Origin of the sequence: Afipia massiliensis, from assembly GCF_014203115.1 — a bacterium.
Taxonomy (GTDB): domain Bacteria; phylum Pseudomonadota; class Alphaproteobacteria; order Rhizobiales; family Xanthobacteraceae; genus Afipia; species Afipia massiliensis.
On record NZ_JACHIJ010000006.1, the window covers coordinates 168,649 to 226,049 of the forward strand.

The following is a 57,401-nucleotide window of genomic DNA, read 5'->3' on the forward strand; positions in this document are numbered from 1 at the left end:
CGTCAAGGGCGAAGTCACCCGCGCAGGATCGCGCGTTCTCGCGGCGCGCGGCAAGCCTGCGGAGGCGGACGCCGTGATCGTTCAGCGCCTGCGCGAGGCGGGCGCGGTGATTGTCGCGAAAACCAACATGACCGAGTTCGCCTATTCGGGCCTCGGCGCGAATCCTCACTTTGGAACGCCGGGCAATCCCGCCGACCGCAAGCGCGTCCCGGGCGGGTCGTCCTCAGGCGCGGCGGTGGCCGCGGCTGACGGCATCGGCGAAATCGCCATCGGCACCGATACCGGCGGCTCGACGCGCATTCCGGCAGCGTTCTGCGGCATCACCGGCTTCAAGCCCACGGTGAAGCGCGTGCCGCGCGCGGGCGCATTCCCGCTGTCGTTCACGCTGGATTCCATCGGGCCGATCGCGCGCAGCGTCGCCGACTGCGCCAATGCCGATGCCGTGCTGGCGGGCGAGACGCCGTCGCCGCTGACGCCGCCCGCGCTCAGGGATGTGCGCGCCGGTCTCGTGCAGGGCTATCCGATCGAGGGGCTCGATGACATCGTCGGCAAGGCCTATCCGCTGGCGCTGGCGAAACTCGCCTCAAGCTGGAAGTCGGGCAAGGACGTGACGCTGAAGGCGCTGGACATCATGCACACCGCCAACGAACGCGGCGGCGTCGCTCCGCCGGAGGCTTATGCGGTCCATCGTACGTTGCTCGCGGAAGCCGGCGAGGGCGTCGATCCGAACGTGCGGATGCGCCTCTTGCGCTCGGAGAAGGTCGCCGCCGCCGACTACATCCTCGCCCTGCGCGACCGCGAGCGCGGCATCGCGGAAATGGACGCGGTGTTCGATCAGTTCGATGTGCTGGTGATGCCGACGGTTCAGATCGTAGCGCCCACCATGGAGGAGATTTCCACGCCGGAGAGCTTCAACAAGCGCAACGTTCAGGCGCTGATGAACACCGTGATCTGGAATTTCTTCGACACCTGCGCGATCTCGCTGCCGATCAGGCTCGGCAATGCACTGCCCTGTGGCCTGATGTTGGTCGGGCGTCATGGCGACGACCGCAAGCTGCTCGCCATTGCCGCTGCGGTCGAGAAACAGCTCGGGGCATGATGCGATGAGTGGCGCGGGGGGCGTCACATATTCTGTGTCGTCCCCGCGAAAGCGGGGACCCAAAACCACCAAAGGTTATGTTTTTCGCAGCAGGAGTCGCTTGTTCCAGGGAGTATGGGTCCCGCTTTCGCGGGGACGACGTGATGAGGATGAAGTACGGGTAGCTTCAGCCGATCGCGACCTTCAGCGTGCCGATGCCGTCGATGCCGCATTCGATCTTGTCGCCGGGCGCAAGTGCAGCGACGCCGGCGGGAGTGCCGGTCAGGATGATGTCGCCCGCGCCGAGCGAGACCTGCAGCGAAAGCTTGCCGATGATCTCGGCGACGTTCCAGATCATCTCGGAGAGGTCACCCTTCTGCTTCTCGGTGCCATTGACCGAAAGCCAGATCTTGCCCTTCACGGGATGGCCGATCTCAGCGGCGGGACGCAGCGCGCCGCACGGCGCGGAGGAGTCGAACGACTTGCCGATCTCCCAGGGCTGCTCCTTCTTGCGCGATGCCATCTGCAGATCGCGGCGGGTGAGGTCGATGCCGACGCCGTAACCGTAGACATGATCGAGCGCCTTGGCCGGATCGATGTTGGCGCCGCCGCTCTTCAGCGCGACGACCAGTTCGACCTCGTGCTGGAAATCCTTGGTCAGCGACGGATAGGGGATCGTTGCGCCGTCGCCGGTCACCATATCGGCGTGCTTGGCGAAGAAGAACGGCGGCTGGCGCTCGTCATTGCCCATCTCGCGGATGTGTTCGAGATAGTTGCGGCCCACGCACCAGATGCGGCGCACCGGAAAGGCTTTCGATTCGCCGGCGACGGAAATGGACGGCTGCGTGAGGGCAGGAATAACGAAGCTGGCGCTCATGGGAATTCCGGTGTCTGGGAGGGAAAACGGAAAAGGCGGGAGAGACGATCTTACGCGCTGGCGGCGACCGGAGCCAGCGGGTTGGCATCACGATGCTGCAGCCGGAAGAACGAGGCGTAGCGCCCGCCGCGCCGCAGCAAGTCGTCATGACGGCCGGTCTCGACGATCACGCCGTTCTCGACCACCAGAATCTGGTCGGCATGCATGATGGTGTGCAGGCGATGCGCGATGACGATGGTGGTGCGGTTCTGGCACAGATGCTCGATGGCTTCCTGCACCTGCTTCTCGGATTCGGAATCCAGCGCCGCTGTGGCTTCATCAAGCAGGATGATCGGTGCATCCTTCACCAGCGCGCGGGCAATGGCGATGCGTTGTCGCTGGCCGCCGGAGAGTTGCGTGCCGTGTTCGCCGACCGGCGTGTCGTAGCCGAGCGGGAAGCTCATGATGAAATCATGAGCGCAGGCAGCCTTCGCTGCGTTGACGATCTCATCGTGCGACGCGCCGGGGCGGCCGAAGGCGATATTCTCGCGAATGGTGTCGCGGAACAAATAGACGTCCTGCCCGACATACGCCGTTTGCTGGCGCAGCGAGCGCCGGGATACATCGGAGATGATCTGCCCGTCGATGACGATCGCGCCGAACTTGGCCTCGTAAAGCCGCAGCAGCAGCGCCAGTACGGTGGACTTGCCGCCGCCGGAAGGGCCGACGAGCGCCGTAACCTTGCCGGGCTCGGCCACGAAACTCATGCGATTGAGCACGGTCTCGTTGTTCCGATAGGCGAAGGTCACATCGCGGAACTCGACCTTGGCCTCGGTCAGCTTCAGCGCGGGCTTGTCGCTGTCGTCCGGTTCGGTCGCGGGGCTGTCGACAATTTCGAGCAGCTTGCGGGCGCCGATCAGGTGGCTGTTGAGTTCGATGTTGAGGCGCGCGAGGCGTTTGGCCGGTTCATAGGCCAGCAGGAACGCGGTGATGAAGGAGAAGAATTGTCCCGGCGTGGCACCGGTTGCGATCACGCGATAGCCGCCATACATCAGGCAGCCGGCGATAGCGAAGCCGCCGAGCGTTTCCATCAGCGGGCTGGAGCGGCTTTGCACCCGCGCCATCTTGTTGGCGTTGGCCTCGACCACGCCGATGCTCTTGTCGATCCGGGCCTGCATGGTGTCTTCGAGCGTGAAGGCCTTGACGGTGCGGATGCCTTGCAGGGATTCCTGCATGGTCTCGAGAATGTCGGCGTTGCCGGTGAACTGGTCATGGGCGAGATGCTTGATCCGGCGCACCAGCTTGCGGATGACGAACAGCGCCGGCGGCGCGACCAGTAGGCCGAACAACGACATCCACGGGTCCTGAATCACCATCACGGCGGCAAGACCGACCAGCGAGAGGAAATCGCGGCCGACCGCGCTGATCAGGAGGCTCAACACCTGCGTCACGGCCTGAGCACCGGCTGTGAGGCGCGCGAGGAATTCAGACGAATGGCGCTCGGAAAAGAAGCCGACATTCTCGCGCATCAGCTTGGCGAACAGCCTGCGCTGGTTGCTGGCCAGAATGGCGTTGCTGATCTTCGACAGGATCACCGTATGACCGTAGGTCGCTGCCCCCTTGAGCGTGAACAGAACGATGATCACCAGCGACAGCAGGACGATGCCGTGGACGCTGCGGTCGACATAGGTCTGGTTGATGACTTCGCCGAGCAGCCACGCCGCCGCCGCAGTGGTTCCCGCCGATACTGCCATCAGCGTGAACGCGACCGCATAGCGCCGCCAATGCTGGAGGCCCTGTTCGGTGATCAGGCGGCGAATAAGGGCAGCCGCCCCATATGGGTCGTCGGTGATTTTTCGTGGAAACTCGGTCATCCGCGTTCCATTAACGGTCGGCGCAACCGGCGCCCCGTCAGGGTTTATGCGATGTCCGTCTCTTGCCCGCTATGGACCGGATTTTCAAGCGAAATCAGGGCTTTTTAGTCAATTCTACACTACGCTGAGACTGCCTGCCGGCCGTCCCGCTGACGTTCGACAAGCAGCTTTTCCTCCCATGCCAGCGCATGGCGGGCGATGGTGTCGAGGTTGTCGTATTGCGGTGTCCAGTCCAGCGTTGCTCGGATGCGTGCGGTGTCGGCGATCATGGTCATGATGTCGCCGGGGCGGCGCTCGGCATACTGGACGGCGAAATTGCGGCCCGAGGCGCGGCGCACGGCTTCGATGGTTTCGAGCACGGAATAGCCACGGCCATAACCGCAGTTCAGGGTCGCGGACGGGCCGCCGCCTTCAAGATACGCAAGTGCCGCGCAATGGGCCTGCGCCAGATCGCTGACATGGATGAAATCGCGAACGCAACTTCCATCGACGGTCGGATAGTCGGTCCCGAACACGTCGATTTTGGCGCGCTGGCCGGTCGCTGCTTCAACGGCAATCTTCAGAAGATGCGTTGCGCCGACAGTCGCGAGGCCGATGCGGGCCTGCGGATCGGCGCCGGCGACGTTGAAGTAACGCAGCACCACGTAATGCATGCCGTGCGCGGAGGCGACATCGTGCAGCATGATTTCGGTCATCAGCTTCGATGAGCCGTATGGCGACATCGGGCGCGTCGGCGCCTCTTCGGCAACAGGTGTCCGGTCGGGATTGCCGTAGACGGCCGCGGTCGACGAAAAAATGAAGCGGCTGATGTTGCACTTGACCGCCGCGTTCAACAGGTTGCGCGTGGTCATCGTATTGTTGCGGTAATAGCCGAGCGGATCGCGCATCGAATCCGGCACGACCACCGAGCCCGCGAAATGGACGATCGAATCGACATTGTGCGCGGCGATCACGCCTTCGACGAGATTTTCGTCCGAGACATCGCCGATGAACAGCGGCACGCCTTCCGGCAGGAACTGCGAGAAGCCGGTCGAGAGATTGTCAACGACCACGACGCTTTCGCCGGCATCAACCAGCGCGCGAACCGTATGACTGCCGATGTAACCTGCACCCCCGGTGACCAGTACTGTCATGGCGTTCAAACCCGTATTGTTTCCGCGCTCTGTCAGTCGCGCTTGCGCGGCGGAATGTGGAGCGAACTTGTTGCCGGAAGCTTGCAGAGAAACGATGGAAATGGGGTATAAGATCGGACTCTCGAGCCAAAAGGCTTCGCTTTTCCCGGCCGAAACGGCTTTATGGTTTCCAAAACGTAACGCTAGTGTCCCGTATCCGACGTTCGCTTCACTTTGCAGCGCGTTCTGGGCATACGAAGGGACACTAGCAAAATATAACTCTAGTGATCCTTTGGTTCTGACATTCGTAAAGTGCCTGCGAAGGAAATAATACGAATGTCAGAACCGGATCACTAATTTACGAGTCCGGGGCCGATCACGCCGATGCATGGTATTATGTTCATCAAGACGTCATCGCTCGGCGATGTCGTGCATCACATGCCGGCGGTGACCGATGCGCGCCGGCGCTGGCCCGATGCGCGGATGACGTGGGTGGTTGAAGAAGGATTCGCGCCACTGGCGCGGCTTCATCCAGCCATCAGTGAGGTGATTCCGGTTTCGACGCGGCGGTGGCGTTCCCAACTGCTGAGCAGGGCGACCTGGAACGAAGTATCGGCCTTCAAGGCCAGGCTGAGGTCGATCAAGGCCGAAAAGGTGATCGACACGCAGGGCCTGATCCGGTCGGCATTGATCGCGCGGACTGCTACGGGTGAGCGGCACGGCTACAACGCGTCGAGCATTCGGGAGCCGATGGCGTCGTGGTTCTATGACGTCAAGCATGCGGTCGCGCGCGATCAGCATGCGGTGACGCGCAACCGGCTGCTGACCGGATTGAGTCTTGGCTATTCGCCGGACGCGACAATCGACTACGGACTGGTCAAACCGCCAAAAGATGCCAGCGCTCCTTATGCCGTGTTGCTGCATGGAACGTCGCGCGCCGCCAAGGAGTGGCGCGAGGTCGACTGGATCGGCACCGGCAAATGGCTGTGCGGGCAAGGCCTCGATGTGGTGCTGCCATGGGGGAATGAGCGCGAGCGCTTGCGCTGCGAACGTCTCGCGGCCGCGATTCCCGGAAGCCGCATTCTCGACCGCCAGCCCCTCGATGCGACGGCGAAGGTGATTGCCAATGCAGCGCTGGTGGTTGGCGTCGATACCGGATTGCTGCATCTGGCGGCGGCGTTCAGTGTGCCGCTGATCGCGGTGTTTCTGGCGACCGATCCCGGTCTGACCGGCCCCGTCGGCAACGGTTCGATCACTGTGGTCGGCGGGAAGGATATTTATCCGTCGTTCGAGCGGGTGATCGAGGCGGCCGAGAAACTGCCGCTCAAGCGCTGATGCGCTTGGCCAATATCTTCTCGACAAAGCCCGCAATGTCCGTTCCAGAGAACATGTAGCCCTCGATGCCGGCTGCAAGGCCTGCATCGAGATCGCGTTGCTTGTCTCCGATGACGAAACTGCGTTCCTTGTCGACCGGCCAGTGCTTCATGAGATCGAGGATCATGCCCGACTGCGGTTTGCGCCAGTGGCACTCGCGCGTATAGGCCGGGACCGTACCGTCGGGATGATGCGGACAATAGCGAAAGTCATCGATCCGCGCGCCGTCGCGCGCCAGTTCGTCACGCATCCAGTTGTGCAATGTGCGAACGTCGTCCTCGGAGAAAAATCCGCGCGCGACACCGGACTGGTTGGTGAAGACGAAAACGTAATAGCCGGCGCCGTTCAACTGTTTGATCGCGTCCGCCACGCCCGGCATCCAGCGAAGCCGCTCGCGGGTGCCGACATAGGCATCGTCGAGATTGATGACGCCGTCGCGGTCGAGGAACGCCGCCGGCTTTCGCGTCAGGCCGCTTGTCATGCGGTCTTCGGGGCGCCGATCAGCGCCTGTTCGACGTCGTCGCAGATCGCATGCATCGCCATCATGTGAATCTGCTGAACCACAGGCGTATCATCGGTGGGCGCGACGAACAGATGATCGCACGCCGCGCGCATGGTTTCGCCTTTCGTGCCGGTGAAGCCGACGGTCGTGACGCCAATGTCGCGCGCTGTTTTAAGTGCTGCAAGGATGTTCGGCGAACGACCGGATGTTGTCAGTGCAAACAACACGTCACCGCGACGGGCGAGGCCCTGCACCTGTCGCGCGAAGATTTGCTCGAAGCCGTAGTCGTTGGCGATGGCGGTCAGCGCAGAGGTGTCGGTGGTGAGGGCGATCGCGGCCCAGCCGGGACGTTCCTGTTTGTAGCGCCCGACGATTTCGGCGGCGATGTGCTGGGCATCCGCAGCGCTGCCTCCATTGCCGATCAGGAGCAGCTTGTTGCCAGCTCTCAACGCGTCTGCCACGGCCCGCGCAATCGCGTGCGTCGTTGCGAGCAGCTCAGTGCTCTGCACGGCCTTGTTCAGCCCGGCGAGCGAGCTCTGAAAATGCGCGACGATCCGATCCTGGCTCACATGTCACCGCGTTTGTTCAGGTTGCAGTTCAGTGGTGGTCACGAGTGGTAGTCATGGTGCGATACGGGCGCAAGTGCGGCCACGGTTTGAGATTAACGCGCAACGCCTGCGCCAGCCGTCGCCATCACGCCTTGCGCGATCTCAACGACCTCCGATGCCGGGATATCGCGCATGCAGTGGTGATCGTTCTGGGTGCAGACCGGACGATGACAGGGCTGGCAGGGCAGGTCGGTCGCCCGCTTGATGGTGGCGGCGAGGCCGTTCAGCGGCGCCCAGTGATAGGGACTGGTCGGGCCGAAGATTCCGATCGCCGGTGTGCCGATGGCAGCGGCGATATGCATCAGGCCGGAGTCGTTGGAAATGACGGTTTTCGCAGCCGCCATCGCCATGATGCCGTTGCGCAGATCAGTCCCGGTCAGATCGCGGACACGTGGCCCCGCGAAATTGACGATCTCCGTGGCGATGGCTTTTTCACCGGGGCCGCCGACCACCCAGACGTCGAGGCCCTGCTCGGCGAACATGCGGGCCGCCTCCGCATAATAGGTCCACCGCTTGGAGGCGCCGACCGACCCCGGGGCCAGCGCGACGGCGGCGCTTTGGCCCAGATTGTTGGCCTGACGCCAGGCCGCGACTTCCGCAGGCGGCACCACGAGTTGTGGAACTGGCCATTGCTTTGGCAGTGGCGCATCGGCGGGGAGGGCGAGGGCGGCGTTCTTGTCGATAAAGCGGGGCATCTTGCGCTCGCCCCAGCGCCAGTCATTGATCAGCCCGAAACGGACCTCGCCGACGAAGCCGGTCCGCTGCGGAATGCCAGCAAGGGTCGGGGCGATGGCCGCCTTCCATGTCCGCGGCATCACCAGGGCCGTGCCATAGCCCGCTTCGCGGAACTGGCTGGCCAGCATCCACTGCTTTTTCAGGGCGAGCTTCCCGCGCGGCAGGTCCCAGACGATGCCTTGGCGGACGCCGGGCATGTAATCCACCAGCGGGGCGCACAGGCTGGTCACCAGAAGATCGACCGGCCGATTGGGCCAGCGCTCCTTGAGCACCCGCACCACGGTGTGACCACGGACGAAATCGCCGATCCACATGTACGGAATCACCAGAACCGGGCTGGTTTCCGATGGGTCGGGCGAAACCTTCAACTCGCTTAGAAATGAGTTTTTATTCATTTATTGAAGAGCTTTGCAGCCGTTTTCCGTGGCTCGGGAGAATTGTGCACGATCAGCCGGTTACCGCGTCACTTGCGCGGCGTCCAGATGCGTTTTTTTGCTCTGTCGGGGTAGACGCAGCCCTTCACCACACCAATGGAGGTGAGTTGCTTGCCGGGCAGGAGTGAGGCAAAGGTGACTAGTGTGGTGGTTCGCAAGTCCGCCGTTTCTGCGGCTCGTGCATTTGCGGACTTGCGAACCAAAACCACACTAGAATCATGAGTTTCTAGTGTCCTTTTGAATCCGAAGTTCGCTTGAGAATGCGCCGCACAAGCAGGCGAACTTCGGATTCAGGACACTAGGGTCAATTGGGCGGGATTCCTTCATGCTGCTGGTGACCGGCGGAGCCGGTTTTATCGGATCGAACGTCGTCGCCGCCCTCAACGATGCGGGCCGCGCGGACGTGGCCGTCTGTGATTTTCTCGGGTCTGACGGGAAGTGGCGCAATCTCGCCAAGCGGCAGCTCGCGGACATCGTCCCACCAGCGGAACTGATGCCATGGCTGGCCGGACGCAAGCTCGATGCCATCATTCACCTCGGCGCGATTTCGGAGACCACCGCGACCGACGGCGATCTCGTGATCGAGACCAATTTCCGCCTCTCGAAGCGGCTGCTCGACTGGTGCACGGCGAACTCCGTTCCGTTCATCTATGCCTCGTCCGCCTCGACCTATGGCGACGGCGAGCAGGGATTCCGCGACGATGCGTCGCTCGATGCCCTGAAGAAATTGCGGCCGATGAATCTCTACGGCTGGAGCAAGCATCTGTTCGACATGGCGGTGGTTGAGCGGCTGGCGAAGGGCGAGAAGATGCCGCCGCAATGGGCTGGCCTCAAGTTCTTCAACGTGTTCGGCCCGAACGAATATCACAAGGGCACGATGATGAGCGTGCTGGCGCGCCGGTTTGACGACATCAGGTCAGGCCGCACCGTCCAATTGTTCAAATCGCATCGTGACGGGATTGCTGACGGCGATCAGCGCCGCGATTTCATTCACGTGGACGACGTCGTGCGCGTCATCATGTGGCTGCTGGCGGCGCGCTCCGTAAACGGCATCTTCAATGTCGGCACCGGCAAGGCGCGCAGCTTCCGCGATCTGATCCTTGCGGCGTATGGTGCGCTCGGCGCCAAGCCGAACATCGAATACATCGACATGCCGGAACAAATCCGCGGCAGTTATCAGTACTTCACCGAAGCAGAGGTCGATCATCTGCGCGGCGCAGGCTACAATGGCGGTTTCACGGCGCTGGAAGATGCTGTCGGCAGCTATGTCAGGGATTTTCTCGACCGGCCCGATCGCTACCGTTGATCGTGCAACAGGGATACAGGCGTTCTCATGTTCGATTTTGACGCGCTGTCGCAAGCGATTGTCCGCCAGACCGTGCTGTGCGTCGGCGACCTGATGCTGGACGAATTCGTCTACGGCGAAGTGTCCCGCATCTCGCCGGAAGCGCCGGCACCGGTGATCGCGGCCCGGCGCAGCGAAATCAACGTCGGCGGCGCGGGCAATGTGGCGCGCAACATCGCGTCGCTCGGGGCGCGATGCATTTTCGTCGGCCTGATCGGCAATGACGTTGCCGGCGAAACGCTGAAGTCAGAACTGGCGAAGGAAAGCCTGATCGAGCCGGTTCTGGTGACCGATCCGGCGCGGCCGACCACGCGCAAGGTGCGCTTTGTCTCGGAGCATTTTTCGACGCACATGCTACGCGCGGATTGGGAGCTGTCGGCTCCGGCGTCGGAAGTCACCGAACGCAAGCTGATCGACGCCGTCGTTTCCGCATTGCCTCGGGCGGACATCGTGCTGCTGTCGGACTATGCGAAGGGCGTTCTGACCGCGCGCGTGATCCGCAATGTGATCGATGCAGCGCGCAAGCTCGGCAAGCGGGTGATCGTCGATCCTAAAAGCGCGAATCTTGCGATCTATCGCGGCGCGACGCTGCTGACGCCGAACCGCAAGGAGTTTGCCGAGGCGACGCGGCGGCGCATCCAGTCGGACGCAGACATCGCCGACGCTTCGATCGAGGCATTGCGTACCGCCGATGCCGAAGCGATCCTCGTGACGCAGAGCGAAGACGGAATGACGCTGGCGCATCGCGACGGCAGCCTGATCCATGTTCCGGCCCAGCCTGCGAAGGTGCGCGACGTGTCGGGCGCCGGCGACACCGTAGCTGCGGTGCTGGCGGTGACGCTGGCGGCGGGGACGGACTGGGATACATCGTTGCGCTGCGCGACGGCAGCGGCCGCCGTGGCCGTCAGCAAGCCAGGTACTGCGACGGTTTCGCTGGCGGAACTGCGCCGGAAGATTTTGCCGCATGCCTCGCTCGCGGCGGAAGAGAAAATCGCCTCCAGTGCTGCGGATCTTGATGCACAACTTGCCGAGTGGCGCAGGCAGGGATTGCGCGTCGGTTTCACCAACGGCTGTTTCGATATTCTGCATCCGGGGCATGTCCGGGTGGTGACGCAGGCGCGCGCGGCGTGCGACCGTCTGATCGTCGGCCTCAACAGCGATGCGTCCGTGCGGCGGCTCAAGGGGCCGGAGCGGCCGGTGCAGGACGAGCGCGCCCGCGCTGAAGTCCTTGCGGCGCTTGAAGCGGTCGATCTCGTTGTCATTTTTGAGCAGGATACGCCGCTGGAACTGATTTCGCAGATCAAGCCCAGCGTACTCGTCAAGGGCGGCGACTACACTCGCGAGCAGGTCGTCGGTCATGAGATCGTCGCTGCTAATGGCGGCGAGGTCGTGCTCGTCGATATTTTGCCGGGTCACAGCACTACATCGCTGGTCAAGCGTGCGCGAGAGAACAAGGTATGACCGCGAACGCGTCCGATCTTTCGGCTCACGCGTCGCCTTCGATTTGGCGCAACACCGCCGCGTGGACCAAGGCGGCGGATATCGCAGTGGTTCTGATCGCCATCTCGCTGCCGTGGTCGACCTCGCTGGTCGCGATCTTCGCAGTGGCGTGGCTGTTGTTGCTGATTCCGACGATCGAGTGGACGGGGTTCCTTGAATCGATGAAGCGGCCGGCATGCGCTACCCCGCTTCTGCTTTTTGCGCTGGCTGTCGTTGGTACGCTGTGGGCTATGGACATTTCCTGGTCGGACCGGCTGCGCGGCATTAATCCGGTCGCCAAGCTGCTCGCAATTCCCGTTCTGATCTATCACTTTGAAAGATCGGGGCGGGGACTATGGGTGATGCTCGCCTTTCTTGCGTCATGCACCGCGGTGATGCTGACATCGTGGCTGATGTTCGTCGATCATCGGGTGGTTTTCGATCCGGCGCGCTCGCTCGGTGTTCCAGTCAAGAACTACATCGCGCAGAGTCAGGAATTTGCGCTCTGCGCCTTCGCGGCCTTCGGAGCGGCAGTTTATTTGCTGAAAGCACAGCGGCAGACATGGGCGGCGCTCCTGCTTGTGCTCGGTATCGGCTTTCTTGCCAACATGGTCTTTGTCGCGAGTTCGCGAACCGTTTTCGTCTGTATCCCGGTGCTGGTTGTCATTTTCGCTGCGAAGCATTTCAGCACGCGTGGTTTTTTGCTGTTGATGGCTGCGGTGGTCGCCGCCAGCGCAATCGCCTGGTCATCATCCCCTTACCTGCGTCTGCGGGTAGCGATGATCGGGAGCGAATATCAGAGCTATCATAAAAGCAACGCCGTAACGTCGGTCGGCGAGCGGCTCGAATTCTGGCGCAAGTCGGTCAAGTTCGTCTCGGAGGCGCCACTCGTGGGGCACGGAACGGGATCGACGAAGACATTGTTCGCACAGGACGCGGTGGGGCAGACCGGTGCATCGGCCCAGATCATCGGAAATCCGCACAATCAGACGCTCAACGTCGCCGTGCAGTGGGGCCTGCTTGGTTGCCTCGTCCTGTATGCGATGTGGGGTACGCATCTCAGGTTGTTCGGGGGGGCGGGCCTTGCGGCGTGGGTGGGCCTCGTTGCGGTGGTCGAAAATTTTGTCAGTTCGCTGCTGAATTCGCACCTCTTCGATTTTCACGAAGGGTGGATCTACGTGCTGGCTGTCGGCGTCGCGGGGGGCATGGTCTTGCGCGTTTCCCGGACGGCTAAGCCGGCGGCGGGACAGGCATAATCATGGCCGCTCTGTCCCGGTTCAGGTTCCCGCGCCTCACCTGGCGAAATCTGTTGATCATCATTCATGATGTGCTGGCAACGATCTTCGCTGTCGTCGCAAGCTTCTATCTGCGTTTCGAGGGCAGCGGTCTCGTCGAGCGCCTGCCGCTGCTGTTCCGTATCCTGCCGTACTTCGTCCTTTTCAGCATCGTCGTCTGCTATGTCTTCAGGCTGACGACCACCAAGTGGCGTTTCATTTCGCTGCCGGATTTTTTCAACATCGTCAAAGCCTCGACGGTGCTGGCGCTGATGTTGCTGGTGCTGGACTACATCTTCATTGCGCCCAACGTCTACGGCACGTTCTTCTTCGGCAAGACGACAATCATCATTTACTGGTTCCTGCAGAATTTCGCGCTTGGCGGATTGCGCGTCGCCTACCGCTATTTTCGTTACACGCGGACGCTCAGTCAGGCGCGCAGCCTCGATGCGTCGCCGACACTGCTGGTCGGACGCGCAGCCGATGCGGAAGTGTTGCTGCGAGGGATCGAAAGCGGCGCTGTAAAACGGACCTGGCCGGTCGGTGTGCTATCGCCGTCCCTGTCGGATCGTGGGCAGTCGATCCGCGGCATTCCGGTGCTGGGGGGGATCGACGACCTCGCCGATATTGTTGATGATTTCTCGCGCCGCGAGAGGCCCCTGGAACGCCTCATCATGATGCCTTCGGCTTTCGAGCCCGATGCATCGCCGGAGTCGGTGCTGACTCGCGCCCGCAAACTCGGTCTTACGGTTAGCCGCCTGCCGTCGCTCGAAGGCAGCGGCGAAGCTCCGCGGCTTGCGCCGGTCGCGGTCGAGGACCTGCTGCTGCGGCCGAGCGTCAAGATCGACTATCAGCGGCTTGAAATGTTCGTGAGAGGTAAATCCGTCGTCGTCACTGGCGGCGGTGGATCGATCGGTTCGGAAATTTGTGATCGCGTGGTGACGTTCGGCGCATCGCGCCTGCTGATCGTGGAAAATTCCGAACCGGCGCTGCATGCAGTGCTGGAAAGTCTGGCCGCTAAATTTCCAACCGCGATCGTCGAAGGCCGCATCGCCGACATTCGTGATCGTGAGCGCATTGCGCATCTCATGACGGCGTTCAAGCCGAACATCGTGTTTCATACTGCCGCGCTAAAGCACGTTCCGATCCTCGAGCGGGATTGGGGCGAGGGCGTCAAGACCAATATCTTTGGCACCGTCAACGTGGCCGATGCGGCGGTCAGCGCAGGCGCCGATGCCATGGTGATGATTTCCACCGACAAGGCCATCGAGCCGGTGTCGATGCTTGGGCTCACTAAACGCTTTGCCGAAATGTATTGCCAGGCGCTCGACCGCGAATTGATGCACAAGGCCAAGGGCAAGATCCCGATGCGGCTTATCTCCGTTCGGTTCGGCAACGTGCTGGCGTCGAATGGGTCGGTGGTGCCGAAGTTCAAGGCGCAGATCGAGGCGGGCGGACCCGTTACAGTCACGCATCCGGATATGGTCAGGTATTTCATGACCATTCGCGAAGCGTGCGATCTCGTGGTGACGTCCGCAACCCATGCGCTCGACCCGGTGCGTCCGGATGTGTCGGTCTATGTGTTGAACATGGGACAGCCGGTGAAGATCGTTGATCTTGCCGAGCGCATCATCAGGCTGTCCGGACTTCAGCCGGGTTATGACATCGACATTGTCTTCACTGGCGTCCGGCCGGGCGAGCGCCTGAACGAAATCCTGTTCGCGCACGAGGAGCCAACGGCAGACATCGGCATTGCCGGCATCGTCGCCGCGCGCCCCAACGAGCCTCCGCTCGATACCTTGCAGCGATGGCTGTCCACACTGGAGAAGGCGGTGGGAAGCGAACAGCGCAGCGTCATTGTCGGCGTGCTGAAGGATGCTATTCCCGAATTCAAAAGCGGGGCGGCCTAAATCACCCGACCGGTTTCCGCTGGCGGGAGAAGCGGCCGAGCACAAGCGCCACAGCGCTTATACCCAGCGCCAGCGCGATGCCCTGAACATAAGGCGATCTCTGCCAGATGGTGACCGCTGCTAGACCGGCGAGAACAATGTTCAAGATAAACACCTCGCTGACCACCTGCATCACGCTGAAGCCGTTGTTCGTGGCCTGCTGATAGAAGTGTGAGCGGTGGGCGACCCAGACCGCTTCACCCCTCATCAGGCGCTTCAGAAGCGTTAGCGTCGCGTCGGCGAGATAATACAACGGAAGCAATAGCGCAGCGACGAGATGTCCGCTTCCCGCGAGTTGAAGCAGGCACCATCCCATCAGCAAACCGATAGGCAGGCTGCCCACATCGCCGAGGAAGAGCTTTGCGACTGGCTTGTTGAATGGCGCGAAACCGATCATCGCGCCGCACAGCGCGAGGGCCACCAGCGTGGGGTCCGGGGGCAATTGGCCGTAGAAGCCGAACAGCGCCAGCGCTGCCATGACGGGCACGACCTCGGCGGCGGTGATCCAGTCAAGACCGTCCATGAAGTTGACGAGATTGACGAACCACAGTCCGCCGATCAGCAGCAGGACGCGCTCTGCCCACACGGGCAGAGCCGAAACAAGATGAAATTCTGCGGGAAGGACCGCGAGCACGATGCCGACGGCGGCGGCCTGTATCAACAGGCGGGGCAGGACCGGCATCGTCCGCAAATCATCGTAGGCGCCGACCAAAGCCAGCAAAGCCGCTGCCGCAAGGACCGCAAGCAAAACAGAACCTGCAACCGCACCAAAAAACGAAACCGATATCGCGGCCGACGTGATGACTGCGGCGATCACCGCCACGCCGCCGCCCTGCGGCGTGGGCACGCTATGGGACGATCGCGCGTTTGGCCGCGCCAATGCATAGCGCTGGAGCAGGGGGCGAAGCAGGACAATCAGCATCGCGCAAATCACGCAGGCGACGAACGGCGTGGTTATGATGAGCAATGAATTCATGAAACGTGGATCATCGGTCAACGCTTGATGCCGACGGCGCACCAATAAGGCACGCGGTCTGAGAAACGAATGTCCTGAAAGCCGGCGGCGTCCAGCATGTCCCGGATCTGCCCGCGCGTGAAGCGCTGTTCGAGGCGGGTGCAGAACCGATCATAAGCGTCGGTTCTCATCACATAGAACGCACGGTCTTTGTAGGATTCCAACGGCAGCGCAGCGGCGGAGAACCCCAGCCGTTCGACAAGAGCCGCCAGGCGGGCGAGCGGCCAGTACACGCATACCGCGATGATCTGGCTGATCCACAGGCGCGGTTTCTCCGGGAGGCTGGAGATCACGACACGGAAGATATTGCTGAACTTCCACAGCGCACGATACCAGGCTGGCCTGTTATCGAGCGCGTAGTAGAGATAGATCAGGAAGGGCGCACCCGGCTTGAGCTTCCTCGAGATTTCGGAGATCGCGGCTTGCGTGTCGGGAACGTGATGCAGCACCCCCAGCGAAAACGCAAAATCGAGGGATGCATCCGGGAGCGGCAGTTCTCCGACGCTGGCGTGATGAAAGGTCACGTTGTTCGCAGTTTCCAGATTCGCGCGCGCGACATTCAGCGCGTCAGCGCTTGCATCGAGCAGATGCAGATGCCCGACGCGGGGGGCCACCATCACAGACCATCGGCCGCTGCCGCATCCCACATCCATGCCGACCGAATTGGCGGGCAGGCGATCCCACGGAAAAATATGAAAGTAGGACTCAAAGATGGCCGCCCGGTCGTCTGCGGAAAAGGCATCCTCTCCCTGGCGGAAGGTCGACCATTCGTGGCCAAACCCGGCGGCGACCGCAGGATCGACGTTACTTGATGGACGATCGGACATAGAACCCCACGTGGTTAGAGGCGCGAGGTTACATAGAACACGGCGCCGCAAGGTGTTTAATCAAACCCGCGGGAGGTGACAACGTCCTCAGGGCGTTCCTCTGTCCGGGAAAATGTCGGTCAGATGCATCGCCTGTGCACTCCGGCGTATTTTTCAAGCCCTGAGACCCACTTTTCACCGGCGCGCCGAAGCGATAGGAATGCACGCGGACAGGCGGGAGTGAGCATCATTGGTAGCCGTACGATTGCTTCAGGTGTCGCTCGCGGCTGTGTTGCTCAGCGGGTGCACCTTCTTTTTCGATGTGCAGGATTCCGTTCAACCGGATCCGGAGCCGGATTCCAGGCAACAGAAAGTTATCTTCGACCGGATTCAGCAGATCACGCAGTCGATGAAGGACATCACTCGGTCCGAGATTTCTAATGTTGGACCGAACGAGGCACAGTCGGGGCCGGAAAAATGGACGGTTTGCTCCCGAGGAAACTCCGGCAGCGAGTTGCGCTATTTCACGTTCTTCCTGAAGGGTGAAACGGTTGCCAACTGGCGCCCTGCGGTGATCAACGACAAGTGCGAAACTCGTAATTATTCCGCTTTCTGAACGCGAGATAATACTCGTATCAGCGCGCGCGCTGAAGCTGTTCCTCGTAAAGAGCGACGATTGCAGCGCCGATCGCCTGCGCAGACATCTTCTTGACGACAAGTTGCCGGGCCGCTGCGCCGTAGCGCATTCTCAGCTCTCGCGACACGGCGAGTTCGCCGATCGCATCAGCCAAAGCCTGCGGATCTTCGATCGGCACCAGCAATCCAGTTTGTCCGGGGATTGCGATTTCCCGGCAGCCGGGAGCGTCCGTGGCGATCAGCGGCCGGCCACAGGCTGCAGCTTCCAGTAGACTTTTTGGCAGACCCTCCCGATGGGAGGGAAGGGCCGCGATGTGAGAGTCGCGCCACAGCGTGGTTATGTCTGCAACCTGACCTAACCAAGCGATGCCCGGCTCATTGTTCCACTGCTGTGCCTCTTCGAGCGTCACAGAGTCCGGATTGGCCGGATCTGGATCTCCGGCGATGTGCAAACGAACGTCCATACCGCGAGCGCGCAGAATCCGGTGTGCTCCGACCAATGCGCGGATGCCCTTGGCGGTCAGGAGCCGCCCGGCAAATCCGACCGTGATCGGACCGTCAGGTTCGGGCATCGGGATCAGCTTGTCAGTATGGACGCCCGAACCTGGAATGCGGGCCAACCGCCGGGAATCGATACCAATTGTTTCGAGCGTAGTACGGTCGTCGGGATTCTGAACCAGTGTGACCACGTGGTCCCGGTTGAGAAGGTAGCGCAGGGCAATCGTAATGATGACACGGAGGAGCAGCGCCCGGGGGGCCATGGAGGTGAAAGCGTAGCCGAGACCGGTCAGTGCGTTGATTTGCGGTGTCGCCATTCCCAAGGATGAAACTCCGCCGAGCACACAGACCTGCATGCCGACATGGTGCACGATGGAGGGGGAGAGTGCGCGCTTGATCTGGCGGAGCGTGCGAATGGTCGAGAGGGCGCTGAGTGGCGACAGGCCGCCACGCCGGAAGGGTATGGGATGAATCGTAAATCCTTCGGCGCGGATGGCATCGGCACTCGATCCCACCGAAGTTGCTACATGAACATCGAAGCCCGCATCGCGCGCGGCCCGGGCCATTGGAAGACGATGAGAGACAAAAGCCCAATCCTCCGAAGCCACGTAAATTAGGATAGGTTTCATAAGATAACTTCGTTCACTTGGGATTCATACTTTTTGCTATCCTACGATCCTTATCAATTGTACCGGAACGTTGAAAAGAGCGAATTCACCCATTAGCCGATATCCATTTCGTCGACACTCAATCATCCAGTACCGCCTTAGTTGCCCGGCAACGAAATGGAGCGTCCACATTTGCAATGCGCATATAAGCTTCGCTATAGGAGAAACCGCTGGTTGCTCAAACAGGGATGACCTAGCGAATGGCGGGCGCGAAGGTGTCTATAGCCAAGTGCAGATCAATGAGAAATAATTTATTCATCTCAGAGCAGCTGTATTGGAATTCGGTCCTTTAAGCCAAGCAGACTAAGAATGTAGCCCTATGCCGTATTAGGACGTGCAGCAAATTTCGATGGAGCCGGTTTCCAGCCGACCGCCATCAATTTTGCTGGGCTTGCAACGAGTGATTGCCCAATCCGGTTCCAAAGGTCCGCTTTTCCCATAGCTGTAAGAGTCCATGCCAGCCAGAACGGGCGAACAGAAAAGACGTTAGATTGCCGATGGTTGCGCCGCCGGATCTCTTGTACAATCTCCGCAAGGGTCACTGGATTTGGATCCGAGACGATAAAGGTCTCACCGACCGCTTGATCGACATTTTTTGCCGTTAAAACAGCTGAGCAAAAATTTTCGATTGATAAAACGGATCGACGGCTTTCGAGTGCGCCGATCGGCAGCGGTAACGGCAAGCGCGCAATCTTCTCGACCGTCTCAAAATTTCCTTTTGCACCAGGCCCGTAAACAACTACTGGCCTCAGGATCGTAAAAGGTACGCCGCTATCACGCACTGCGATTTCAGCGAGCAACTTTGAGATACCATAAGCATTCACCGGCGTTGGCACATCTTGTTCGGTCAAAATGCTTGCTGAAACGGGACCAGATTGAGCAGCGATCGATGAAACTTGAATGAAATGCACACCTGTTTTAGCGGCCGTAATTGCTAACGACCTGGTCGCGAGGTGATTTACTGTATTATAGGTTTCGTCTGTGACCAGGGTATGAGCCGCACCGGCCAGATGGACGATGGAATCGATGCCCTCTACCAGTGGTGCCCAGTCCAATTCTGCTCTGGTAAAGTCAACGACTCGGACGCTTTCGACCCGCGGGTCCTGCGGCACAGCGTCCGGAAATCTAGTTGCGGCTCTGACTGCGTAGCCGTTTTGCACAAGGAATGGCACGAGATGCTTTCCCAAGAACCCGCTCGCGCCAGTCACTAGAATTTTCTTGCGAGACAATCTTTGAATGTCCTCTACGAGGGAATTAACCGCGAACCGATTTGATGAACCTGTGTCCTATACAAATACGTACAAAATGGTCTCTATATAACGTACAAAACGTACGTAGACTGTGCAAGTCCTCCGGAACACCTTGTTCCGATGAAGGTGTTTGGGAAAAAGCTTCGGGAAGCTGCCGCTCAGTTGGGATTGAGCAGTGCGGACGTTGCCCATCGAGCCCAACTGAGCGAGCGCCGGTACGGTCATTATGTTCAAGACAATCGAGAACCCGATCTGGCCACACTTATTCGTATCGCAAAGGTCTTGAATACGACGCCGAATGATCTTCTGGGTTTTGGTGAAGGCTCAGAGAAGCCATCCCGGCACTCCCTTCTATTCGATCGACTGCGTGCCGCGGCTCAGGTTTTGAGCGAGGGAGAGTTGGAGACGGTGCTCGTGCTGGCAGATGGCCTGGCCGCACGTCATAAGAAGCGGAAAGCGAAGTAACCAGCGCGGCCTCTCTTGCTGCGAAAGAGTTCCAGGGACGGATACCAAGCGGCGGCGTGAGTGGTTTGATGGCGGCTGCGGCTTGTTGGAGGTAACCGATGCGTACTTATTTGAGACCTCGTGTTGAGGTCCAAAGCTTTCGCGAAACCTCGATTGGATCGAGGTTAACCCTCTGCCACCAAGTGCGCTCGTCACCGAAACGATGATTTTCCCGATGATGAGCACGGCACAGTGGTACCGTAAATTCGTCACTTGTTTTTCGCCCCAATGCGCGTGGTTGGGGAAACCGCAAATGATGGGCATCGGAGGGAGATCGGTCGCAGATCAAGCAGGGCTGCGAGGCAACAAACCGTAGGTGGGCTTTGTCGCGATGGCGTCGAGGTTCGCCGAGTGCAAGTTCGCTCTTGTCGATCTTCGGCTTTTCGGTTGCATCGATGGCCCGTTCTGTCGAGATCGTTTCAACCACCCCTGAAGTGGATACGACAGCGTCTCCGTTGCCCTTCCTTTTCCTCGGCTTCTTTCTCTGTTCCTTCGGCGATCTGACCGGTGCCGAGATGATTGGAGGCGTTGGTTGAGAATTGTCGCTCGGCTTGCTGTCCTCGATCGAAGGGTGGGCGTTTTTGCCCGGTGTTTGATTTTGAAGCGCAACCATCTTGTCCGTGAATGCTTGTTCTATGAGCTTGGCATCGCTCGCCACGAGGCGGTTTTTTGCTTTGAGAATGTCTGTGGCGCGCAGCTGCAAATCTTCGATCGTCGTCAATGCATTGATGTCAGATTGAAGTTGAAGGCGCATTGAGTGTGAATTGTCCGCGTCCAAAGTGCCCCTAACAATGGCGGCTTGCGTTTTACTCAAGGCCGCGGGAGCCGAAGTGGCGACCGCATGTTGAGAATTTCGATTCTGATAGTTGGCAGCAGATTCAATCTTCTGTCCGACTTCAGGATTTTGCAGATCGGGCGCATCCAAATCATCCTCGCCCGCGATGCCAACCAGCGTGAACAAAGCATAGCGCCGCGCGTAGGTCAGTGCCGCTCCCATTCGTCGCGGCGCGGAGGCGTCCGACAGCTGGCAGACTGGCCAGTCCGACGAAATCCATTCCCCAGAGGTGTGCATCAGTATCGTAGTCAGATTGACCAAGCCATTTGCCCGATCGATGTCGGTGGTTTGGGCGACGGCAATCTGCTGACCGCCCAAGGTTTTGCGAACAATCTCGAGACCACTCGACAGCGATGCATAACGGAACGTCTGGGGATTATCGCCCCGATTATTGTGATGGATCATGCCAACCATGGACTTTTCCGGGTTCGAAAGTTCAGTCTGAGCCTTCGCCAGAGCAGTCGCGATCGCGGCCACGCTTTCACTGGAGCGATGCATGAGTACCCTCCATATCGACGAGATCAAAGGTCACTGCTCCCGACTTGGAGCGTTTGGCGCGAATGCCATGCCCCATGGCCTCCTTGGCATCTTCCGGCATGAGGACTTTGAGCTCGGTCTTGGCCCGCTCGTGCTGCAGATGAGCATCACGTGTTACAAGGTAGAGGGATGCGAACTCAGCCCAGGAATTGGAGGCGCTCATATCAACCACTCGGACGGCTTCAATTCGCGGCTTGGGTGGCTCGCAGTCGAATAATGCTGGAGGTTCGCCTGTCTTCACGGCGCGCCAGAACGCTTTTTCTGCAGCGATCAGGACAGTTTGGTAGATCGGATCGGCCTCGATCGCCAGTTCGACCCATTTTCCGCCACCATTGATGATCGACAACACGGCCGTCTTGGATTCAGCGACCAACATGTTGTGCTGTAGCTGGGCCATATGTTTCTCGGCGGCGGCCCCTTCCGAAAACGCCCAAGGCAACATGAATTTGGCTTCGAAAACCGCGCCGGTTGCTTCCACCAGCCCATCGAGAGTGGCCGCCATCCAGGGAAGTGCCCGGTGAAACGCGTGGCGTTGGACGGCCACTATGCGATGCCCTGACTGACGCTCAAACCAGCGCCGATTGAGGTCCTCCGTCACAAGCCCCAATTGGACGATCAACTCACCGGAGAGATCGGGGCCATCGGCCTCGCCCCGCTTTTCCTTCCAGAGGCGTAGCAAGGCCTTTTCGTCCTTGCCCATGATGATACGGGCATCCGAGCCGCCTATGAAATGCCGCCGATCTTGTGGTTTTGTTTGCTCTCTTGTAGCCATATTCAGAACTCCTTCTTAGATCGCATCCTCGATCTAATGATACTAAAAGTATCTATATGGAGCACGTGTGTCAATACTAAAAGTATCAATTAGACAAATTAAAGCGGCGCGAGCTTTGCTGAGCTGGTCCCAAGAGGATCTAGCGAAGAGAGCTGCAGTGTCCGTTCCAACTGTTAAGCGGCTGGAATCAGAGGATGGTGAATTAGGAGGTCGGGAGGACACCGTCCAAAAGTTGCGCGCCGCCTTTGACTCTGCCGGAATCGAATTTCTTGGAGGAAGCAAGGGCACCGGGGTGCGTTTGCGCAAGTAAACCTGGCTGTCAACGATTTGGCTTACTCAGAGTGGCACTGACCAACTGGAAGAATTTTTGCGAAAGCTCACCGGTTCCAACTACTTCGGACAGACGAATCCTCGTGATTTTTTGGCTAATTCTTACGTGAATATCTGAGGGTAGCGGCGTCTTTGCTGCAGAATGTAGCTAAACCGGATCGGCAGCCTGCGACGTGAAAATAGAAATCTACGCGAAATCTCGATCCGCATAACTATGAGACTATCTGAGAGTGATCTTCAATGGCAGAGAGTCGTTCCCTGAAATCGTTGCCGTCAGATCTTAATGTTAATCGAATTCCTTCGCTCGACGCGTTGCGCGGCATCGCCATATTGATGGTCATCTTTGGCCACTTCATTCCCATCCGGATAGCATTGGGTGATGCATCCTACCACGTAAGCTCGCTTGGGCGGGGTGGCGTCGTGCTGTTTTTTCTCCTCAGCGGCTATCTCGTTTTCCGCAACATCGAGAAGCAAGATACGATTACCTTCATTTCGCGGCGGTTATTCAAGATTTTTCCAGCCTATTGGGTGAACGTCTTACTGATAACGTTTTTCAGTTTTCTGCTGGGCAAAGAAGTTTTCCCGCCCGATGTTCTGCTCGGTAATTTTTTCATGGTGCAGGACATCTTTCGCAAGGAATCCTTGAGCGGCGTGTACTGGACGCTGCTGATCGAAGTGAAGTTCTATCTGTTCTTAGCGCTGCAGCATTTTCTTCTGCGGGATCGCAGCATCCTTGTCGTTCTGGCTGCACTGATTTGCGTGAATCTCGCGGTATGGTTTGCGCGCGGACACGCAAGCCTGTTGTTAACGTTTTTTCCGGCGTTCTACGTTGGTATTCTGGTCAGACAAGCTGAAGCAGCAGGTTGGAGCCGTTCCGCTATGCTGCCGGTTGCCGGTGTGACCCTGGTCAATGCGGCAAGCCTTCTTGTTTTCGACGAGTACTATGGAGAATCGTCGGCGATTTATGTCATTAGCGAAGCAATCATGCTGATTGCGTTCCTGCGTATGGGGGTGTCGAACTCGATCCTCGGCTTCTTCGGCCGTATCTCGTACAGCCATTATCTTTATCACACCGCGGCAGGTTACCTTTTTCTGGCTTTGTTTCCCCCATCGGACGTCTTGGCTTTCAATCTGCTGATCGTCGCGCTGGTGATAGTTCTGACAACTGCCATTGCTTTCATTTCATATCGTTTGGTTGAGGTCCCGCTGGTTGCCTTCGGTAAAAAGCACGAGTACTTGTGGATACGCCGCCGTGAACGCACGGTGCCTTGATCGAACCTGCGGTCAATTTGGGCGCCCATGGTGATCTTGCACGGCCGCATTCGGGCGTCTCTCATTATTAAATGCTATCAATATCTTAGATCAGGGTGGGGTCGTTAAACTTGACGTTCATCGGGTGAACACTGTAAGGAGACCATCGCGGGAGTGAAGCGATGGAGCGAGTGGTTTCCGAAAGTGAGCGCGAGGAAGACAGTGACCGGATTATTCTTGGTCTCCTAAATTCCGTGGAGCAGGACGGTGCGCGCTCACAGCGGCATTTCGCAGCTGAACTCGGGATCGCACTCGGTCTCGTGAATGCGTATCTCAATCGCTGTATCAAGAAGGGACTGGTCAAGGCCAGCCAGGCGCCCGCTCGCCGATACGCATATTATCTCACGCCGCAAGGGTTTGCGGAAAAATCCCGTCTTACGGTCGAGTACCTGTCATCGTCATTTGGATTTTTCCGAAAGGCGAAGGCGGATTGCAGTCGGGCTTTGGAAACGGCGAAAGAGCGGCAACTCAAGCGGCTCGTTCTGCTGGGCGCGTCGGATCTTGCGGAGATCGCCACGATTTGCGCGATAGACACAGGCATTGTCCTTGTTTGCATTGTTGCCCCCTCGAACGCACCTGATCGGTTTGTCGGCCTGCCTGTCGTTGGCGATCTTGACGCTGTTGAAGGTCAAGTCGATGGCGCGCTGGTGACCGCATTGTTCTCCACTCCGGAAGTCGATGTGCTGATTGATAGTGCGCGAAAAAAATTTGGCGCGGATGCAGTGATCATTCCAGAGCTGGTCGATTTACGTCCGCGTAAGGCGAAGGAGCGCGTGTCATGACTGCCTCTGCGCATTCTGCATGGTATGTGGCTCAGACTCAGGCTCAGGCTGAAACAAAGGCCTGTGCGAACTTGGCGCGGCAGGGCTTTGAGGTTTATCTGCCGCGTTATCCAAGAACGGTGCGTCACGCGCGGCGCGTCAATATCGTCCGGGCGCCGTTGTTTCCAAGCTACATCTTTGTCAGAATCGACCTTGCAGCCCAACGATGGCGAGCCATCAATTCCACGATCGGCATCAAGAGACTCGTCGGGCACGAAGGAACACCGGCGCAGATTGCGACCGATGTTATCGAGACCCTCAAACAGCATGAGAAAGCTGACGGGTTTTCTTCGGTAATCTCTCCGGCATCGCGTTTCAAGACAGGCGACGCAGTCCGGATTTTGAAGGGTGCATTCGATTCGTGTTGTGGAATATTTCAGGCGCGCACTGATAGTGAGAGAGTCGAGATATTGCTGGATCTGCTCGGCCGGAAGGTGAAGGTCGTGGCAGGCGCGCATATGATCGAGCCGGCATAATGAGACCGTTTACAGCGGTTTGCTTCTTTTCCTGTCGGAATCCTAGTTGGAAAATCCTGTGAAGCCAATTTTGCCTGCGATCGTCAAGGATGCCTGGACGACGCTCCGATGGAAGTTGCCGGCGCTGGTTTCGCTGACGTTTGTCAACGCCGTTCTCGAAGGCGCGACTATTGCATCATTGCTGCCGCTGTTGGGGAGTCTGGGCGCGGACGGTCTGGTTGCGAACGATCGGGTTAGCCGAATAACAATAGAAGGTTTGAGGCTATTCAATCTTTCGCCGAGCCCGGGTGCGGTTGCCGGCGTCATGATTGTATTGATTGCAGCAAGCGCCGTTACGTTTATTGCCTATTCTCATCTCGCGTCTCGTCTTCAGGCGTTTTATGTCGCCTCGTGGCAGCAGCGAATGTTCGCTGGATTGCTGGCCGCAGACTTTCGTTTCTTTGTCTCTCACAGAACCGGCGATCTGGTTGCTGCGGTAACGAATGAGCCAAACCGGATCGGCCTCGTCTTTTCTCAGGTCAATCTCATTATAGCCGCAGGGCTTTTTATTATTGTCCAGATCGTCGTTGCGCTGTTTATCGCTCTATGGGTCGTGGGGCTGCTTGTCGGCTTTGGAGTCTTGCTGTTTACGCTGACGCGATGGTGGAGTGTCCGCGCTGCCCGGTTCGGGACGGAACTGACAAGAGTCAATGCCGATCTGATGGTCGACGCTAATGAGATCATCGGTGGCGCCAAATTCGTCAAAGCCACGGCGACGGAAGACCGCGCCTTTAACCGGTTTCTCGGAGCTGTGAGCCGGCTGGAAACGCTGACCTTTGGAAACGCATTCGACGCTCAGGTTGTCAGGGCGATTTTCGAGTATACCGGCGGCCTTCTCGTGATTGGGCTCATCGTCCTCGGACCGAAACTGCTATCTGTCGATGTTAGTGCGGTACTGGTGATCGTCGCGATTTTTGTGCGCCTCTTTCCCAAGGTTACGGCGTTGCGCCAGAATCTGCAGATTGTCGATTTTCACGCTCCAGCCTTTGAAGTTCTTTCAGGACTGTTGCGAGAGGCTTCATCGGATCGCGAGGCGTCAGCTAAAGACAAGCCGCCCGGATGGCCAGGCTCCGCGCCGGCTTCCATCGCTTTGGAGAATGTGTCGATTGCGCACGGCTCGCAGGAATTGCTCAGTGACGTGAATATCGCCATTCCCGCTGGCGCATTTGTCGTGTTTACAGGTCATACCGGTTCGGGAAAGACCACCTTGCTGGATTGCATTCTTGGATTGCGGCGTCCGAACTCAGGCGTGGTGCGGGTCGATGGCTATCCACTCGATCAGTTGCCCAGCGCTGTGTGGAGGAGGGGGATCGGCTATCTGGGGCAGGACCCGGTCCTTTTCAATGCGAGCATCGGTGAAAATCTCCGCTGGATAGATCCGCAAACGACAGACGAGGAAATCAGCGCAGCGCTGGAGGCTGCCGCCGCTGGCTTCGTTGGGCGATTGCCTGAAGGCCTCAACACCGTTGTGGGCAATCACGGCAGCCGGATGTCTGGCGGTGAGCGACAGCGCATCGCGCTTGCCCGCGCGTTGCTAGGATCGCCACGTCTTCTGGTTCTCGACGAAGCGACAAGTGCACTGGATATTGAAACCGAAGAACTCGTCACCGAAGCGTTAGTGAGATTGAAGGGCCGGATAACCATTGTGGCGATATCGCACCGTCCTGCACTCATCCGCGATGCTGAAATCGTCTTCAATCTTGGTAATGGCATGGTCGAGCGATCAAAAAAGCCGGGTTCTCTCGTGGCAGGCGAGGTGCAGGCTGCGCCCGTCACGCCCCGTCATTAGGGCGTTGTTTAAAAGCAGTTCGGGACGATAGCGAATACGTTTGCCGATCTGTTCGGATAGTTGATGATCGAGGTTCGACGATGACTACCAAATTTGATGCGATTGTTATTGGCGGCGGCATTTCCGGGCTGATCACCACGCTGATTCTGAGCGGGAATGGATATCGCGTCCTGCTGGTAGAAAAGGAGCAGCGTCTCGGCGGAACCAACAATTCATTCCGCAATCGCCGAGGGGATAGCTTCGATTTCGGTTATCACACTCTGGATTGTGATCGCTCCCCATTTGCGACCCGCTTCTTTTCCGAAGTTTTGCACGGCCAGTTTCATACCTTCGCGCTGAAAAGAGGGATTGCGATCAAGGGGCATACGATGCCCTACAATGCTCCGATTTCCGAATGGCCCGAAGCGATCAGGCGATCAGTCGAAAAGACTGAATTCGTTGATACCATTGATGGGCCGCCGACCCGGGAAAGCCTGGCGAGCATCTATGGCGACTATCTGGCCGGCCTTGCGCTCAACGAGATACTTCCATCTTACCCAACCCTGTTTTGGCAGCTCAAGAATGGTAAGCCGGAATCCGATTTGATGGATCAGGTCTATCCATGGTTTTTTCCGAAGAGCATCAAGCAATCAATCGGCAAGCATGAATGGAATCGATTCCATCAAAAGGTTCGCGATCAGGGTGAGCACATGGTCATGTACCCGTCCATCGGTGGATTCGGCGGTTTCATCGACGCGATCGTTAAGAAGATCGACACGCAAAAAGCCAGGATCGTCCAGGGGTTCTCGAAGCTGGATGTTTCCATCGATCCGGATAGCCAGAAAATCCGGTCTATCGATCTCGACGGTGTCACGTACCAGGCCGATCAGTATTTTTGGTGCGCGCCTCTTGCGATTGTCGGCAGGCTGCTTGGTGTGCCGTTTCCATCCGCCCATCCGCAGATGCTTTGTCTCGGAAGCTTCGTTTTTGAGCGGGAGCTTCCGTTTGCCTATCATGAAATTCTGGTGGGCGAGCGAGGTGTTCCGATCAACCGCATTTCGTTCCCTGGCAAGATCGCTGGCGGTAAGAACGACAAGGCTCAGGTCGAGTTCGCCTATCCCTTGGGCGAGATGGTCATCGAAGAGAACACGTGGGTTGCGGATTCCCATTCTTATCTTGAGAAGCTCGGGTTGCTTCAGCAGGACAATCCGCTGATCGACTACCATTTCTTCGGAGCGAACAAGGGTTTCGTCTCGACACACGATCCGTTGAAGATGCTCGCTGATTTTCGCGCAAGCCTGCGTCACTCTACCAACATCGTCTATCCATACATTGGATTGGAGGTTGATAGCATCAGCCGGATCATCCCGTCCGTATTCCGGGAAGTCTATCGGGCCATAACGGCCTGAACGATGTCTTGAACTGAACGCCGGTCAGGTTGAGCCATACGTCTTGTCGAGGCGATAGGAGATGGCATTGCGCAGACCAGCCTCAGTCAGATGAAATTCGCTGGCGTGAAGGGGAACGGTGGTTCCGCCAAAGCCACGTTTGAACTTCGAAATGTTCATGTGTTTGGAGCTTGGATTGTCATACCATTGTTTGGAAAATTGCTGAACGCCAATGTCGTAGAACCAGACATCATTCTGCTTCAGCCACTGGATGAGCTGCCACTGTGCGACATGGAAAACGGGTAGCTTCATGTCATCGGGATCACGGCAGCCGGATGCATAGAATGCTCCGTTTCGATAAATGATGAGCAGGATGAACCCGACCGATTGGTCGCCTTTCATGACCTGCGCCAGAGCGCCTTCCCCGCGATGAATCCAGTCGCGCATCATCAGAAACGTTTCTTCTGATCGCGTGACGCGGCCGGCATCCTTGGCATGCAAAGCCCGGTATTCCTCAAAAATCGAGGCTGGCATTTCGTTGCCATGCCAGATCTTGACCGTAAGGGCCCTTTCGCCTCGGCGGATGTCGTATTGATGGCCATGCCTCACTGCGGTCCAGAGTTTCGCGGCGTCCGTCCTGAGGTCGATGATCTGAGTCGCGCGCGAGATGTCGAGCGCGCCAAATCGGGAAAACGGATTGGCAACAGGCAGGGAAGACCCGAGAAATCCGGGCGCCAGGGCTGGAGAAATCAGCTGAAATGTTTCGACGCCATGATCGGATGCGAGCTGTTTCAGATGTGAGACGATAAACTCCAGAACTTCCCAGCGGCCTTGAGCGTTCAAATCATCGCTTAAGGCGGGGGCGGGCAGCGGGACGCCGGCGTAAGTCAAGCGGGTCCGATCCGATCCATCAACGTCATCGTGATAGAGCGATAGAACGGCAGGGCCGATCTCCAGAAAACAGGGAACGATGGCGAGTTTCGCGCCGCCTCGTGTGACCCAGAAAGACAGATTGCGCTGAAAGCTTTTGCCCGCGTAAGCGCGGGTATAGTTCATCCAGTGACTGGTGTGCCAAAACCAGGCGTCGGGAGACCGCGCAGCAAACGCGTCCCACTTGGCAAAGTCCTGGTCGTCCAGGGGGTCAACTTTCATCAGCGTAGCATTCCCGGTTTCCCGCAAGATGGTGGCCGTGAGGCAGGGCTCCTGCCGGTTTTGTGTTTGCTTTATAGCGTCCAGACGTCCGGCGTCTTGATTGACGTTCATAGCATGAACATGCTATAGGGCGTCTATGGATTTTTGGCTGTAAACGCCGATAAATGCCAGAAAACATGGGGTTAGGCACCCCATGGTCTTTCGGGAACCGGCTTGATCGGGCTTTCGGCAAGACGAGTTCAATGCCCTTCGGTTGACCGGAAGTCGGGTGATTTTCACCTCGACTGCGGTAGCAATTTTCCAAGCAAATATCGTCCATTGGATGCTCAATGACCAATTTGCCGCTTCGAACAGTGACGAACTTTGCCCGGTCGGACCGCTATCGGGCGGCGGTGCATAAGGTCATCGTCGGGGGCGCGCATACCTATTCCAAGGGCGATGACCAGTTTCCCGTGCTGGCACCCGCGGCTATTGCGCGAGGCAAGCACGGGCGCGTCTGGGACGTCGACAACAATGAATATGTCGACTGTGCTCTCGGGCTTGGCGCGGTGAGCCTCGGACATGCTTATGAGCCGGTTGTCGGAGCTGTTCGCGAACAACTGGAAAGAGGGGCGGCATTCCAGCGGCCGGCATCGATCGAACTGGAGGTTGCCGAGGCCTTCCTTGCGCTTACGCCCGGGATGGACAGGATCAAGTTTGCGAAGAACGGGTCGAATGTCACAACCGCTGCGGTGAAACTCGCGCGCGCTTTCACCCAGAGAGAACTGGTTGCGTTTCCCGGCAACCATCCTTTCTACAGCTTCGATGACTGGTTCATTGGCGCGACATCTGTCCGCGCCGGCATCCCCGATGGCGTCCGGCAGTTCTCGGTGACGTACGACTCCGGAAACCCGGAAATCTTGCGCCGGTTATTTGAACAATATCCCGGACAAATCGCGTGCGTCATAACTGAACCCGAAGAAGCGGTTCCGTCGTCGCCAGATGCGATCAGGAGCATCGAGCAAATTACCAAGTCGAATGGCGCCGTTTTCATCGTTGATGAGATGGTTACCGGCTTTCGTGCTGGCCTGCCTGGTTCCTATACGGAGATCGGCCTAAAGCCAGATCTTGCTACGTGGGGGAAGGCGATCGGCAACGGCTTTTCCTTTTGCGCGTTGACCGGCCGCGCCGACATTATGGAGCTTGGCGGGATCAAGCAGACCGAAAGGCCGAGGGTCTTTCTGCTTTCTTCCACCCATGGCGGCGAAGCGCACACGCTTGCCGCCGCTCGCGCGGTCATTGCCGAGTATGCGCAGCACAACGTTATCGGTCGGCACCGTGATCTCGTTGCTCAGGTGGCGGCCGGAATGCGCGAAATCGTTGCACGTCATTTGTTGTCAGACGCGATTACTGTTCTTGCGTCGCCCTGGCGTGTGTCACTCGCGTGTAAAGATGCGAGCGGAAACGTTTCACCCTCCCATCGCATGTTGCTGATGCAGGAAATGATCGGCCGTGGCGTATTGTTTCAGGGTTTTTATGTTGCCTGCTTTACGCACACCGAAGAAGACCTCGCCAGGATACTCGAGGCTTTTGACGAGGCCTGCTTTGTTTATGGCTACGCGCTACAGCATGGCGTGAACGAGCTTCTGGTTGGTGGCGCTGCACGCCCGGTGTTTCGCAAGTACGCCGGCTGTGACGGGGTGTGCCCCAGCACCCCATGCCCGCGCGAATCCAAGTGCCGCGGCAGTCACGTCTGAATATAGCCTCCACTGGCAGTCGCAGTTCGTAGACCATGAACAACTCAGTGATAGAAATTGCCGGGCGCAAGATCGGCCCGGGCTTTCCACCCTATGTGATTGCTGAGATTTCGGCGAACCATAAGCTGGATATCGAGCGTTGCTTAATGCTGATCGATGCTGCCGCGGATACTGGCGCCGATGCCATCAAGATACAGTCCTACACGCCGGATACGATCACGATTGATTCTGACAGGCCCGAATTTCTGATTCGTGGCGGATTGTGGGACGGATATCGGCTCTACGACTTATACAAGGAAGCCTATACACCGTTCGAATGGCATCCCGCGCTTTTCGAGCGGGCGCGCAAACGCAATGTCACGCTCTTTTCGTCGCCCTTCGACCGTACAGCGGTGGACCTTCTCGCGTCACTCGATGCGCCGGCGTACAAGATCGCTTCATTCGAAGTCAATGACCTTCCGCTGATTCGTTACGTCGCGCAGCGCGGGAAGCCGATGATCATCTCTACAGGCATGGCCAATCTTGGAGAGATTGGAGAAGCGGTATCGGCTGCGCGCGAGGCCGGTGCGACTCAGATCGCACTCCTGCACTGTGTCAGTGCCTATCCTGCAAAAATTGAAGACGCGAATGTTGCGACTGTGCCCCACCTGGCTTCGGCGTTCGACTGTATCGCGGGCTTGTCGGATCATACGCCTGGTATCGGAGCGTCGGTTGCGTCGGTTGTTCTGGGTGGCTCCATCATAGAGAAGCATTTCACCGTAAGTCGCGCTGACGGTGGACACGACGCCGAATTTTCGCTGGAGCAAGACGAATTCCGCAACCTCGTTCACGAATGCAAGGCCGCATGGGCGGCGGTTGGAAGGGTGAACTACGATCTGCTGGGGAGCGAGAAGGGCAGCATTATGCACCGGCGATCGCTTTACGCGGTCAAGTCTATCGCCAAAGGTGAGATGTTTTCGGCGGAGAACGTGCGATCCATCCGGCCCGGCAACGGCATAGCGCCCAAGTATCTGCCGAAAATTCTGGGAGGACACGCCTCTCGGGACATCGCTTTTGGTGAACCTATCAGCTGGGATATGGTTCAGGCTTCATGATGGGACTTGGTCTTGTCCCAGAAGCTGCTGTCCCAGTTTTACAATTCTTTCGCTTCCGCGGGCATCGACTGCATTTTGGGCGCGAAATCCTGTCGAGGTGATTTCGTCTTCGGTAGGGGCTCGCAGGTGGTGCGAACCAACTCCCAAGAGTAGGCCGGAGTTGTGGAGCGGTCGTGCAAAACGCTCTTCTTCGGACGTTTGCGCGATGACGTGAACGGCTTTTCCCAAGCTCATGGCTTCAACCATGGTTGTGCCGCCATTGCTCACCACCCATGAGCTTCGGGCAAGCAATCCGGGAAAGTCGGGCGGGCTTTCGACGACGGTGACGTTCGTAAAGGTGTTCTCGACGCGTCCGGAGAGTGGGCCGCGTACCAGAATTGCCTTAAGACCCAAGGCGCTCAAGGTGGCTGCGGTTGCAAGACCGTGATTTCCGACGTCGGCTCCGCCAATGCTGACGAGAACGTAGTCCCCCCGCGATGCCGTCGCGTTGCGGATGGACTTTCGAATTATCGCATACTCCAGCCCGAAAAGAAGGCGGGCGCAGGGGATTTCGGTTAGAGGCTGATTCATGCGGATGAGGCAGTCCGGGCTGCCCTGTCCAAGGTAGTCCAACCCAATCACCTTGTTGCCTCTTTGCCGCGCCGAATTGAGCCAGGTGTCGTCCGGGTAGGGTAGATCGATCACGGTTAGTCCGGACCTGCCGTGATCCGTTAATTGCGCCGACGGGCGTTCGAGCAGATTGATGTATTCAACTTCGAAGCCGCTTTCAGAGAATGCATCAGCCACCTCGCGGCTCCGGCTGATGTGCCCGTATCCATATGTGGCGCTGCCGTCCGCAATAAGCTGCACAAAGGAAGCACCTTGTCGGCCGTTGATGTTCTGCATTGCGACGATGCTTCGTTCGGAGATACGTAGATGAGTGAGAAGTCGGCTGCCTGGAACACGAAAAACCTAGGTATTCCAGACGAGTTTAGCAAGTTTGTTAGGCATCATCCCAGCGAGTTGATGCTGCGGTCGTTGTTCTCTGCGACTTATTCGGAAAATCCGCCGCAAATTACGAGCGCGACGCGCGTCCTCGACATCGGGGTGATGTACGTAAACAATCTGGTCCCGTTCCATGACCGGGGTGCCCGTTGCTTTGGAGTAGAGATCAACGAGGACATGGTCGGCATCGCAAATCGCTGTGCCGCGCAGCAGGGCATTGATGCGGACATTCGTGTCGGTAGCAACCGCAACCTGGGGCATGGCGACAAGAGCTTTGACATCGTGTTGTCGATCAATGTCATTCACTACGAGAATGACCAGGCCGGTCTGCGAGCGGTAATTGAAGAGTATCATCGCGTTCTTGATGACGAGGGGCGGCTTTTCGTCGTCAGTGCAGGGCCCGAGCATTATATTCGGGTGGATGCAAAACACCTCGGGCCCAACCGCTTCGAGATCACGGCGGATGATTTTCGCCGTGGGCAGGTGATGGCTTACTTCGAGAATGAGGCGCAACTTGGATAGCTTCTCGGCGAGAAGTTTCGCTTAGTCGAGACCGGCCGGGTGATCGAGAAGCACGCTCGCGCCAATGTCGACTTTTTGTACGCCCTTGCTGTGAAGTGATTGTCGAAAGTGTCTGCGCGGAAAGCCATCATGTTCGTCGGAGCAGGCCAGCACCAGCTTCCGGGAATTCACAATGCCAAGGCGCGAGGTCATCGGATTATTGCGCTGGATGGTGATGCAAATGCGCCAGGTTTCGCTTTCGCCGATGAATCACATGTCGTGAATATCAAGGATGTTGACGCGTGCTTCGAGGTTGCCAGGAAGTGCAATTTTGATGGCGTGCTTGCTCTCGCGACCGAGGCCGGTGTGCGCAGCGCGTCATTCATTGCCGAGAAATTCGGGCTTCCGGGATTGCCTTTCTCGGCCGCCTGCAAAGCGACGGATAAGCGCGCGATGCGCGAAATTTTCAGTGAAGTCGGTGTTCCATCCACTCTGTTTCGTTCTTGCGGCTCGATCGATGACGCCAGCGAGGCCTATCTGGTATTGGGGCCAAAAGTCGTCGTGAAGCCGGCAAATAGTGCAGGATCCCGCGGGGTTTCCTTTGTGCAGGCGCCGGAAGATGTTTCGGGCGCGTTTTCGGTCGCGAGCACTGTCGCCAGCGGGGAAGATGTGCTGGTCGAGACGTTTCTCGAAGGACCGGAAGTCGCTGTTGACGGCTTCATGGTCGGTGACGACTTTCAGCTGTTTTGCGTCAGCGACAAAATTCGGACCAAGCCGCCGGCGCTTCTCGACACGTCTGTCATCTTTCCCGCACAGCGATCCGCGTCAGAATGCAGCGCAATTGTAGACGTTGCAACCAGAGCAGCGCGAGCCTTGGGAATTCGCAATGCGCCGATCCACGCTGAACTCATTGTGACGCGTGAAGGGCCTAAAATGGTTGAGATCGCAGCGCGAGGCGCGGGTTTCCACGTCTTTACTCAGATCATGCCGTGGATCAGTGGCGTCGATACCGTAAAGGCACAGGTTGCCCTGTGTCTGGGCGATCGCCCGGACGTTCGGGCCGGTTCGCCAAAAGCGGCTGTTCTCGATTTTCCACGAGCTCCTGCCGGCCGTGTGCAGGCAATTGAAGGTATGGAATTGCTCGCTACTGACCCCGGGCTGATCTTTTCCGAGGTGTTTTGCAAGATTGGAGATGTGGTTGGACCTTTGCGCTCTGGAGCGGATCGCATTGCCGCTGTCTGCGCAAAGGGTGAGACCATGGCCGAAGCGCGCAGCGCGCTATCGCGCGCACTTTCCAACTTGAGAATCTCGATTGAGCCTGAGGTGACGCAGTGACAAGGCCTTTGCCTATTGCTCTGACCTTTGATCTGGATCCAGACGTCTTCGATGCCTCGATTGATCCAGAGAGTCATCGCAATCGATTGACGTGGCTTTGCATAACTCTTGGCATTCGCAGAATTCACGAAGCGCTCGAAGGAATCCCGGCATTTCGCGGCGTTGCCCCGCCATGCACGTGGTTTGTCCGGGTCGATAACCAGATTGCGGACATCTACGGCCGGCCGGGGCATTTGCTTGAACAGTATGATGCGATCTTCCGGGATGCTCAGAAGCGAGGGGATGAGATTTCATGGCATCCACACCTCTATCGCCGGATCGAGAACAACTGGATTCAAGAGACGGACGAGGCCGCTTTGGACGAAGCCCTGAAGTGGTCTGTCACCGACATGCGCAAAATGGGCTATGAGGTCGCATGTTCTCGCATCGGTGAGGCGTACGGTTCCTCATGCATTATGCGATCGCTGTCGCAACTCGGCATCAGATATGACGCGACCGCGATGGCCGGCCGTCGCAGAGTGGACGATCAGAGGCTGATAGACTGGCTTCCAACGCCGCCGGACGGCTATCGGCCGTCGCAGGCCGATCATCGCGTTCCAGGAAAGCCTGAGTACCCGATACTTGAAGTTCCGATGTCCATGCTTCAGGTCAAGGCCGAATACGACGAACAGCCGATCCTGCGTTATCTGGATTTGTCGTTTCACCCGGCTTCACTCGATGTGGGTCTATCCGATCTCGTGAAGAATGCACCCCATCTGGTCGCGGTAACGCATCCGAGTGCGATTCTGGCGGAGTGTCGGCCAGCCAAGCCTCATGGTTTGTTGTCGTATGCGATCGAGGGATTGGTGGCGAATGTCCTCGCGATCATTTCTCGCGCTCAAATGGCCGGCAGGAGTGTCCAGTTCGTGACGATGAGCGATCTTGGCCGCCAGATCGAGACGCGGATTGATGGCTAGCGCGGCTCATCTGGAGAATCGGCTCGCGGCTCTGATCGGCCGTAAGCATTGCATTGCGGTGGGCCGTGGGGCAACGGCGCTTTGGCTCCTGTTCCGTACCATAAGAGATGCAAAGAGAAATGTTCTGGTCCTTCCAGCCACTCTATGTCTCAGTCCGGCGTTTGTCGCTCAACTCGCCGGATTTCAGCTCGAGTTCTGTGATGTCGAGCGAGCCACAGGCAATCTGTCGCCAGAGAAGCTTGAACGACTGCTTGCCTCGAATTCCAGCATCAGAGCGGTGTTGCTCGCTCATCTCTATGGCCAGCCTGCAAAGATCAAACAGATCAAGGCGATCTGTTCAGCGTTTGATGTGTTGCTTATCGAGGACGTTGCGCAGGCGTTTGGCGCAACGACCGAAGGCCGGATGGCCGGTGCTTTCGGAGACGTGGCCATTCTGAGTTTCGGTCACACGAAGATTCTCGATGCTGGCGGGGGTGGGGCGCTGCTCACGGACGATGACGCGCTAGCGAACGAAATAAGGTCGGCTTCGCGAGATCTCCCGGGTCAGCACCCGGAAAGCGCGTCATGGTCTGATGATTATCGAAAAGCGTATTATGCGCTGGCGCCGCTGGCGGAGCAGCAAACAAGGCTTCGCACGCTGATAGGCGCGCTGGGTGCAGTCTTCCCGCAAATGTACGTCTATCGGCTTGACGATCCTCTGGTTGAGCGTATTGAGCATCAGCTTGACCAGATGGACCGAGAAATAGATCACCGGCGCGCGATGGCCGATGGCTACGCTGAAGGGCTGTGTGGACTTCCGGTATCCTTTCTGAACACGGATCGGGAAGGTGTGCCGTGGCGTTTCAATATCAAGCTCCAGCGCCAGTGGCGGAACGCGGCACTAACATCTCTGCGAAATGAAAAATTTGATGCCAGTTCGTGGTATCCTGCGCTTCCTCCCTTCTTTCGGTTCGATGACGAATGGGAGGAAAAATATCCGGGCACTGCAGATATAGAGGCTGGCATTGTCAACCTTTGGGTCGATAGCTCAACGACCCGCTCGCGTGTCGCAGCTTGTTGCCAAAGCCTGGCGCGTTCACTCGATCGTATCAGTGGGAAAGCTTGATCGTTGATGACCAACAACTCAAAAAAAGTTTCATTGGTGGACTGCACACTCAGGGATGGGAGCTACCAGGTTGGATTCGGCTTTACCGCAGCTCATACCGCGGCGCTCGTATCCCGGCTGGAGCAAACGGGTATCGAATGGATCGAGGTCGGGCACGGTCTTGGGTTGGGCGCGCCGGCTTCGGGGCGCGTCAAGTCCGCTGCAAGCGACAAGGACTACATCGTTGCGGCGCGCGAAGCCCGTAAAAGCGCGAAGATCGGCGTATTTGCAATGCAGGCTTTCGCGAATAATGACGACATCAGCCGCGCGGTGGATCACGGCATCGATTTCATTCGTGTCGGTGTTGACGCTGGCCGTTTTGATGCGGGCGAGGATTTCATACGTCACGCGGCCAGGCTGAATGTTCATGTCACGACGTTTCTGATGAAGACCTATACCGTTGATCTCGCCCGGCTGAGGGACAATGCCAGTCGTTTCGTAGACTGGGGGAGCGACGCCGTTTCGATCGTGGACAGTGCCGGCGGAATGACGCCGCCAATGGTTCGTGACTACGTCTCGGTGGTGAGAGACAAGACAAATCTGCCGGTCAATTTTCACGGTCATAACAATCTCCAGCTTGCGGTTGGGAACGCTATCGCTGCCATTGATGCGGGCGCCACGAGTTTGGATGCATCTTTGCGCGGGCTGGGACGCTCGGCCGGCAACGCACAGATCGAAGCGCTCGCGATTGCGCTCGATCGCTGCGGATTTGACATTGCGTGCGATCCTATGGCGTTGGCCAGGCTGGCGCGGGATTTCTATCCGGCGCTCGTCGAAGGAAACACGACTGCCCCTCTGTTTCGCAGCGAAGATTTGTCGGCCGGCATTGATTTTCCGGACCTCGTCCAAGGAAAATCATTCGTTCATTCGGCGCTCCAGCCGGTCATTGACGAGGTTTCAAAGGACGTCAACGTGGATCCTGCGGATCTTGCCATTGAAGTGGGAAAGATTTCCGGTGGCCTCGATCTCAGTCGGCATGCGGTGAAATCTATTGCCGAAAAGCTGGTAGGTCAAAGCCAGTCAAGAAACTGACCCCAAACGTGAATAATTTTGGTTCGAGAATCGTCGTAGTGGGAACGCGAGAGCACATCTTTCTGTCGCCAGGCGAAGCAAGAGGTTTGAATGAATTCCGTAGATAACATGCAAGATGCGAGCACAGGCGAGGCTTGGCGCCAATTCGACGGGAAGTCGGTTTTGGTTACCGGTGGCACAGGATCGTTTGGAAAACATTTCATTCGCCGGCTACTCAAGTCCGCTTCTCCTCGGCGGCTCGTGATTTTCTCACGGGACGAGATGAAGCAGTTCGAGATGCAGAACGAGTTAACGCCACTCGATAAGAATGGCGTTCTTCGGTTTTTCATCGGCGATGTTCGCGATCGTTCCAGGCTTGAAATGGCGTTTCGCCGGATCGACATCGTGATTCATGCGGCGGCGCTGAAACAGGTTCCTACGGCAGAATACAATCCGTTCGAGTGCATTCACACGAATGTGCTCGGCGCAGAGTACATTGTCCACGCCGCTCTGCGGTCCGATGTCAGTCGGGTCATTGCGCTGTCAACCGATAAGGCCGCAAGCCCGATAAATCTTTACGGAGCCAGTAAGTTGGCATCCGACAAGATATTCCTTGCCGCGAACAATCTCAGCGGCTCCGGTGGAGCGCGGTTCGCCGTCGTTCGCTATGGTAACGTGATGGCATCTCGCGGCAGCGTGATCCCGTTCTTTCAACGGCTCGTTGCGGAAGGGGCAAAATCCTTGCCGATAACCGATCCGCGAATGACGAGGTTCTGGATCACGTTGCCGATGGCGGCGGATTTCGTTGCTGCAAGTATCGGACGGATGTCGGGAGGCGAGATTTTCATCCCGAAGATTCCGAGCATGAAGATTACCAGCTTGGCCGATGCAATCGCGCCGGGAATGCCGCACGAACTGGTGGGCATTCGCCCCGGCGAGAAGTTACATGAAGTCATGATCACTGAGGACGATGCCCGAAACACGATCGAGTTGTCGGATCACTACGTCATTCAACCGAGTTTCGGATACTGGTCGCGTCCCGCTTATTTGGAATCAGCCAAGCCGGTTGCGGAAAATTTCCGCTACGCGAGCGATAATAATACGCAGTGGCTGGATGCCGACACGCTTCGCAAGCTGATCGGTTAGCGGGTGAACTGAGCTCATCAAAAGAGATCCATCAATGACTGCTGAATTCCTGCCATACGGCCGTCACGTCATCGACGAGGATGACATTTCAGCCGTCGCCGACGTGTTGCGTGGGGACTGGTTGACGACCGGCCCCGCTGTCGAGAAGTTTGAAGCATCGTTGGCGGAGCGTGTAGGCGCCAGATTTGCTGTCGCTTGTTCAAGCGGAACGGCGGGGCTTCATATGGCGACTGCTGCTGCCGGTTTGTCGGCGAGCGATCGCGCGATTGTCCCGCCCATGACGTTTCTGGCGACAGCCAATGCGGTTCGCTATCAGGGCGGTGAGGTCATATTTTCGGATGTAGATCCGCAAACAGGCCTCCTCAATATTGACGGGCTGCAGGAGGCGGTCGAGCGGTCTCCGAATGGAGTCCGTGCGGTGCTGCCGGTGCATCTTGCCGGCCAGACAGTAGATATGCCGGCTCTGGCGAAACTCGCCGACAAGGCCGGGTTCGTGGTTATTGAAGATGCGTGCCATGCGCTGGGGACAGAATATCTGGACGGCAAGGAGATCGTGAACGTCGGGTCGTGCCGGCATAGCACGATGGCGGTTTTCTCATTTCATCCAGTCAAAACGATAGCCATGGGCGAGGGCGGGGCTGTTACGACCAATGATCCCGATGTTTACCGGAAGCTTCTGGAATTTCGAAATCACGGAATGACGCGCGATGCCGCCCGGTTTCAGAATAAGGGTATGGCGTTCGATTCGGATGGACAGCCGAATCCCTGGTACTACGAAATGCCGGATGTCGGCTTCAACTATCGCGCCAGCGACATCCATTGCGCCTTAGCTCACAGTCAGCTCAAGAAACTGAATTCGTTCATCGGCAGGCGCCGCGAACTTGCAGTGCGCTATGACGAGTTGCTAGGGCCTTTGTCGCCGGCTGTGTTGCCGCCACTTCATATTGAAGGATGCATGCCGGCCTGGCACCTCTACGCCGTGCGCATCGACTTTAAGGCCGCCGGACTAGCACGCAAGCAGCTCATGGTTCGCTTGCGAGAGTCGGGAATTGGATCGCAGGTGCACTACATTCCGGTCCATCAGCAGCCCTATTATCGGAGACTGCATGGCGACGTAAGCTTGCCGGGCGCGGATGCCTACTATGGTGCGACGCTTTCGCTGCCTTTGTTTCCCTCGATGTCCGACCGCGACGTTGACAGGGTTGTTGATACGCTGGCCCATTCTCTCAGGTTGAACTGAGACGCCCTGAATCATGGTCCGACCGAGCTAAAGCAGATGAATACAGTCCGCAGCTGGTACGATTCCGCTTATGCGTCCCTGGGCTTTGCGGCGCAGCGCCGATATCCCAACGAAGAACTGCTTCGATTCATGGGGCGTCATTTCTTCGGAGTAGATAAAGCTCAGCGTTCGTCGAAGACGTTTCTTGAGCTGGGCTGCGGTTCCGGAGCAAATCTATGGATGATCGCCAGGGAAGGATTCGATGCTTACGGTCTGGATCTTTCTCCAGAAGCGCTGCGTTTGTGCGAAATCATGCTTGAGAGCTGGGGCGAAACTGCCTCGCTGCAAGCAGGAAGCATTTTAGACTTGCCTTACTCGGCCGACATGTTTGACGCCGTCGTGGACGTATTCTCGACATACTGCGTTAACGAAGAGGAATTCGGCCGATGTCTAGACGAAGTGGCCCGCGTTACAAAATCGGGCGGGCTGTATTTTTCTTATTCGCCATCGAAGAATTCAGAAGCTTTCAAGTCGCATCATCCCGCGGTCAAGATCGATGACAGCACTCTTGACGGGATCGCGCGGCCGACATCGCCCTACTATGGCAATAGCTATCCTTTTAGATTCATTTCTCCGGAAGAGTACGCTCACCTTCTGCGCAGCCGGGGATTCAATGTTATTTTAAGCGAGCGGATAGGGCGTACCTACAGAGACGGTGCGGAGTATTTCGAGTTTGTGAGCTTGACGGCTCAAAAAGCGTGACCGATTTGAGGGCTATATCCGATCAGCAGCGGAAGGTTGCAGGACGGCTGATGCTGGGTACCGTCCAGTTCGGCATTCCGTATGGCGTGACAAATGCACGCGGCAAGATTTCGCCTGAGAAAGTCTCGGAGATACTTTCAGCGGCGCAACAGTCAGGTATCAGGCTCGTGGATACGGCTGCTGATTACGGCACAAGCGAGGAGGTATTGGGCCGATACCTGCCTGCAGATGTTGGAGTCGTTACCAAGATCCCGGCTGTGAAAGCCGATGCCGTTACGCCTGCCGATATTCAGCTTGTAAGAAACTCCGTATTCCGATCACTTGAGCGGCTGCGCCGCACGAAAATCGATGCCCTTCTGGCTCATCAATGCGCGGATTTGTTCAAGCCGGGTGGTAAGCAACTGGTCCAGTTGCTGCAACAACTTAAGGCTGATGGCATAGTCTCCCAAATCGGGATCTCGGTGTATGACAGTGACGATATCGATCATGCACTTGAGCTGTTTCGCCCCGATGTGGTTCAGGTGCCCTTGAATCTGTTTGACCAGCGGCTCAAGCTTAGCGGCCACATTGCCAGGATGCGCGATTTGGGAATCCAGGTTCATGCGCGGTCGGCCTTTTTGCAGGGAGTATTGCTGGCCGAGCCATTGAGCCTGCCTGCTTACTTCAGGCAGTTCGACGGTCAGTTCGCTCGCTATAACGAGCTTCTTGGCGTGAGTGGAATTTCCCGCATCGCTGCCTGCCTTGGCTTCATGATCGAGCAGAGTGGATGTGATTTTGTCATTGTGGGGGTGACCGACCGGAGTGAGCTGGAAGAAATTGTTTCTTCCCTTCCGGCAGGGAGCGCTTTGCCGCCTATGGATGTGCTCGCGACCGATGAAAGCGCGCTGATCGACCCACGGACGTGGAATCTCTCCGCACCCGCAAACGAGGCAGCCCGGCAATGAGAATTGCGATTGTGCCTGCCCGCGGGGGAAGCAAGCGAATTCCGAACAAGAACATCGTCGATTTCCTCGGTGCGCCTTTGATGAGCTACTCTCTCAAGGCGGCAGAGGCTTCAGGGCTCTTCGACGTCATCCACGTTTCAACAGATAGCCGCCGGATCGCAGAGGTTGCTGCGGAATGCGGCCATCCCGTCGATTTCATGCGAGCGCCAGAACTTGCGGATGATCACACGCCGCTGTTGCCTGTGCTGCGGTGGACGCTTGAGCAATATGACTTGCGTGGACGGCGCTTTGACTCGGTTTGCCTTCTGATGCCGACGGCTCCGCTCATAGACGCAAGCGATCTTTGCGATGCGGCAGAATTATTTGCAAAAAAAGGGTCCAAACAAACCGTGATCGCCGTATCGCGGTTTAGCGTCCCGGTTCAGTGGGCTTACTACCTCGATGCAGAGGGCCAGTTGGAGCCCGCCCAGCCGGGAATGGCGGACGTGCGGTCTCAAGATTTGCCTCCTGCCTATTTCGATTCCGGAACGTTTGTTTTTGTGCCGGGGTCTGACGTTCGGGGCGGGCGGATCGACGGGAAAATGATCGCTTATGAGATCCCGCGATATAAGGCGATTGATATCGATGACATGGATGATCTTCGTTTCGCCGAGATCATTGCCCGTGGTCTTTCGCAATCATAGCTGCGCATGGCCAGAGACCTAGCCAATCGCTTTTTCCTGTATGGCTATTACGGGCAGGAAAACCTGGGCGATGACCTGCTCCTGTTTTCGGCGATCACGGGCATTTGCGAGATATGTCCGGGTGCCAGGTTTATGGTTCGCAGCGGCGGCCCAATTCGGGGCCTCGATAAAATAGAAGCTTCCGTAGAGCCAGTAAACGTAGACAACATCCTTGCCGATCAGTCGAAAGGGAAAGTCAGGCGCGCAGTCGAGACGCTTCTTGCGTATCGCCGCTGTTTTCGAAAATGTTCCTGGCTCATATTCGGAGGCGGGACGCTCTTTCACGAGAGAAAGTCAGTCGCGCCGCTCGTTTTGCTCGCGCTGATTTGCCTGCTAGCCCGGCTAATGGGTCTAAAAGTCGCGGCGCTGGGTGTTGGCGTTGCCGAATTGAAGTCCCCGCTTGGAAGATTCGCCTTGCGAGTCATCGTTATGACATCGGAGCTTTTTGCCGTTCGAGATAACTTGGCATATGCTGAATGCGAAAAGGCCGGTTCCGGACGAAGGGTGATGCTCACCGGCGATCTCGTGTTTGGTCTCAAGCCGCAACTGCGCTTGGGCGCGAGGGATGCAATTCCTCCGCCGGTGTCGCCCGCTCGCCACGTCGCGTTGTCGATAAATCCCTGGCTGCTTCATGACGTGGCGGAGTCGCAGAAACAATTCGAGATTCTGGCAGAGGCTGTATCGATACTCGCGGGGCGGGGCTGGTCTGTCTCGCTTCTCGCGTTTCATAACGCTGACGATGGCGCGTCAGATCACAATCTGCTTGATGTGATCAGAACGAGCATTCCAGCCGATCGCAGGTCTCTTGTCCGTGAGTTCGTCCTCGCGGCGGACGCAGACATACTGACAGACGTTTTCTCAAGCATCGATCTTCATTGTGGTATGCGGTTTCATGGTCATGTTCTTGCAGCAATGTATGAGAAGCGGTTTGTTGGAATATCGGCCGACAACAAGGTCGATGCGATCTGCAGGTTGTTCGGAATGCCGGTCCTTCCTCTGGGCGCGTTCGATGCCGACGGTCTGATTGAGGCCATCGATAGTGCGCTGGGTCTCAAGATTAATACAAAAGTACTGGAAATGTCGGTTCTGAATGCGCGGCAAAATTTTACCGCGCTGTCCAGCCTTGTAAGCCCGGCTTACGAGCATGCTGACGCACAATCCGTGTAAATTGAAGTGATGCAGGATATGAAGAAGCCAATTCGGTTCCTGGTGCACGGCTACGGGACGTACGCCATAATCTATCGGCATATCATTGATCTCGCCAAGACAGATGCGCCGGACGTCGAATGGTCGATGATTCTCCCGACGTCTCATCATATCGAACCTCTCAGCGAGGTGCTTTCGGCTGGCAACCTGCTTTGTTTGGAGCACGCTCAACGCCGCAAAGTTTCCAAAGTCACGGATTTTTCGGCTCTCAAGGATTATCCCGACAGCATTTATGCTGACATCGAAGTTGAGAAGAAAATTTTCAAGCATCGCCCTGCGGATCAGCAGGTCGCTCGGGCTCTGGAAGTTTATCAGATCTACAAGTCTTTCGTCCTGCGCATCAAGCCCACGCATATTGTGATGTCGCATGTCGAGACATTCGACGGAAAAGCTCTCGTTGCGATTGCCAAGGAGCTTGGCATTCCGGTCATGGTTCCGTCAGATCTCAGAAATTTGGGCGGGATTTCCTTTACAAGCGATGTTCTTGAGACGCTCCCGGTGTATCGCAAGGCCGGCCCGGAGACGATTGCGCAGGCTCTTAGGTTTCTAGACGAATTCCGGCAAAGCGGTGTGCCTGCCTTTCGGCCCTCGGGATTTGCTGTGCCGGGCGAGGGGCCGCTGCCGCACTATCAGAAGAGTGCACCTCAACGGCTCCTCGGCTTCCTGAAGCGTACACTGGACAATCCGGGGTTGTTTGAGCCTGCGCTGCTTGCAACGAGCATAAAATATGCCTTCCCGAGATCTCGCGAGGCCATTCGGAAGTTTCGCGGCTATCGCAACGGCCGCGTGTATGATATCGGAACGTTGGCTGAACTTCCGGAGAAGTTCATCTATTATCCGTTGCAGACATCTCCTGAGTCCTCAATCAATACGCCCGCGCCATATTTTATCGATCAGATGCGTGCGATCGATGCCATCCGTTTTGCGATGGCGAGCGATTGTACTCTTGTCGTAAAGGAGCACTGGGCTTCTGTCGGAATCCGTCCGCCATCATTTTATGCGGAGTTGAGACGAAGGGCCGGCGTTCGCATTGCCCACTTCGGTGTGCCGTCGCTGGAGCTTATAAAGCGCGCTCAGCTTACAATTTCCGTCACCGGCACAGCCGTCTTTGAAGCTTTTCTGCTCGGACGTCCATCATTGGCGTTGGGCGGATGCTTCATCGCAGAATATCTAGGCGGTGTTTGTTCGATCGACGAAATGCCAAAACGGATTCAGCACGCGATCGACAACCCGGCTGCTGACGATGCGATCGTCAAGGCATTGGCCGAGATTTATAGCGTGCGTTATGAATGCGTGTTCAGGCCCGCGGACGAGCCCGGTTACCACGGGAACAGACCTGAAAATATCAAGCGGCTCCTGCATTCGATCCTTCGGCATGTGGAGAGGCTGGAGCGTTTCGAGGAAGGGAGCGCGGAGATGGCAGATGGGGCGCTCGCTGCAGGGCGCTTGTTGCGGGGGACGCATTGAAGCTCTTTTTCGCTCTTGGTACGCGACCCGAGGCCATCAAGCTGGCGCCGCTGATCCTCCATTGCCGGGCATCGGAAAATGTCGATGTTACCGTTTGCAACACCGGGCAGCACAAGTCCTTGGCGAGAGACATGCTCGATGCTTTCGGTATTCGAGCGGACATCGATCTGGACGTCATGCGTCCTGGTCAATCCCTGACACAGATCACGACGAATATTCTGAAGGCTATTGAGCAGCCCCTGATCGATCGAAAGCCTGACTGGGTTTTGGTTCAGGGGGATACGACGACGAGCTTGACGGCGGCGTTGGCGGCATTCTACCAGAAGATCCCCGTTGGCCATGTGGAAGCTGGCCTGCGTACCGGGGACCGCTATTCCCCATGGCCGGAGGAAATCAACCGTCGCCTCAATACCGCTCTTGCGACGCTGCATTTCGCGCCGACGGAGCGAAGCCGCGAGAATTTGCTGGCCGAAGGTATTCGCTCCGACCAGATCGCGATCACAGGCAATACAGGTATAGATGCGCTGTTTCAGGCCTCGAAAATCCTCGATGATAACGAGGCGATGCGCAGGAAGATCGTCGATGGCCTGGTAGGTCACGGGCTGGATTTCTTTCGGTCATCGCCGGCGGCCGACGACCTTGTCGTCGTTACCGCGCATCGCCGTGAGAATTTCGGGGCTGGGATCGAATCGATCTGTCATGCGATTGTCGATCTCGCCAGATCGCACGCGAAACTGAAATTTATTTTCCCGGTTCATCCCAATCCGGAAGTGGTGGGCCCGGTCGATCGGATCGTCAGGGCGGCCTCTTGCGCGAATATCTATCTTACAACGCCCTTGGACTACTTTCCGTTCACATACCTTCTGAAGAATGCGCGGCTTGTCGTCAGCGATTCCGGTGGCATCCAAGAAGAGTCTGTGTCTTTGGGAAAGCGGATCGTCATCCTTCGCGAAGCGACCGAGCGCGTCGAGCTTGTAGGCCAGCCGGATGTCTGGATCGTCGGAACGGATCGGCGTTCGATTATGGATGCCGTGAACACGGCGCTCAATCAGACCGCAGCGTGTCGTCCATCGGAATTGTTCGGCGATGGCCGCGCGTCGCAGCGAATCCTGACTGCGCTTGAAGCGGTCCGATGAAGCTTCTTGCGATCTCCTACTGTTTGCCGCCTATGGCATACCCACAGGCTACCCAGATCGGCAGGTTGCTTTCGCATAGCAAGATGCAGGTTTGCGCGGTGTCTGGCGGCGATGCTGTAGACTCTACCGGCTTCGCCGCGCGCGTCGAACATTATGTCGTGCCGTTCGATGAGAGTCGGGGATTGTGGCAAACAATTGCGACGAGGGCTGCGCCGTTCTACGGCGCCGTTCCCGACAATTATCGCGGGTGGATCGATGCGGCCTATAGAAAGATCGAAGCGTTGGTTGCGGACGCGGGAAGGCCGGATTTGCTTGTGACGTTCGGTGAGCCGATGAGCGATCATCTTTTAGGTCTTCGTCTGAAGCGGGCTTTCGATATCCCATGGCTGGCGCATTTCAGCGACCCATGGTCTGACAATCCATTTCGCAAGCTGCAATTTCTGTCGAAGCCGGTGAACCGTGCCTTGGAGTGCCGTGTGCTCGAGCACGCTGATGCTGTCGCCTTCACTTCTGCGGAAACCGTGGATCTCGTTTTCGGAAAGTATGAAGCAGCCTTGCGCGAGAAGGCATTCGTTCTGCCGCATGCTTATGATCCAGCGTTGTATGGCGATGAAGCGGAAAGGGAGTCTTCAGGGCCGATCACGCTCCGTTATATCGGGAACTTCTACGGTCATCGCAGTCCGAAGCCATTGATTTACGCGCTCGCCGAGCTGCAACGCAGCGAGCCGCATATTTTGAAAGATGTACGGGTCGAACTGGTTGGCGGTCTTCCCTCCCGCATGAAACTGTCGCCCGAATTGAAGTCGCTTCCTCCCGGCTTGCTGGTCGCGCGTGGCAATGTTTCCTATGCTGAGTCTCTGCGGCTGATGAAGACCTCGGATATTCTGTTGACCATCGATGCGCCCGCAGACCTCAGTGTCTTTTTTCCGAGCAAGCTTGCCGATTATATTGGCGCTCGCCGGCGGCTTCTCGGTATCGTTCCGCCCGGCGCTGCGGCGCGTATTATCGATGAATGCGGAGGGCGCTCTATCTCGCCGCGCGCGGCAGTCAAAGACATTGCGCGGCTTCTGCGCGACGAGATTCTGGCCTCGCGACTTCGGCGCGAACAAGGCGTGGCGTTTGCTTCCCCCGAAGGGCATGCCAGCCGGTACGCCATCGCGAATGTGGTCCCGTTGTTTGAGGGCCTTTGTCAGAAGACGATCGAGATCGCGCAAGCGAGGAGGGCGTTTTGACGGAGTGCCTGATTTGCCGCTCGTCGGAGACGTGGCCCATGCAGTGGGTGGCCGACCCTGCCACGAAGGAGTGGCGGGCCGCGCGGGGCGATACCCGTGGATATGGCTGGTCGCTTTGTAAGCGCTGCGGAAACGGCTATCCGAGCTTTCAGCCGTCACCTGAACTCTTGGCGTTCTTTTGGAATCGGGACAGGCAGGACGGACTTCACGCAGATACTCTGACGGATGACGTCTGGAGCATCCGTCGCGCAGAAGCGCGCAGAAACGCCGCGCGAACGTTCCGTGTCGTTACTCCGCTGCATGGTAGCGAGCCCAGCCGCTTTTTGGATATCGCTTGCGGCCTGGGAGAGACCGTAAAATACTTCGCAGATCGCGGCTGGGACGCGCAGGGTATTGATGTAGACCCGGCGTTGAAGCGATTTCACGAAGAAATCGGCATTCGATCCTCCATCGGGCCGATCGAGACGGCAGCCATCGATGGAATGTTCGATGTGATCCTTGTCTCTCACGCGATCTACTTCATCACGAATCCGGATGTCCTCTTAAGGCGTCTGCGTCAGTCGTTGAAGCCCGCCGGCGTGTTGTGCGTGGTGATCTCGAATTTTCTTGCGAATGAAGACGCCAGTTCGCCAGGGTATGCCCACAGCTTCTGGCCAACCGGAGGTTCTCTCGAATATGCGCTGGCGCTCGCCGGTTACAAAAATGTTCTGAACCGCAGAATATCCGGTAGTGTTTATGTTGCGTCTCGGGAAGGAACCGCGGCGCTGCCGACAGTTCATCCTCGCCTGATTTATTTCGCATATCAAACCAAGGCATTGCGAAACGCTCTGATCGGGCGCCCCAAACTTCTTATGCACCGGATTGCGAAGAGTATTCTGGCTGCGGTGGGCCTTCGTTGAGATTTTTCGCCAAGATTTCCAGCAAGAATCAATATTTTCCATGTGCGGAATAGCTGGTTTCATTGATTCTGGTCTTGTGGGCGATGCGGCTGCACTGTCGCGTCGCGCACGCGCGATGGGCGATGCCATTGCACATCGCGGTCCCGACGCCAGCGGCATATGGACGGATGATGCTTTCGGTCTGGCGTTGTCGCACCGGCGCCTGTCCATCGTGGATTTGTCTGAAGCCGGCGCGCAGCCCATGGTGTCGGCCGACGGCCGCTGGGTGATTTGTTACAACGGCGAAATCTATAACAGCGATGACATTCGCCGCGATCCCGCCATGAGAGCAGTCGCATGGCGTGGTCATTCCGATACGGAAACGATTGTCGAGTCCGTCGCACGTCGCGGGCTGAACGCTACGCTGGACGATCTGAATGGCATGTTCGCCATCGCGTTGTGGGATCGCAAGGAGCATTCGCTCCACCTTATCCGCGACAGGCTTGGCATTAAGCCGCTGTTCGTCGCTCGGCGGGGGGATCAGATCTTCTTTGCGTCCGAGCTGAAGAGTTTTCATGCTGCCCAAGCGTTTTCTTTCGAGATAGAGCCGGCATCGGTCGCAAGTTTTCTTCGGTTTGGTTACGTTCCGGCACCCCATTCAATCTATCGCGGCGTCGAAAAGCTGATGCCGGGCGAACACGCGACGTTATCAATCGGAGGGATTTACTCCAGCCGCCGCTACTGGTCTGCAGCAGATACGGCGCGGCGTGGCGTCACGTCCCTCCTCGAAATTTCCGACGAGGAAGCCATTGCTCAGCTTTCCACATTGCTGGCTGACGCGGTATCGCGCCAGATGCTGGCCGACGTTCCGCTTGGTGCGTTCCTGTCTGGCGGCATCGATTCGTCCGCAGTGGCGGGCTTGATGGTTGCTGCAAAGCGCGGAGCGGTCCGCACCTTTTCAATCGGTTTTCCCGAGTTTGGATTCGACGAGTCGAAAGATGCCGCCGCTGTTGCGCGCCATCTCGGTACAGAGCACACCGAATTGGTGGTGACTGCATCCGATGCGCTTGGCGTGGTTCCACAGCTAGCGCAGATGTACGACGAGCCATTCGCCGACTCATCGCAAATCCCGACCCATCTGGTGTCGAAACTGACGCGGCGGCATGTCACCGTCGCCCTCTCGGGCGACGGCGGCGACGAACTGTTCGGCGGGTACAATCGCTACCGCCTAGCTGAGGGCATGTCGCAAAACTTGGCGCGCGTTCCGCTTGGTGTGCGACGAGCAACTGCGGGCGTGCTGAATGCTGTTCCCATGGGATGGGTCGACGGTGTTGCATCACTTGCGCCGCGTGGAATGCTGCCGTCACAAACCGCCGACAAGCTACGCAAATTCGCCAGCGTGATGACGCTAGATCCGGAGGGTATTTACCGCAGGCTGGTCAGCCAGTGCGAGAATCCTGCGGAACTCGCGCCGCTCGCGGATGAGCATCCGCTGACGTCTTGGTCCACCGGGGCTTTGCCGACATTTCTCGACCGGATGCAATTGCTCGACACTATGACCTATTTGCCCGATGACATTCTTCAAAAGGTCGACCGGGCGTCGATGGCCGTCGCGCTCGAAGCGCGCCCGCCGTTGCTGGATCATCGCGTCGTCGAATTCGCCTGGCGCTTGCCGCGGCATTTCAAGATACGTGACGGTGAAACGAAATGGCTTTTGCGACGGGTGACCGAGCAGATGGTGCCCAGGCATCTGTTAGATCGCCCCAAGATGGGTTTCGGCATTCCACTTGCTGAATGGCTCCGCGGTCCGTTGAGGGAGTGGGCGGAGGATCTGCTTGACCCGCAACGGCTTGGAGCTGGCTTTATCGATGTAACCGCCGCGCGGCGGTTGTGGGCGGACCATCTGACGGGCCGCAGGAACTGGGCTTACGCGCTTTGGACCATTCTGATGTTCGAGGCATGGCGCCGACGTTGGGCAAGCGTCTAGAGCAAGTGATGGACAACAGCTACCCCTTGCAGCGCATTCTCTTTGTCACCAAGAAGATGGTCTTGGGGGGCGCGGAGCGCCATCTGGCGCAGCTCTTGCCGTTGCTCAAGGCGCGAGGCTTCGCTGTGGAACTGTTTGTTTTGGAGCGGGGCGGGGAACTCGAAGCAGAGCTGACAAAAGCCGGGGTGATGATCTCGGGACCGCCGCGTCGATCAGGCCGGGTGATGCATCTATTTACGGCGACAACTGCACTGTATCGCCGCGTCCGCGAGATGCGTCCGGACATTCTGCACTTCTTTTTGCCAGAGCCTTATCTGGTTGGTGCGATGGTTGCGATCGCCACAGGCCATCGGACCAGCATCATGAGCCGTCGTTCGCTGGCGCATTACCACCGGAATCATCCCTGGCTCGGCCGGGTGGAGCGAATGCTCCATCGCCGTATGGCTGTGTTGTTGGGAAATTCCCACGCCGTTGTTGACGAACTCGTTGCCGAAGCGGGAGATCGTCGCAAGATCGGCCTTATCCACAACGGCGTGACAGTTGCCCCACTAGCGCGCGATGAAACCCGTGCGGCACAGCGTGCGGCTTTGGGCGTTCCTCCCGACGCGTTTGTTATGGTGATTGTGGCCAACCTGTTTCATTACAAGGGGCACGCTGATCTTTTAGACGCGCTTGGAACGATTGCATTGCAGCTCCCGCAGCCGTGGCGATTGGTGGTCATTGGCCGTGACGAAGGCGAAGGGCCGCAGTTGTTCTCACAGGCTGAACGTCTTGGTATCGCGGATCGGATTCTGTGGCTCGGCGAACGCCGTGATGTTCAGGATATCTTGCCTGCAGCGGATGTCGGTCTGCTCGTTTCCTATCAGGAAGGTTTCTCGAATGCCCTCATCGAAGTGGCAGGACAGGGGTTGCCGATGATTGCCACCGCAGTTGGCGGTAATCTGGATGCGATTGCCGATGGCCACTCCGGCTTGCTGGTGCCCCCGCAAGATCCTGAGACTTTGGCTGCGGCGATCCTCGATCTTGCGACCCATCCTCAGCGACGCCGGGAGTTTGGACTTGCTGCTCGTGAGCGTACCCTGGAGCTGTTTTCTCGAGAGGCTTGCGTCTCCCGCTATGAGCGTCTTTATCGTGGCATCGGAGCGCCGTCAGGACGTTCTGTCCAGGCGATCATCGATGGCGGTGAATTAGCGCCCTCCCAAGCGAATTAAGCCGCCGCGAGGCCTTTTTCACTCTTGGTCGCGGGACATTTGCGTGCCAGAAGGGCCCGCCGGAAAATACTACCCGCAGAAACGATATTATGCCATGTCAGCTCCCTTGCCCTTGATGACTCATCGCAAAGAGCAAATCCTTGCTCACTCCGAGAAGTATGCCGCTTCCCGGCCCGAATGGCGGAGCAAGGCAGCGTTCTTTCATCGCGAGGACGAAGCCTATCTGCGATTTCTGATCCCTGAGAACGCTCGCGTTCTTGAAATCGGATGCGGCGTCGGAGACACGCTTTCAGCGCTCAAGCCCGCTCATGGTGTTGGCATCGACTTCAGTCCGTCGCTGATCGATATCGCGCGCTCGCGGCATCCCGAACTTACGTTCGTGGTTGGTGACGCCGAAAATTCTGAGACGATTGCTTCAGTCGAAGGTCCGTTCGACTACATCCTCGTGCTGGATACGATCGGGTCGCTCGACGATTGCCAGAAATTTCTTGAGCAGCTCCACCCTCTCTGTACGAGAGAGACGCGTATCATCATCGGGCACTTTTCGCATTTCTGGCAGCCTATTCTCAGGTTCGCGGAATGGATTGGGCAGCGCATGCCTGCTCCCGAGCAGAACGTACTTTCGGCAGCAGATATCCAGGGTCTGCAAAATCTCGCAAACTTTGATCAAGTGAAGGGCGAGCAACGTGTTTTGATGCCAGTGTCGTTTTTTGGCATAGGGCGTCTGATCAACAGATTTGTCAGCATTTTGCCTGGATTCCGGTTTTTCGCTCTGCGTCATTATTCGGTTTGCCGATCGTGGCAGGTGGCAAAGGAAAATCTCAAGTCTGCAACGATTGTCATTCCGGCGCGTAACGAACGCGGAAATATCGAACCTGCTGTTCAGCGCCTGCCGCAGTTCTGTGACGATATCGAAATCATTTTCATCGAAGGCCACAGTAAAGACGGCACTTTCGAGGAGATGGAGCGCGTCAAGTCGGCTTATCCGGACAAGGATATCAAGCTCATGCGTCAGCCCGGCAAGGGCAAGGCGGATGCGGTTTTCACGGCTTATGATGTCGCGCGCGGTGATGTCCTGATGATCCTTGATGCGGATCTCACCATGCCACCTGAACAATTGCCGAAGTTCTGGGAAGCTATCGCGACCGGAAAGGGCGAGTTCATCAACGGATCGCGGCTCGTATATCCGCTTGAGGAAGATGCGATGCGCTTCCTGAACCTGATTGCAAACAAGACATTTTCGTATCTGTTCTCTTGGCTGCTCAATCAGCGTTATACAGATACGCTTTGCGGAACCAAGGTAATGCGGCGATCCGACTATTATCGGTTGCGCGACGGCAAGGCATATTTCGGTGACTTCGATCCGTTTGGTGATTTCGATCTTATTTTCGGTTCGTCAAAATTGAATCTCAAGTCCATCGATATGCCGATTCGTTATGCGGCGCGGGCTTATGGCGAAACGCAAATCTCCCGCTTCCGCCACGGCGTAATGCTGCTGCGCATGGTTGTTTTCGCGTTCTTCAAAATCAAGGCGATCTAGAAATTTATGGTCGCGAGAATCTCGCCCGCGGCGTTGCCGCGCAGTACTGGTCCTAGTTTCGTAACTTCCCTTCGGAAAATGAGTTCCGGTTAGAAAAAAATCATGACGGTATCCGTCACAACATCGAAACCTCCGCCACCGGCCGGCCAAACCACGCAGACCGATGCCTTTGCAAGATTGACGCCGTTTGGCTGGAATGGCGGAATAGTTGTCATCGTTATGCTGCTCGCCGCCTCATTCTTTCTGGCGGGCTATTTCGTCGTGTACTGGCGCAATGCCGATATGGATTTCATGATCGCGTACAGCGCACTCTCGCTGAACGATGGTCGATACGTATTCTTTCCTCATCCCGCCTATCTCACCATTCTGTCTGTAAGCCGATGGTTTCAGTTTCTGCACTTCATCGGTTTGCTCGATACATCTTCGCTCTCTGCGATCCCACCTGCATCCAATGGGTTGGCTTTCGATGCAGCGATGACGTCAGTGGTTCGGGCAGCGCGCATCGTTGCATGGCTGACCGCTACAACCTTTGTCCTTGTTTTCGCTGGCCTCGCGCGGTTGCTTGTGAAGGATTGGCGCGTCGCGTTGCTGGGAACTTTTGCGTTCGCATTCTCGGGTGGCATTGCCGTCCATATGCGCGCGCTGCGTAGCGAAATGATTTCTGGATGTTTTTTCGCATTCGCCCTGATGGTCCTGATCATTGTTGCAAGGCGCGGAACGAATTGGCGTCCCGTCGCGGTGGGTCTCGCCGCGATGCTTTGCGTACTGGCTCTCGAGAACAAGATTCATGCGGTTCTGTTGGTTGCAGCGCTGCCGTTCCTGATCCTCCCATTCGGTTCTGCATCAGGAGTGAGCGCGCCATTCTGGAGCCGTTCCCCACACGCATGGTTTGCCGTCCTTGGAGCGGCATTCCTTGCGGCTGCACTGGCAAACGCCGCATGGCCTCTGGTGGCGCTTGGCTTCAATCCGGCTAATACGGAAGTGAGTATGCTACGTCCGCTGTTTCTGGGGAGGTTCGGCACCTATCAGATTGCTCTGCTTGTTTGGACAGGTCTCTGCATGCTTGCCTTTGCAAGGCTATGGCGGGTTCAATTTTCCGAGACGCTTGCAGCCATGCTTGCTGTAATAGCCGGCGCTTCGCTCGCTCTTCTGGCTCTGTACATCGATTTTGATGCCAGCAATGTCTTCATCATTTTGAATCCGCTCGAGGAGATGTTGGTTTTTGCCGATCCTCAGGCGATATCGGCAGCCGGTGGAAACGGTCCATTCGCAGCCATCGGCCTGCTGATATCGGGAGTGATAAGTGTCTTGCGGCGTTACACGTTCATTTTATTCACGTCGCCGCGCCCGACGGTTTTTCTGACCTGGTTGATTCTGCCTGGGATTGTCTATGCGTGGCGGCGAGGACAGCGGCAAACTGCGCTGCAGGCTGGATTGCTAATGTTGTCGGCAATTGGAATCGACTCGCTCGGTATCCGTCGTGGACTGAAGGCTGAGTACTTTATTCTGACTGACCCTTTGATCATCCTGGCCGGCATGGTGCTGCTGGAAGGAATGGGTGACTTGAGATTCCGCAAATGGACATATCCGGTCGGCGTTGCGCTTATCGTCCTGCATGTTGGGATTAGCCAAGCGGAACCTGCGAAACTAGTTTTGAAGCGAACGGGACCGGAAAACACCTGCGAATGGAACCAGCATTACTTGCCCCGCTTACCATTGCCGTGGTGCGATCTCCCGCCCAAGCGCTGACAGACATTACCTGTCTGCGCGCGCGATCACATTGATGCTCGCGCCGTCGCCGACAAGTTGGCGCAGGTCTTCTGGTGAGGAAGGGAGCAGGGCCTTCGTTCTTTCGTGGTAGAAGCGATATCCGAGTGGTCCAAAATGGGAAACCAGTTCCTCAAGCGATGCGCCCCGCTCATCGAGAACATAAGGGGCGAACTCCATCACGAAAATTGGCCGGCTTTCCTGCAGCAACGTTTTTGCCCCGCGTAGAATCTGACACTCAAATCCATCGACGTCGAGCTTGACGAGTTGAACGCGGGGATTTCCCTGCTCGGCCAGAACGCTGTCGAGGCTTCTCGATTGCGCTGTCAGCGTCTTCATCGCTTGACCAAGATGCTTCGGGTGCAGCGCTTCGTCGGTTGCGCCTTCTGCCGCTGCTGAGCTAAGCGGCCAGCTCGAATAAATCGCCGTGGGGACTTCGACGTTATCCTGCGCCGCTAGGAAGCAATGATAAGCGGTTATACGCGCGGCGAGGGCAGGGTTAAGTTCGAGGTTGCGACTAAGTTTCCGGAAGGCGAACTCGGTTGGCTCGAATGCCAGGACTTGGCCCCGAGGGCCGACGCATTGAGCCAGATGCAACGTATGAGCGCCGACATTTGCACCGACGTCCAGGACGGTGGCCGAAGGAGCAACCAGTTCGGAAAGCGCACGCCGCGTCTCGCGTTCAAAAATGTTGCCAAGATAGATTGCGAAATCGATACCCTCGCCGAGGTCAAGATCGTAGGTGACGCCTCCGCGTGTGACGACGCATTTGTCGGTTTGGCCTCCGACGGAGCGCACGAATCTGATCGTTCTGTAGGCGAGCCGCGCCAACGCGATCTTTCGAGAAGTTTTCATGCTATCTTTCAGGAGGCTTAGGTCGAAGGCGTTCTAACGAAAGGGCTATGGAGTGTAAACTGGGATTGGTCTGAGCGGCGTGCAAAGGAGCTGGTATATTCGCTTGGAACGTGGAATTGATCGTTCGGCGAGGAAACGGGAAGCGGCAGTTGAATGTCGGATGCGCTTATTAACTATCGCTCGGTCTGGGGGCAAAAGCCCGTTTTGCGAGCCGTTTATAACGATATTTTCGATCGGATTGCACTCCGCGCGGTCCCCGGGGCGACGCTTGAGATTGGTGGCGGCATCGGCAATCTGAAGGAGCGGATCCCCAACCTTATCTCCTCGGATATTCAGTTCGCTCCGTGGCTCGATCTTGTCGCGGACGCGCAAAAGCTTCCGTTTTCAAACGGCGCATTGTCGAACATCGTGATGCTGGATGTCCTTCATCACATTGAGTTTCCGGTCTTGTTGTTTCGCGAGGCCTCGCGTGTGCTCCGTCCCGGAGGGCGCATAATTATGGCCGAGCCGGGCATCACCTTCGGCAGCAGTTTGTTTTATCGCCTGCTGCATCATGAGCCGGTTCTAATGGGCGCGGATCCGCTGCTGGAAGGTTTTCCGGATCAGGATCGCGATCCGTATGACTCGAACCAGGCAATTCCAACTTTGCTGGCGACGAACCATCGCGATCGCTTCCACGCCAAATTTCCGGATCTTGCGATCATCGAAACGAAATGGTTTTCCTTTGTGGCGTATCCTTTCAGCGGCGGGTTCAAGTCTTGGTCGCTGTTGAATGAGTCAATAGCCCTAGCGATGCTTCGTTTCGAAAAGCATGCTGAGAAAACATTAGGTCGTTTTTTCGGATTTCGTCTTCTGACCGTGGTCGAGAAGCGGGGCTGAACGTATTTAGCTTTGAGCGGGCTGCTTAATTTTTTCCAGTGTTGAGCCTTGAGCGGCGGTCACGAATAGCCAGTAGCCCGGCGCCTGTCATGATGTTAAAAAGTGGCTCGAGCGGTAGCCGATATTTTGGTGAAGCAATGGGACCATTGAGGAGCAGCAGAAAAACAATCCATGACGTTGCAAATATCATCCTTGGCCAATGGCGACTTTGCGACGCAAGGGTAATGACGCCAACAATCTGTATCGTTCGAACGGCAAGAAGC

The 57,401-nt window shown here is 57.5% G+C and carries 52 protein-coding genes (2 of these 52 only partly in view); 36 read left to right on the top strand and 16 right to left on the bottom strand.

Going from position 1 to position 57,401, the window contains the following annotated elements; all coding sequences use genetic code 11:
- Positions 1–1,099 carry the 3' portion of an amidase gene (locus HNQ36_RS20400; RefSeq protein WP_283814057.1) on the top strand. Its footprint begins 266 nt before the window's first position, so only the last 1,099 of its 1,365 coding nucleotides appear in the window; its start codon lies beyond the left edge, outside the window; its stop codon occupies positions 1,097–1,099.
- 166 nt (positions 1,100–1,265) lie between these two features.
- Here HNQ36_RS20400 and HNQ36_RS20405 read toward each other — a convergent pair whose 3' ends face one another.
- The 3 genes from HNQ36_RS20405 to galE form a co-directional block, all read right to left on the bottom strand.
- The gene (locus HNQ36_RS20405; RefSeq protein ID WP_184088097.1) at positions 1,266–1,955 is read right to left on the bottom strand and encodes a fumarylacetoacetate hydrolase family protein; all 690 of its coding nucleotides are present in this window, start codon (positions 1,953–1,955) and stop codon (positions 1,266–1,268) included.
- A gap of 50 nt (positions 1,956–2,005) precedes the next feature.
- Positions 2,006–3,808: an ABC transporter ATP-binding protein gene (locus HNQ36_RS20410; protein WP_184088099.1), complete on the bottom strand. Its 1,803-nt coding sequence runs from the start codon at positions 3,806–3,808 to the stop codon at positions 2,006–2,008.
- 119 nt (positions 3,809–3,927) lie between these two features.
- Positions 3,928–4,941, bottom strand: a complete 1,014-nt coding sequence (galE, locus tag HNQ36_RS20415; protein WP_046827133.1) for a UDP-glucose 4-epimerase GalE — start codon at positions 4,939–4,941, stop codon at positions 3,928–3,930.
- Between the two features lie 363 nt (positions 4,942–5,304).
- Here galE and waaC point away from each other — a divergent pair, with 363 nt between their 5' ends.
- Positions 5,305–6,255: a lipopolysaccharide heptosyltransferase I gene (waaC, locus tag HNQ36_RS20420; protein ID WP_184088101.1), complete on the top strand. Its 951-nt coding sequence runs from the start codon at positions 5,305–5,307 to the stop codon at positions 6,253–6,255.
- Here the strand turns inward: waaC and HNQ36_RS20425 are convergent.
- The 3 genes from HNQ36_RS20425 to waaF all read right to left on the bottom strand — a co-directional run bounded on the left by HNQ36_RS20425 (position 6,245) and on the right by waaF (position 8,534).
- Positions 6,245–6,775, bottom strand: a complete 531-nt coding sequence (locus tag HNQ36_RS20425) for an HAD family hydrolase (RefSeq protein WP_184088103.1) — start codon at positions 6,773–6,775, stop codon at positions 6,245–6,247. The genes waaC and HNQ36_RS20425 overlap by 11 nt on opposite strands.
- The gene (locus HNQ36_RS20430; protein ID WP_184088104.1) at positions 6,772–7,365 is read right to left on the bottom strand and encodes an SIS domain-containing protein; all 594 of its coding nucleotides are present in this window, start codon (positions 7,363–7,365) and stop codon (positions 6,772–6,774) included. The genes HNQ36_RS20425 and HNQ36_RS20430 overlap by 4 nt, the downstream gene beginning before the upstream one ends.
- A 92-nt stretch (positions 7,366–7,457) precedes the next feature.
- A complete protein-coding gene (waaF, locus tag HNQ36_RS20435; RefSeq protein ID WP_184088106.1) occupies positions 7,458–8,534 on the bottom strand; it encodes a lipopolysaccharide heptosyltransferase II in 1,077 nt (358 codons plus the stop codon).
- A gap of 364 nt (positions 8,535–8,898) precedes the next feature.
- Between waaF and rfaD the strand changes: the two genes are divergently transcribed.
- From rfaD to HNQ36_RS20455, 4 genes are read left to right on the top strand one after another with little or no spacing between them, the layout of a single operon-like run.
- Entirely contained in the window at positions 8,899–9,879 is a 981-nt protein-coding gene (rfaD, locus tag HNQ36_RS20440; RefSeq protein ID WP_184088108.1) for an ADP-glyceromanno-heptose 6-epimerase, read from the top strand.
- A 27-nt stretch (positions 9,880–9,906) separates the two neighbouring features.
- Positions 9,907–11,379 carry a D-glycero-beta-D-manno-heptose-7-phosphate kinase gene (gene rfaE1, locus HNQ36_RS20445; protein ID WP_184088110.1) on the top strand — a complete coding sequence of 491 codons (1,473 nt, stop codon included), beginning with the start codon at positions 9,907–9,909 and terminating at the stop codon, positions 11,377–11,379.
- Positions 11,376–12,653, top strand: coding sequence for an O-antigen ligase family protein (locus HNQ36_RS20450; RefSeq protein WP_184088112.1), 1,278 nt, complete (start codon positions 11,376–11,378; stop codon positions 12,651–12,653). Before rfaE1 ends, HNQ36_RS20450 begins: the two co-directional genes overlap by 4 nt.
- A 2-nt stretch (positions 12,654–12,655) precedes the next feature.
- A complete protein-coding gene (locus HNQ36_RS20455) occupies positions 12,656–14,581 on the top strand; it encodes an SDR family NAD(P)-dependent oxidoreductase (RefSeq protein WP_184088114.1) in 1,926 nt (641 codons plus the stop codon).
- 1 nt (position 14,582) lies between these two features.
- Here the strand turns inward: HNQ36_RS20455 and HNQ36_RS20460 are convergent, their stop codons facing one another.
- Positions 14,583–15,596 (bottom strand): MraY family glycosyltransferase, encoded by a 1,014-nt coding sequence (locus HNQ36_RS20460; protein ID WP_184088116.1) that lies wholly within the window; start codon positions 15,594–15,596, stop codon positions 14,583–14,585.
- A 17-nt stretch (positions 15,597–15,613) separates the two neighbouring features.
- Positions 15,614–16,462, bottom strand: coding sequence for a class I SAM-dependent methyltransferase (locus HNQ36_RS20465; protein ID WP_184088118.1), 849 nt, complete (start codon positions 16,460–16,462; stop codon positions 15,614–15,616).
- A gap of 253 nt (positions 16,463–16,715) precedes the next feature.
- On the opposite strand from HNQ36_RS20465, the gene HNQ36_RS20470 reads away from it, so the two are divergent.
- A complete protein-coding gene (locus HNQ36_RS20470; protein WP_347339992.1) occupies positions 16,716–17,057 on the top strand; it encodes a hypothetical protein in 342 nt (113 codons plus the stop codon).
- 19 nt (positions 17,058–17,076) lie between these two features.
- On the opposite strand, the gene HNQ36_RS20475 is transcribed toward HNQ36_RS20470, so the two are convergent.
- Positions 17,077–18,204: a glycosyltransferase family 4 protein gene (locus HNQ36_RS20475; RefSeq protein WP_184088120.1), complete on the bottom strand. Its 1,128-nt coding sequence runs from the start codon at positions 18,202–18,204 to the stop codon at positions 17,077–17,079.
- A 356-nt stretch (positions 18,205–18,560) separates the two neighbouring features.
- Positions 18,561–19,451, bottom strand: coding sequence for an NAD-dependent epimerase/dehydratase family protein (locus HNQ36_RS20480; protein WP_347339994.1), 891 nt, complete (start codon positions 19,449–19,451; stop codon positions 18,561–18,563).
- 162 nt (positions 19,452–19,613) lie between these two features.
- On the opposite strand from HNQ36_RS20480, the gene HNQ36_RS20485 reads away from it, so the two are divergent.
- Positions 19,614–19,958, top strand: coding sequence for a helix-turn-helix domain-containing protein (locus HNQ36_RS20485; RefSeq protein WP_184088124.1), 345 nt, complete (start codon positions 19,614–19,616; stop codon positions 19,956–19,958).
- A 106-nt stretch (positions 19,959–20,064) separates the two neighbouring features.
- Here the strand turns inward: HNQ36_RS20485 and HNQ36_RS20490 are convergent, their stop codons facing one another.
- Together HNQ36_RS20490 and HNQ36_RS20495 are read right to left on the bottom strand one after the other, a co-directional pair.
- The gene (locus HNQ36_RS20490; RefSeq protein WP_184088126.1) at positions 20,065–21,330 is read right to left on the bottom strand and encodes an ERF family protein; all 1,266 of its coding nucleotides are present in this window, start codon (positions 21,328–21,330) and stop codon (positions 20,065–20,067) included.
- Positions 21,314–22,069: a YqaJ viral recombinase family protein gene (locus tag HNQ36_RS20495; RefSeq protein ID WP_430641391.1), complete on the bottom strand. Its 756-nt coding sequence runs from the start codon at positions 22,067–22,069 to the stop codon at positions 21,314–21,316. The genes HNQ36_RS20490 and HNQ36_RS20495 overlap by 17 nt, the downstream gene beginning before the upstream one ends.
- Positions 22,070–22,208: 139 nt before the next feature.
- Here HNQ36_RS20495 and HNQ36_RS20500 point away from each other — a divergent pair, with 139 nt between their 5' ends.
- The 6 genes from HNQ36_RS20500 to HNQ36_RS20525 all read left to right on the top strand — a co-directional run bounded on the left by HNQ36_RS20500 (position 22,209) and on the right by HNQ36_RS20525 (position 28,295).
- Positions 22,209–22,451: a helix-turn-helix domain-containing protein gene (locus HNQ36_RS20500; RefSeq protein WP_184088130.1), complete on the top strand. Its 243-nt coding sequence runs from the start codon at positions 22,209–22,211 to the stop codon at positions 22,449–22,451.
- A 260-nt stretch (positions 22,452–22,711) separates the two neighbouring features.
- Entirely contained in the window at positions 22,712–23,743 is a 1,032-nt protein-coding gene (locus tag HNQ36_RS20505; protein ID WP_184088132.1) for an acyltransferase family protein, read from the top strand.
- Positions 23,744–23,904: 161 nt separating this feature from the next.
- On the top strand, positions 23,905–24,564 hold the full coding sequence (locus tag HNQ36_RS20510; RefSeq protein ID WP_184088134.1) for a winged helix-turn-helix transcriptional regulator: 660 nt from the start codon (positions 23,905–23,907) through the stop codon (positions 24,562–24,564).
- A complete protein-coding gene (nusG, locus tag HNQ36_RS20515; protein WP_184088136.1) occupies positions 24,561–25,079 on the top strand; it encodes a transcription termination/antitermination protein NusG in 519 nt (172 codons plus the stop codon). The genes HNQ36_RS20510 and nusG overlap by 4 nt, the downstream gene beginning before the upstream one ends.
- 46 nt (positions 25,080–25,125) lie before the next feature.
- Positions 25,126–26,907 carry an ABC transporter ATP-binding protein gene (locus HNQ36_RS20520; RefSeq protein ID WP_246395469.1) on the top strand — a complete coding sequence of 594 codons (1,782 nt, stop codon included), beginning with the start codon at positions 25,126–25,128 and terminating at the stop codon, positions 26,905–26,907.
- A gap of 80 nt (positions 26,908–26,987) precedes the next feature.
- On the top strand, positions 26,988–28,295 hold the full coding sequence (locus tag HNQ36_RS20525; protein WP_184088138.1) for an FAD-dependent oxidoreductase: 1,308 nt from the start codon (positions 26,988–26,990) through the stop codon (positions 28,293–28,295).
- Positions 28,296–28,319: 24 nt separating this feature from the next.
- Here HNQ36_RS20525 and HNQ36_RS20530 read toward each other — a convergent pair whose 3' ends face one another.
- Entirely contained in the window at positions 28,320–29,537 is a 1,218-nt protein-coding gene (locus HNQ36_RS20530; protein WP_184088140.1) for a GNAT family N-acetyltransferase, read from the bottom strand.
- Between the two features lie 218 nt (positions 29,538–29,755).
- Here HNQ36_RS20530 and HNQ36_RS20535 point away from each other — a divergent pair, with 218 nt between their 5' ends.
- Entirely contained in the window at positions 29,756–31,162 is a 1,407-nt protein-coding gene (locus HNQ36_RS20535; RefSeq protein WP_184088142.1) for a glutamate-1-semialdehyde 2,1-aminomutase, read from the top strand.
- A gap of 35 nt (positions 31,163–31,197) precedes the next feature.
- Positions 31,198–32,256 carry a pseudaminic acid synthase gene (pseI, locus tag HNQ36_RS20540; RefSeq protein ID WP_184088144.1) on the top strand — a complete coding sequence of 353 codons (1,059 nt, stop codon included), beginning with the start codon at positions 31,198–31,200 and terminating at the stop codon, positions 32,254–32,256.
- On the opposite strand, the gene HNQ36_RS20545 is transcribed toward pseI, so the two are convergent.
- Positions 32,251–33,141 carry a hypothetical protein gene (locus HNQ36_RS20545; RefSeq protein WP_184088146.1) on the bottom strand — a complete coding sequence of 297 codons (891 nt, stop codon included), beginning with the start codon at positions 33,139–33,141 and terminating at the stop codon, positions 32,251–32,253. The two genes, pseI and HNQ36_RS20545, sit on opposite strands and share 6 nt — an antisense overlap.
- 30 nt (positions 33,142–33,171) lie before the next feature.
- Between HNQ36_RS20545 and HNQ36_RS20550 the strand changes: the two genes are divergently transcribed.
- From HNQ36_RS20550 to HNQ36_RS20640, 19 genes are all read left to right on the top strand, one after another.
- Positions 33,172–33,762, top strand: coding sequence for a class I SAM-dependent methyltransferase (locus HNQ36_RS20550; protein ID WP_184088148.1), 591 nt, complete (start codon positions 33,172–33,174; stop codon positions 33,760–33,762).
- A gap of 129 nt (positions 33,763–33,891) precedes the next feature.
- Positions 33,892–35,076, top strand: a complete 1,185-nt coding sequence (locus tag HNQ36_RS20555) for an ATP-grasp domain-containing protein (protein ID WP_184088150.1) — start codon at positions 33,892–33,894, stop codon at positions 35,074–35,076.
- A complete protein-coding gene (locus HNQ36_RS20560) occupies positions 35,073–36,032 on the top strand; it encodes a polysaccharide deacetylase family protein (RefSeq protein WP_184088152.1) in 960 nt (319 codons plus the stop codon). The genes HNQ36_RS20555 and HNQ36_RS20560 overlap by 4 nt, the downstream gene beginning before the upstream one ends.
- Entirely contained in the window at positions 35,998–37,137 is a 1,140-nt protein-coding gene (locus HNQ36_RS20565; protein WP_184088154.1) for a DegT/DnrJ/EryC1/StrS family aminotransferase, read from the top strand. The genes HNQ36_RS20560 and HNQ36_RS20565 overlap by 35 nt, the downstream gene beginning before the upstream one ends.
- A gap of 6 nt (positions 37,138–37,143) precedes the next feature.
- A complete protein-coding gene (locus HNQ36_RS20570) occupies positions 37,144–38,208 on the top strand; it encodes a beta/alpha barrel domain-containing protein (protein WP_184088156.1) in 1,065 nt (354 codons plus the stop codon).
- Positions 38,209–38,316: 108 nt separating this feature from the next.
- Entirely contained in the window at positions 38,317–39,333 is a 1,017-nt protein-coding gene (gene pseB, locus HNQ36_RS20575; protein ID WP_430641392.1) for a UDP-N-acetylglucosamine 4,6-dehydratase (inverting), read from the top strand.
- Between the two features lie 34 nt (positions 39,334–39,367).
- A complete protein-coding gene (gene pseC, locus HNQ36_RS20580; protein WP_184088167.1) occupies positions 39,368–40,573 on the top strand; it encodes a UDP-4-amino-4,6-dideoxy-N-acetyl-beta-L-altrosamine transaminase in 1,206 nt (401 codons plus the stop codon).
- Positions 40,574–40,609: 36 nt separating this feature from the next.
- Positions 40,610–41,314, top strand: coding sequence for a class I SAM-dependent methyltransferase (locus HNQ36_RS20585; protein ID WP_184088169.1), 705 nt, complete (start codon positions 40,610–40,612; stop codon positions 41,312–41,314).
- A gap of 50 nt (positions 41,315–41,364) precedes the next feature.
- A complete protein-coding gene (locus tag HNQ36_RS20590; RefSeq protein ID WP_184088171.1) occupies positions 41,365–42,258 on the top strand; it encodes an aldo/keto reductase in 894 nt (297 codons plus the stop codon).
- Positions 42,255–42,941, top strand: coding sequence for an acylneuraminate cytidylyltransferase family protein (locus tag HNQ36_RS20595; protein WP_184088173.1), 687 nt, complete (start codon positions 42,255–42,257; stop codon positions 42,939–42,941). Before HNQ36_RS20590 ends, HNQ36_RS20595 begins: the two co-directional genes overlap by 4 nt.
- 6 nt (positions 42,942–42,947) lie before the next feature.
- On the top strand, positions 42,948–44,147 hold the full coding sequence (locus tag HNQ36_RS20600) for a polysaccharide pyruvyl transferase family protein (RefSeq protein WP_184088175.1): 1,200 nt from the start codon (positions 42,948–42,950) through the stop codon (positions 44,145–44,147).
- An 18-nt stretch (positions 44,148–44,165) separates the two neighbouring features.
- Entirely contained in the window at positions 44,166–45,653 is a 1,488-nt protein-coding gene (locus HNQ36_RS20605; RefSeq protein WP_184088177.1) for a hypothetical protein, read from the top strand.
- Positions 45,650–46,789 (top strand): non-hydrolyzing UDP-N-acetylglucosamine 2-epimerase, encoded by a 1,140-nt coding sequence (gene wecB, locus HNQ36_RS20610; protein WP_184088179.1) that lies wholly within the window; start codon positions 45,650–45,652, stop codon positions 46,787–46,789. The genes HNQ36_RS20605 and wecB overlap by 4 nt, the downstream gene beginning before the upstream one ends.
- Positions 46,786–48,021, top strand: coding sequence for a glycosyltransferase (locus HNQ36_RS20615; RefSeq protein ID WP_184088181.1), 1,236 nt, complete (start codon positions 46,786–46,788; stop codon positions 48,019–48,021). The genes wecB and HNQ36_RS20615 overlap by 4 nt, the downstream gene beginning before the upstream one ends.
- A gap of 38 nt (positions 48,022–48,059) precedes the next feature.
- Complete coding sequence (locus tag HNQ36_RS20620; protein WP_184088183.1) at positions 48,060–48,920, top strand: class I SAM-dependent methyltransferase; 861 nt, start codon at positions 48,060–48,062, stop codon at positions 48,918–48,920.
- A gap of 40 nt (positions 48,921–48,960) precedes the next feature.
- Positions 48,961–50,886, top strand: coding sequence for an asparagine synthase (glutamine-hydrolyzing) (asnB, locus tag HNQ36_RS20625; protein ID WP_184088201.1), 1,926 nt, complete (start codon positions 48,961–48,963; stop codon positions 50,884–50,886).
- An 8-nt stretch (positions 50,887–50,894) separates the two neighbouring features.
- Entirely contained in the window at positions 50,895–52,097 is a 1,203-nt protein-coding gene (locus HNQ36_RS20630; RefSeq protein ID WP_184088203.1) for a glycosyltransferase, read from the top strand.
- 94 nt (positions 52,098–52,191) lie between these two features.
- Positions 52,192–53,637 carry a glycosyltransferase gene (locus HNQ36_RS20635; protein WP_184088205.1) on the top strand — a complete coding sequence of 482 codons (1,446 nt, stop codon included), beginning with the start codon at positions 52,192–52,194 and terminating at the stop codon, positions 53,635–53,637.
- A 102-nt stretch (positions 53,638–53,739) separates the two neighbouring features.
- The gene (locus tag HNQ36_RS20640) at positions 53,740–55,386 is read left to right on the top strand and encodes a hypothetical protein (protein WP_184088207.1); all 1,647 of its coding nucleotides are present in this window, start codon (positions 53,740–53,742) and stop codon (positions 55,384–55,386) included.
- Between the two features lie 6 nt (positions 55,387–55,392).
- On the opposite strand, the gene HNQ36_RS20645 is transcribed toward HNQ36_RS20640, so the two are convergent.
- A complete protein-coding gene (locus HNQ36_RS20645) occupies positions 55,393–56,235 on the bottom strand; it encodes an FkbM family methyltransferase (protein ID WP_246395470.1) in 843 nt (280 codons plus the stop codon).
- A gap of 177 nt (positions 56,236–56,412) precedes the next feature.
- On the opposite strand from HNQ36_RS20645, the gene HNQ36_RS20650 reads away from it, so the two are divergent.
- The gene (locus HNQ36_RS20650; RefSeq protein ID WP_184088211.1) at positions 56,413–57,138 is read left to right on the top strand and encodes a class I SAM-dependent methyltransferase; all 726 of its coding nucleotides are present in this window, start codon (positions 56,413–56,415) and stop codon (positions 57,136–57,138) included.
- A gap of 25 nt (positions 57,139–57,163) precedes the next feature.
- Here the strand turns inward: HNQ36_RS20650 and HNQ36_RS20655 are convergent, their stop codons facing one another.
- Positions 57,164–57,401, bottom strand: the 3' end of a protein-coding gene (locus tag HNQ36_RS20655; RefSeq protein ID WP_184088213.1) for an ArnT family glycosyltransferase. Its footprint extends 1,190 nt past the window's final position; only the last 238 of its 1,428 coding nucleotides appear in the window; the start codon falls outside the window, past its right edge; it ends in the stop codon at positions 57,164–57,166.

What these genes read in the sequence shown, in the direction of transcription:
- pseI (WP_184088144.1), top strand. Translation starts at nt 31,198, where the DNA reads ATGAACAACTCAGTGATAGAAATTGCCGGGCGCAAGATCGGCCCGGGC.
- pseC (WP_184088167.1), top strand. Translation starts at nt 39,368, where the DNA reads ATGACTGCTGAATTCCTGCCATACGGCCGTCACGTCATCGACGAGGAT.
- HNQ36_RS20595 (WP_184088173.1), top strand. Translation starts at nt 42,255, where the DNA reads ATGAGAATTGCGATTGTGCCTGCCCGCGGGGGAAGCAAGCGAATTCCG.
- HNQ36_RS20585 (WP_184088169.1), top strand. Translation starts at nt 40,610, where the DNA reads ATGAATACAGTCCGCAGCTGGTACGATTCCGCTTATGCGTCCCTGGGC.
- HNQ36_RS20530 (WP_184088140.1), bottom strand. Translation starts at nt 29,537, where the DNA reads ATGAACGTCAATCAAGACGCCGGACGTCTGGACGCTATAAAGCAAACA.
- asnB (WP_184088201.1), top strand. Translation starts at nt 48,961, where the DNA reads ATGTGCGGAATAGCTGGTTTCATTGATTCTGGTCTTGTGGGCGATGCG.
- HNQ36_RS20465 (WP_184088118.1), bottom strand. Translation starts at nt 16,462, where the DNA reads ATGTCCGATCGTCCATCAAGTAACGTCGATCCTGCGGTCGCCGCCGGG.
- HNQ36_RS20650 (WP_184088211.1), top strand. Translation starts at nt 56,413, where the DNA reads ATGTCGGATGCGCTTATTAACTATCGCTCGGTCTGGGGGCAAAAGCCC.
- HNQ36_RS20485 (WP_184088124.1), top strand. Translation starts at nt 19,614, where the DNA reads ATGAAGGTGTTTGGGAAAAAGCTTCGGGAAGCTGCCGCTCAGTTGGGA.
- nusG (WP_184088136.1), top strand. Translation starts at nt 24,561, where the DNA reads ATGACTGCCTCTGCGCATTCTGCATGGTATGTGGCTCAGACTCAGGCT.
- HNQ36_RS20410 (WP_184088099.1), bottom strand. Translation starts at nt 3,808, where the DNA reads ATGACCGAGTTTCCACGAAAAATCACCGACGACCCATATGGGGCGGCT.
- HNQ36_RS20535 (WP_184088142.1), top strand. Translation starts at nt 29,756, where the DNA reads ATGACCAATTTGCCGCTTCGAACAGTGACGAACTTTGCCCGGTCGGAC.
- waaC (WP_184088101.1), top strand. Translation starts at nt 5,305, where the DNA reads ATGCATGGTATTATGTTCATCAAGACGTCATCGCTCGGCGATGTCGTG.
- HNQ36_RS20425 (WP_184088103.1), bottom strand. Translation starts at nt 6,775, where the DNA reads ATGACAAGCGGCCTGACGCGAAAGCCGGCGGCGTTCCTCGACCGCGAC.
- HNQ36_RS20510 (WP_184088134.1), top strand. Translation starts at nt 23,905, where the DNA reads ATGGAGCGAGTGGTTTCCGAAAGTGAGCGCGAGGAAGACAGTGACCGG.
- HNQ36_RS20615 (WP_184088181.1), top strand. Translation starts at nt 46,786, where the DNA reads ATGAAGCTTCTTGCGATCTCCTACTGTTTGCCGCCTATGGCATACCCA.
- HNQ36_RS20630 (WP_184088203.1), top strand. Translation starts at nt 50,895, where the DNA reads ATGGACAACAGCTACCCCTTGCAGCGCATTCTCTTTGTCACCAAGAAG.
- HNQ36_RS20590 (WP_184088171.1), top strand. Translation starts at nt 41,365, where the DNA reads ATGCTGGGTACCGTCCAGTTCGGCATTCCGTATGGCGTGACAAATGCA.
- rfaD (WP_184088108.1), top strand. Translation starts at nt 8,899, where the DNA reads ATGCTGCTGGTGACCGGCGGAGCCGGTTTTATCGGATCGAACGTCGTC.
- HNQ36_RS20455 (WP_184088114.1), top strand. Translation starts at nt 12,656, where the DNA reads ATGGCCGCTCTGTCCCGGTTCAGGTTCCCGCGCCTCACCTGGCGAAAT.
- HNQ36_RS20405 (WP_184088097.1), bottom strand. Translation starts at nt 1,955, where the DNA reads ATGAGCGCCAGCTTCGTTATTCCTGCCCTCACGCAGCCGTCCATTTCC.
- HNQ36_RS20635 (WP_184088205.1), top strand. Translation starts at nt 52,192, where the DNA reads ATGTCAGCTCCCTTGCCCTTGATGACTCATCGCAAAGAGCAAATCCTT.
- HNQ36_RS20505 (WP_184088132.1), top strand. Translation starts at nt 22,712, where the DNA reads ATGGCAGAGAGTCGTTCCCTGAAATCGTTGCCGTCAGATCTTAATGTT.
- rfaE1 (WP_184088110.1), top strand. Translation starts at nt 9,907, where the DNA reads ATGTTCGATTTTGACGCGCTGTCGCAAGCGATTGTCCGCCAGACCGTG.
- HNQ36_RS20495 (WP_430641391.1), bottom strand. Translation starts at nt 22,069, where the DNA reads ATGGGCAAGGACGAAAAGGCCTTGCTACGCCTCTGGAAGGAAAAGCGG.
- HNQ36_RS20450 (WP_184088112.1), top strand. Translation starts at nt 11,376, where the DNA reads ATGACCGCGAACGCGTCCGATCTTTCGGCTCACGCGTCGCCTTCGATT.
- HNQ36_RS20550 (WP_184088148.1), top strand. Translation starts at nt 33,172, where the DNA reads ATGAGTGAGAAGTCGGCTGCCTGGAACACGAAAAACCTAGGTATTCCA.
- HNQ36_RS20460 (WP_184088116.1), bottom strand. Translation starts at nt 15,596, where the DNA reads ATGAATTCATTGCTCATCATAACCACGCCGTTCGTCGCCTGCGTGATT.
- HNQ36_RS20605 (WP_184088177.1), top strand. Translation starts at nt 44,166, where the DNA reads ATGAAGAAGCCAATTCGGTTCCTGGTGCACGGCTACGGGACGTACGCC.
- HNQ36_RS20545 (WP_184088146.1), bottom strand. Translation starts at nt 33,141, where the DNA reads ATGCAGAACATCAACGGCCGACAAGGTGCTTCCTTTGTGCAGCTTATT.
- pseB (WP_430641392.1), top strand. Translation starts at nt 38,317, where the DNA reads ATGCAAGATGCGAGCACAGGCGAGGCTTGGCGCCAATTCGACGGGAAG.
- HNQ36_RS20620 (WP_184088183.1), top strand. Translation starts at nt 48,060, where the DNA reads ATGCAGTGGGTGGCCGACCCTGCCACGAAGGAGTGGCGGGCCGCGCGG.
- HNQ36_RS20555 (WP_184088150.1), top strand. Translation starts at nt 33,892, where the DNA reads ATGTTCGTCGGAGCAGGCCAGCACCAGCTTCCGGGAATTCACAATGCC.
- HNQ36_RS20600 (WP_184088175.1), top strand. Translation starts at nt 42,948, where the DNA reads ATGGCCAGAGACCTAGCCAATCGCTTTTTCCTGTATGGCTATTACGGG.
- HNQ36_RS20475 (WP_184088120.1), bottom strand. Translation starts at nt 18,204, where the DNA reads ATGAAACCTATCCTAATTTACGTGGCTTCGGAGGATTGGGCTTTTGTC.
- HNQ36_RS20525 (WP_184088138.1), top strand. Translation starts at nt 26,988, where the DNA reads ATGACTACCAAATTTGATGCGATTGTTATTGGCGGCGGCATTTCCGGG.
- galE (WP_046827133.1), bottom strand. Translation starts at nt 4,941, where the DNA reads ATGACAGTACTGGTCACCGGGGGTGCAGGTTACATCGGCAGTCATACG.
- HNQ36_RS20640 (WP_184088207.1), top strand. Translation starts at nt 53,740, where the DNA reads ATGACGGTATCCGTCACAACATCGAAACCTCCGCCACCGGCCGGCCAA.
- HNQ36_RS20490 (WP_184088126.1), bottom strand. Translation starts at nt 21,330, where the DNA reads ATGCATCGCTCCAGTGAAAGCGTGGCCGCGATCGCGACTGCTCTGGCG.
- waaF (WP_184088106.1), bottom strand. Translation starts at nt 8,534, where the DNA reads ATGAATAAAAACTCATTTCTAAGCGAGTTGAAGGTTTCGCCCGACCCA.
- HNQ36_RS20570 (WP_184088156.1), top strand. Translation starts at nt 37,144, where the DNA reads ATGACCAACAACTCAAAAAAAGTTTCATTGGTGGACTGCACACTCAGG.